Raw genomic sequence first — 48,765 nt, 5'->3', positions numbered from 1 at the left:
GGAACCCTGCAGCGTTGATCCGCTGGGGGACCAGGGCGAGAGCAGCAAACAGTTGTAGGAACCCTGGCCAATATTGAAGACCTCGCCAGGGATGCTGAGTGTGGGCCTCCCGCTTTTTGTGGTAGGGAATGTGGTGACACTCAGGGAAAAACTGATGTGGCGAGAAAAACAGCCCCTTTTTGGCAAAAGGATCTTGATTACTCGCCCGCGGCACCAGGCCCGTGAACTGGCTCAGGAGATTATTTTGCAGGGCGGAGAACCCCTGTGCCTTCCGGCAATAGAATTGGAGGCAACAGCTGATTGTGGTTTGGATTTTTCTCAACTTCCCACATATGATTGGCTTATTTTCACCAGTGCCAATGGGGTCTTCTTTTTTCTTGAACAACTGCGGGCAAATAAAATAGATGTGCGCTGCCTGAGGGGTAAACTGGCAGCTATCGGCCCCGCAACAGCGGCATCTTTGGAGCAATACGGACTGAATGTAGATATAATACCGAAAAAATATCAGGCAGAGTCACTTCTGGAGGAGCTGAAACACCTAACTCCTCCTGGAACTAAGGTTTTGATCCCCCGCGCCCAGGGAGCGCGGGATGTTCTGCCGGAAGGTCTGACTGCTCAAGGGGTTCAAGTGGACATCCTCCCCCTTTATAGGGCTGTCCCTGCACTGAAGAGTAGGGAATGGATGGCCGGTTTCATGAAAGACGCAAGTGTGGATTACCTGACATTTACCAGCTCTTCTACTGTAAGGAGCTATGTAAGTCTTTGCAACAGCGAAAAAATTAGTCCCCTTCCCGGTGAATGCCGTGTTGCCTGCATCGGACCTGTAACCGCGGCAACTGCTCGAGAATTAGGACTGCCTGTACATATAGTAGCCAGGGAGTTTACCGGTGCAGGTCTTCTGGCTGCGATTATTGATGATGCAAAGAGGTGAGAAATAATGATCGGTTTTACCAAACTGTTGACCGGTAAGGCAACAGTGGCAGCTGCGGTTCGCGCCGCAAACTGCGGGGCGGTGCCTCCGCACCTTCTCCAGTTTTCCACTGCCAGCAGACCCATTGTTGTCTGGAATTTAACCTGGAAGTGCAATCTCCACTGTCGACACTGCTACCTGGAGGCCTCTCCCAGCTCTCAGGGTGAGGAATTATCAACAGCTGAGGCACTGCAGTTGATTACGGAATTCGGTGAGATGAAAACTCCGGTGATCATCTTTTCAGGAGGAGAGCCCTTGCTGTATGCCGGCCTCTGGGAACTGGCAGAGCATGCACGGTCCCAGGGGATCAGGACAGCCCTTTCCACAAATGGCATTTTAATCACCCCAGATGCAGCCAGGAGGTTGAATTCCTGCGGATTTGCCTATGTCGGGGTGAGTCTTGATGGGGGGCCATCTGTTCATGATGCCTTTCGCGGGGTATCAGGAGCCTTTGAAAAAACCCTCAATGGCCTTCGTAATGCCAAAGAAGCGGGGTTGAAAACAGGGATCCGTTTTACGGTCAATAAAAATAATATCCAGGATCTCCCCTTGATCTTTGATCTCGTCAAAAACGAAAAAATACCGCGTTTTTGTCTATATCACCTGGTTTACGCCGGGCGCGGCCGGGATCTCGCTTCAATAGATCTCACGATCCAGGAAAAAAGAGAACTGGTGGACTACCTGATTCAGAAAGCAATTGAGTTCCACAAAGAAGGAACAGAAGTAGAGATATTGACGACAGATCACCACGCGGATGGAATCTATCTCTACCGTTGGGTCAAGGAGAATCTTCCGGAGCGAGCCCAGGAGGTGGAACAGTTGTTGGAATTCCACGGTGGGTGCTCTGCCGGAGTAAAAATAGCCAATATCGACCCACAGGGGTATGTTTATCCCTGCCAATTCTGGCGGTCAAGCTCTCTGGGCAAGGTACCGGAGCAGTCTTTTCGTGAGATCTGGTACGATGAAAATAATCAACTGTTGAAAGCCCTTCGCAACAAAGAGGCACATTTGAAAGGAAAGTGTGGGGAGTGCAAGCATAACTCCCTTTGCGGAGGCTGCCGCATCAGGGCTGAAGCTGTAAACGACGATATTTGGGGTGAAGACCCCGTTTGCTACCTATCCAATGAGGAAATCGGCAGGGAGTAACAAAGCGACCCGTGCAGTGGGGATTGTCCCCGGTGCACGCGGGATACATAAAGGAGGCGGTTTGAGCAATGCATTACCCACAACTGCGCCTGCGGCGCAGGAGGAGCACTCCTGCCATCAGGGAGCTTCTCCAGGAAACAAGAATTCATATTGAGGATTTGATCTATCCCCTCTTTGTGTGTGCGGGTGCCAATAAACGCGAACCCATAGAAGCCATGCCTGGGGTATACCGCCTGTCAGTGGATCTGCTTTTGGAAGAGGTGGCCAGAGCCCGACAAGAGGGTATTCTTGCTGTGCTGCTTTTCGGGGTCACGGAGAGTAAGGATGAACTGGCAGCAGCGGCATATGATGCTGAGGGTATTGTCCAGAAAGCGGTAGGATTATTGAAGGAGCGTTTTCCGGAACTGGTGGTGATCACCGATGTCTGCCTCTGTGGCTATACCAGCCATGGGCACTGCGGTGTTGTCAAAGATGGTGTCATTCTCAACGATGAAACCCTTCATCTACTGGCCCAGACAGCTCTTTCCCATGCTCAAGCGGGTGCCGACCTGGTTGCACCATCTGATATGATGGATGGCCGGGTAAAGGTGATCAGGGATCAGCTCGATGAAAATGGATTTTCCCATGTGGGGATTTTATCATATGCAGCCAAATTTGCCTCTGCCTTCTATGGACCTTTCAGAGAAGCAGCGGGGTCTGCTCCATCATTCGGTGACCGGCGCTCTTATCAGATGAACCCCGCTAACCGCAGAGAGGCCATGGAAGAGGTTTTACTTGATTTGGCGGAGGGTGCTGATTTGGTGATGATCAAACCGGCATTGGCTTACCTGGATATTATCCGTGAGGTTAGGGAGCGAGTTCTCTGCCCGGTGGCTGCCTATAATGTCAGCGGTGAATATGCCATGGTCAAAGCAGCCGCGGCCCAGGGATGGATCGACGAAAAAATGGTTGTGATGGAGACCATGACCGGGATCAAAAGGGCGGGTGCAGATCTGATCATCACCTATCACGCCAGGGATATTGCCCGCTGGCTTCAGGAGGATTGAGAGTGCTTGTTTCATGGAATACTACGAATGCCTGTAATTTGAAATGCCCCCACTGTTACCGCGATGCCGGGAGGGAAGCACCGGAGGAACTGTCAACCACTGAGGGATACAGGCTGCTTGAGGAAGTCAAGAAAGCCGGCTTTAAGATCATTGTGTTCAGCGGTGGCGAGCCTATCCTGCGCCCTGACCTCTGCGATCTGATTGCCAGAGCAAAATCCTTGGGGCTGCGTCCTGTGCTGGGCACCAATGGCACACTTCTAACAAAGGAAAAGGTACAGCAGTTCAAGGAAGCAGGAGCAGCAGCGGTAGGGATTAGTGTTGACAGTATTGAGCCTGAGAAGCATGACCGCTTCCGTGGTGTTATGGGGGCCTGGGAGGCGACACATCAGGGGATCATCAACTGCCATGAGGGGGGACTTCCCTTCCAGATCCATACAACAGTCTTTCCCTGGAATTACTCAGATATCGAGAAAATAACAGATTTCGCCATCCAGGCAGGAGGGCGCGGCCACCACGTTTTCTTTTATGTCCCTACTGGGAGAGGTAAAGAAATTATCGAAGAAACCATCACATCGGAACAGATGGAAAGTCTGTTGGAACGACTGATCTCCCTGACAAAAGCAGTTGCCCTTGGAGATCAAACCCACCTGTGCCCCGCAGTTTATGAGAATTGCGCGACAATTGAAAGTGCCAAACCGCTTTAGCAGAGGGTGCCTGGCGGGTATTTCCTACTGTATCATTGGTCCCCAGGGGGATGTCTACCCCTGCCCATACATGGATTTGAAAATTGGCAGTGTGCGAGAAACACCATTTTCTGAAATCTGGAGCAAAGATCCGGTTTTGTTGAAACTGCGTACACAGAAATATGGAGGATACTGCAGTGTTTGTAAGTATCGGGGTACCTGTGGCGGCTGCCGGGCGCGAGCCTTTGCCGGCAGCGAGGGAAACTTCATGGCCGGTGACCCCAGTTGTCTTTATGGTTCCCAAGAGGAGATAAAAATGTATCCTCTTGCCATAGAATTGCTCCTTCGCCTGCAGGAGGGACTGCCTGTGGTAAAGAGGCCATACAGCGTTATAGCTGAAGAGCTGGCTGTTTCCGAACAGGAGATTTTTAAAACTCTGCGCTGGCTGAAGGAAAATGGACTTATTCGCCGCCTGGGAGGAATCTTTGATTCCCGGCGACTTGGTTATGCAAGTACACTTTGTGCTGCTAAAGTTCCCCAAGAGCAACTTCAAAAAGTAGTAGAAATTATTAATTCTTATAATGGTGTTACACACAATTACCTGAGGGAGCACAATTATAACCTCTGGTTTACAGTAACTGCTTCCTCTCCGGGGAAACTTGAACAGGTGGTGAGAGAGATTCAGGAGCGTACGGGGCTGAAGGAATTTCACAGCCTGCCCTCCCAGGATCTTTTCAAGATCGCTGTTAAATTTTCCAGAGAGGAGCTGACCAGTGTTTTCCAAAAAAGAAGAAGCTGTACTGAAAGCCTTACAGAATGACCTTCCCCTGGACAACAGGCCATTTGATGCCATTGCTCAGCAGATCGGCCTGCAAGAGGAGGAAGTGATATCGATAATCAACTCCTTCCTGAAAAAGGGTGTGATCAGGAGGGTAGGAGCGTCTCTGGGGCATCGTGCACTGGGTTTTGCCGCTAATGCCATGATCATGTGGGCTGTGCCTGAGGAACGAGTTCAGGAGATGGGTAGGAAAATGAGTTCTTTTCCAGAAGTAACACATTGTTATCAACGGCAGGTGCCGGAGGATTGGGCTTACAATATCTTTACCATGGTACACGCCCCAACAAGAGAAAAGTGTCTGGAAAAGATCAAGGAAATATCTTTGGAAACCGGTCTTGAAGATTACCAGATCATCTTCAGCACCGTCGAATTTAAAAAAACCAGTGTATCGTATGATTTATAAGGTATACAGCATAAGCAGGAGGTGTCTATCCATATGACTTCGATGACTAACTCAAAGCTTCTTTTTCAGAAAGCCTGCCAGTATATGCCAGGGGGTGTCAACAGCCCGGTCAGGGCTTTTAATGCTGTGGGAGGGGATCCCTTATTTTTCTCCAGGGGGAAAGCTTCTCATGTATATGATGTGGATGGGAACGAGTACATAGATTATGTCTGCTCCTGGGGGCCACTGATTTTGGGTCATCTTCACCCGGATGTCACAGCTTCCCTTAGAAAAGTTTTGGAGCAAGGAACGAGTTTCGGTGCGCCGACCGAACGAGAAATTACACTCACAAACCTTATCGTCAATGCCGTTCCTTCCATAGAGAAGGTGCGCCTGGTCAATTCCGGCACTGAGGCTGCATGAGTGCTGTTAGAGTGGCGCGAGCTTTACAGGACGCAAAAAAATTGTCAAATTTGCGGGCTGCTATCATGGACATGCTGATGGTTTTCTGGTGCAGGCGGGTTCGGGTGCTCTCACCATGGGAGTGCCTTCCAGTCCTGGGGTGCCGGAGGAGATCGGAAGCCTGACTGAGATTTTGCCCTACAATGACGCCGCTGCTGTACGCAGGGCCTTCCAGAAGGAGGGGGACAAAATTGCGGCGGTCATTGTGGAGCCTGTTGCTGCCAACATGGGGGTGGTTCCTCCAAAGCAGGGATTTCTGGAGACACTGCGAGAGGTTACCACAAAAGCATCGAGCCTCTTGATCTTTGATGAGGTGATCACCGGTTTTCGCCTGGCCTACAATGGCGCCCAGGGCTTTTACGGAATTGAGCCTGATCTGACCTGCCTCGGTAAAATTATTGGGGGCGGGTTACCTGTGGGAGCCTATGGGGGCAGTAAAGAGATCATGGAGATGGTGGCACCGGAGGGGCCGGTTTACCAGGCAGGCACACTTTCCGGGAATCCCCTTGCTGTCCAGGCGGGAATAACCACCCTACAGTATCTTGCTGCGGGAAATCCCGGCATTTACAAAGAGCTTGAAAAGAAAGCTGTATATCTGGAGACAGAACTGCTGCAGGCAGCAGAGGACGCCGGAATTCCCCTGCAGGTAAACAGGGCGGGGTCACTGCTCTCACTCTTCTTTACCGGTTCCGGTGTTACCGACCTGGATGATGCAGTAACTGCTGACGAAGAATATTATAAAAAATTTTTTGGGAAGATGCTGGCAGAGGGAATCTATTTGCCACCATCACAGTTTGAAGCGCTTTTTCTTTCTATTGCTCACACAGAAGAGGATCTTGAGCATACAATTTCTACTGCCAGGAAAATATTTAATAATAAAATCTAAAGATGAAAAACAGTTGAAAAATATAGGAAAAGGCCTCCGGAAGGGAGGCCTTTTGTTAAACCCTTCCTTTGGATAAATAGGCTTTTATTTCCTGTATACCGAACAGTAGAGCCTGGTTATGATCTTCCATAAAAATGTCAATGCGGTTTCCCTTAATGGCGCCTCCGGTGTCTTCTGCAATAAATGTACCTAACCCTTCCAGGTATACTTCGCTGCCTATAGGAATTACATCAGGATCAACTGCAATTGTTTGTTGTTTTTTTGCCAGTGTACCGCTGCTTGTAATTCCATCACTTTTACCGCAGCAGATTGGGCAGGGACAGTAGGCAGTTACTGTTACTGTCAGGGTCGTTTCCAGTCGCTCACTTTGAACCCAGGCGAATGCGTCTGTTTCACTTGAGGCAAACTCCTGTGGCAGCGCAGATGACCAAGCTGCCAAAGGCAGAGCTCAAACCAAGATGATAGCCAGAACAAAGGCCTGTGTGAGTTTTTTCATAATTGAAAGTTGACCTCCTTACTGACAACTTCATTTGTTAGTAAAGTATGCGCAGAAAAAGTCCAAATTATCATGCCAATTAATATTCCATTTTTCTATATTTTTTCTTTATTTTTGACTGATTTAACCGCGTATTACTATCTATTAAATACGCTTCTAAACCAAAATAAGCATTTTTTGCACTATTCCATCCGATTATCAACAGTACCTAACTTTAGCATACGGTATGGTGAACCATCTTTTCCAACTACCAACCTGAAAAGCAGAAGCCGGAGACCAGAAGTCGGAGGTCCGAGGTGTCCAGGGAGTACCTTTAAATCGATAGATCGTTATTTAGGAAGCAGGCAATTTGTGTTACACCACGTCTTGACCGAACTCCGAGCTTAACCCATCGACTACTAATCACCAACAACCAACGACTAAAATACAAACGACTAAAATGCTTCTTGACAGGTTAAAGCAAACATGTTATCTTTTTATACGTGCAATAAGCGGCTGTGGCGGAATTGGCAGACGCGCTAGACTCAGGCTCTAGTGGGCACTTAAGCTCGTGGAGGTTCAAATCCTCTCAGCCGCACCAGTGATACCAAGGCTTCCAGTGTTTTTGACTGGAAGCCTTTTTGTGTGTTTGCAAACATGCGATTTGTTGACCGTTTGGTGTCCATAGTTTTTGGACGTTATAAATCATGTTGGCTGTGGTGGACAGTTATTCATCTCCTTGAACTGCGGTTCCCTACAGAATCTCATATGGAATCAAACACCTTTATGCTTTTATGTAATAAATGTGGTAAAATATAGACACAAGTATAATTATAGGGAAATCGTTGAGGAAATAATTATAATGGGGGTTAGCTATGGGGATAATAGGTTTTGTAACTGACAGTACTGCTTATCTTCACCCTGCCTTCATTGAAAAGCATCAAATTGAAGTGGTATCATTGATTGTTAATTTTGAGGGGGAGAGTTTTCCTGAAGCGGGTCTATATGTAAATTTTGATGAATTTTACGACAGACTCCGCCAGGTGACCTATCTACCTACAACATCACAGCCGCCCCTGGGTGAATTTTTAAAGGTTACCAAAAGCTTGGCGAGCGTGTAGACAGTATTTTTTCTATCCATATTACAGGGGGTATCAGTGGAACAGTTGAAACTGCGCTCGCTGCCGCACGGATGCTGCCACACCTGGATATCACTGTGATAGATTCTAACGGTACAGCTGTTTCTGAGTATCTAATTCTCGATGCTGCGGTGCGGGCAGTTGCCAAGGGTCTGACGAGAGATGAGGTTCTTAAAGTTATTCAACATATTGCTGATCACAATACTCTTCTTTACTTACCGGATACACTGGAATATCTGCGCAGGGGAGGAAGGATCGGCGGGGCTGCTGCTTTAGTAGGAACACTGCTCCAGATCAAACCGATTCTATATTTTAACCGCAAAAAAAACTGCATAATCGATGTTTACGAAAAAGTGCGTACCCGGGAGAAAGGCCTGCAAAAAATAATCAGTGAGATGGGCAAGGCATATGCCAAGTCTCCTTATTTTAGGGTTGCAGTTGTTGAGGTGGGGGCAAGGAAAGCGGGACAGGACTTAGCTGATCGTGTACATGAACTTTACCCGGAGTTTGAACTTGAAATCTGCCCAGTGGGACCGGTTATTGGTGCACATATAGGGCCCGGCACTGTGGGTCTCTGCTATTATCCTATGTCCCCTCAGATAAAAGAATTGTATTAGGAGATGTACAGGTGACTGGCAGAACCAGGGGTTTTTTATATCACTACAGACATGTACGCCGTTATCAAGAGATGCTGAATATTCTCGTGAAGAACGGCTTCAGTTTTCTTATTGAAAGACTCGACCTGCCAGGACAAACTCTTTATCATCGTTTCAGAAGGGGTAAACCCTCTCAGGAACAGGAAATGTCTAACCTGCCCGGAAGGATCACCCAGGTCCTGAAAGAGCTGGGGCCAACCTTTATCAAGCTCGGACAACTGCTCAGCACCAGAGCAGATCTGCTGCCACAGGAATATCTTCAGGAATTAGCTAGACTACAAGATAGAGTAACTCCTGTACCTATGGCAGAGATAGAGAGTATTATTTTGCAGGAAGTGGGGCGCCCTATAAGTGATGTTTTTGCTGAGTTCGATCCCCGGGCTTTGGCATCCGCATCTATTGGACAGGTACATCGCGCCAAATTGGTTTCCGGTGAAGATGTAGTGGTTAAGATACAAAGGCCGGGTATTGCCCGCCTCATCAAAGTTGATTTAGAGATTCTCGGGGATATAGCCAAAATTATTGAGCAAAGAACACAACTGGGAAAACTTCAAAATATTACGGGTATGTTGACGGAATTCCGCATATCATTATTAGAGGAACTTGATTTTAGTTTAGAGGGAAGAAATGCGGAGATTTTAAAAAAGAATATGCAAGAGGATACCAGGATATACATACCGGATATATTTTGGGATTATACAAAGCAGCGTGTTTTGGTAATGGAGTATGTAGAAGGGGTAAAGATCACCGGGCGTGAAGAAATAATTGCAGCCGGCTATGATCCCCAATTAATCGCAGAGACACTGGTAAATGCCATGATCAGACAGGTCTATGTGGATGGTTTCTTTCACAGTGATCCTCACCCTGGAAACCTTGCAGTGCTGCCGGGAAATAAAATAGTATTCATGGATTTCGGCCAGGTTGGCTATCTAGATGAGGAAATGCGTGAAAAAGCGGCAGATATAGTGCTTGCTATGGTGAGGCACGATATCGATGCGGTGTTAAAAGGGTTGCTGAGGATCGGTATCATCCGCGGTGAACCCAACATGAGCAGTTTAAAACGCGATATCAGCAGGTTGGAAAGAAAATACTATGGGATGCCTTTGAAAGATATTAAAGTTGGAACATCACTTCAGGAATTGATGGAGATCGCCTCTCGCTACCAGATACAGGTGCCGGCCGACTTTGTCATGGCAGCTAAAGCCCTGGTTACCCTGGAGGGGACCATCCGTGAACTGGCTCCGGAGATCAGTATTGTGGAAATTGCAGAACCCTTTGCCACCAGAGTACTCCTGCGCCGTTATGACCCCAGGCGGCTTCTGCATATTGCTCAGCAAAACACACTACAGTTTTTCTCAACTTTCGTCCATTTTCCTCTATTGTTAGAGGATCTTATTGATAAAATCAAAGGCGGACGGCTGGCACTGCCCATAGAACATAAGGAACTGCCTATGGCAGTAGGTCAGCTAAGAAAGACTATACACCGCCTGGCTCTCAGCATTATTCTTTCCAGTCTGCTTATCGCTGGAGCTATTATAGTAAGCACTAACCCCTCATCATTTTTCGCAAGGTTTCACATCGCAGAAATTATTTTCCTATTTGCTTTTATTCCAGCCTCATTATTGATCATCATTCTTTTCCTCGATTCCAGAAGCTAGGTATTGCCTGATAAAACTTTTTTATGCAGCAGGAAATTTACTTTCAATATAGAATACATTAAATGAGTTTCAGAGGAATCCGGGAATCCGGCTTCGCAGTTTTTCTAGCAAAGGATGGCTGGTTGATGCCAATTCTTTAAAAAATAAAAAGGAATTATCGAATATTTGTAGAAAGAGTTATTGACATTCATTTTATTAGCTTTGACATAACAAATTAATAGACATATCTAGTAGGGATTTCAACAAAATAACTGTGTCCGGAAATATCCCATAGCTCGCAGCAATATCTACAATTATTTTGGTCCATTCATATTAGGCAAAGGGAGTGTTACAGTGAAAATTGCAGTCACTGGCAAGGGTGGGGTAGGAAAAACCACTCTCGCCGCCGGACTCATCAAACTTTACGCGCAACGTGGTTTTCAAGTATATGCTGTTGATGCAGATCCAGATGTCAGCCTGGGCACAACACTGGGAGTGCCGGAAGAAGACCTGAAAGCTCAGCCGCCATTGGTTGAAATGAGAGACTTAATCAAGGAGCGGACAGGGGCGGGAGGCGGGTTTTACGTATTAAATCCTAAAGTTGATGATATTCTGGACGACTACTCAATAGACATCGATACAATAAAATTACTGCGCATGGGTGGTTACAAAGATGCAGGCAGTGCCTGCTACTGCCCGGAAAATGCCTTCCTCAAAGCCGTGATAGACTCTCTCCTCCTCGGAAAACTGGATGTAGTTATCCTAGACTTCGGTGCAGGAATCGAACACTTAACACGCGGTACAGCACGAGGCGTTGATTACATGCTTATTGTAACTGAGCGACAAAAGTAAGTGTTGATACTGCGCGTGTAATCCAAAAGTTATCATTAGAGATGGGGGTTCCTAATGTAAAAGTGGTAGGCAACAAGGTCAGATCTGACAAAGAAAAGAACTTTTTGAGGAACTCTTTTACACCTGATGAACTGCTAGGGATTCTAGAGTTTAACGAGGAACTCTGGGAAAAGTCGATGTTAGATGATCCCCAGGGATTGGAGGAGGTTTTAGTAGATTCTGTTAGTAAGCTTTTTGATGGTATTATCAGTGAAGGGGGTGGGGTTGCAGGAGGTTAAGGTTTAGTAGTGCCTGTAGAGGCAAGGTTTTAATGGGTTCTTGAAAGAACCATTTTGGGAGACTGAATTTTAATCAAAGGGGGTTAAATGTATGCCGAGATTTAGTGATACCTCTCTGCAGAATTCCAAACCGTCGGTGGATCGGAAAAACAGGAAAAAGAATGTCAAGGATATTAAGCGTACCAACGATCCCGCGGCACTAGAAATGCTCGATTACACCATTGAAAATAACATTATCACGGCATTTGACCGCTGGTCGGCCCAGCAGCCACAGTGTGCTTTTGGGTACCAGGGGATCTGTTGCCGCATCTGCTTTGCTGGCCCCTGCCGGATCAAGGGTCTTGAGGGACCTGGCAGCATGGGCATCTGCGGAGCCAAAGACTACACGATTGTAGCCCGTAATGCTATCAGGATGATGGCAGGTGGAGCATCCGCTCACTCTGACCATGGTCGTGAGCTTGTTGAAGTTTTGTATCATATGAGTGAGGGGAAAGCACCTGATTATGAAATCAGGGATGCCGACAAACTGAAATGTGTGGCTAAAAAGATCGGCCTGGAAATCGAAGGCAAAACAGATATTGAGCTGGCCAAGGAAGTTGCACTGGCCGCCTTTGAGGACTATGGTCGCCATACTTCTGAGGGAACTACATTCCTGAAGGCCAATCTCTGCGAGAAGCGTATTAAAAAATATGAAGAGACTGACACAATGCCCAGGGCCATTGACCGGGAAGTTGTTGAGGTTATGCACCGCACCCATGTCGGTGTGGACGCAGATCCGGTCAACTTGATTTTTGGCGGAGTTAAATGCTCCTTGGCTGACTTAACAGGTGAGCAGATCTCTACAGATATATCTGATATCCTCTTCGGGACTCCGAAGCCGGTGATGAGTGAGGCCAACCTGGGGGTTATTGAGCCGGACAAGGTGAACATTATTCTTCACGGCCACAACCCTGTCTTAAGCCAGATGGTAGTGGATACCGCACGTGAACTGGAAGATGAGGCTAAGGCCGCAGGTGCTGCAGGAATCCAGCTTTCCGGTATCTGCTGTACAGGCAATGAGGTCCTGATGCGCAACGGTGTTCCTATCGCCACCAGCTACATGGCTCAGGAGCTTGCCATCGCAACAGGTGCTGTTGATGTCTGTGTCGTTGACGTGCAGTGCATCATGCCTGGCCTACGCAATGTTTGTGAGTGCTTCAATACCAAACTGGTAACAACTATGGCAATATCCAAGATCCCGGGTTCCTATCACTTTTCCTTTGAAGATGCCAAGGCCAAACAAAGTGCAGAGGGCATCATCAGACTGGCCATAGAAACCTTTAAGCAGCGCAAGGAATCTGGACGCCCTGTGCAGGTACCGCAGTTTAAGAACAAACTGATGGCTGGCTTTAGCTTTGAGGCTCTGTTGGACCTCTTTGCAGCCATCAATCCCGATAATCCTATCAAGGTACTCACAGATGCTATTATTGATGGTGAGATCACCGGTGTCTGTGCCCTGGCTGGCTGCAACAACCTGGAAGCTGTTTATGAGAAGAGCCATACCGATATCATCAAAGAACTGGCCAAGAATGATGTTTTCATGGTTGGTACCGGCTGTGTGATGCAGGCCGCTGCCAAACAGGGCCTTATGAATTATGAGGCAGTTGAAGAATATGCAGGCCCGGGTCTTAAGAAGTTTATCGACAGGCTGTATGAGGCCAACAAGGATAAACTGCCGGACAAACTGCCATTGACCTTCCATATGGGATCCTGTGTTGATAACAGCCGTATCTTCAACCTCTGGACAGCTATGGCTAATGAGTATGGTGTAGACGTTCCGAAGGTACCGTTTGTTGCCACCGCTCCTGAAGGTATGAGTGAGAAGGCTGTGGCGATCGGTACCTGGGTGATCGCCAGTGGTATTCCCTGCCATGTGGGTGCTATGCCTCCGTTGGAGGGCAGCAACCTGGTGTGGAGTGTTGTTACCTGCATCGCCCATGATGTCTTTGGCGGCAACTTCATCCTGGAGACAGATCCTCAGGTAGCGGCTCAGAAGCTGATTGAAGCTGTCAAGTACCGTGCCTGGAAGTTGAAGATTCACATGAAGACTGCCGAAGAGTACGGAACAGATCTCTGCCAGGCATTTTAGGAGAACCTAGAGGAAAGGGGGATAAAATATGTCGACAGCATGGAAAGTAGATAGACAATCTTTTGAAGAGATTTATGAAGGTTCCATAGAACCGGGTAAAGAGCCGAAAAAATTAATTTCGGCAGGCATTAGAGGGAACCATTGTAGCCCTCAGTTATGCTGAAATCCTGCTCAACAAGGCGATCAAGGATTATGGTGATGATCACCCAGTTGGGTATGGTGGCGAAACGGCTTACTTCATTCCGGCAATTAGAGCTCTCAGTGGTGTGGAAGTTACCAAATTGGGTGAGTTTGTACCCATTCTCAACAAAATGAGGGACCTGGTGCGTTCGGAGCTTACTCTGGAAAACGCACTTCAGTGGGGCGAGTCAGTAATTCATGCCGCAGAAATCATCGAAGCAGTCAGATATGCTACCGGTGCACATGAAGCGCCTCCCAAACCCTGGACTGGTTTTATTCCGGACACCTATGTACGGAAATGGGGTATCAAGCACGTTGACTGGACGATCCCGGGTGAGGTAGTTATCGTTGGGCGTTTCCGTACCTCCGAAGACGCCATTCGGATTGTCAACAAACTGGTACAGAAGGGCTTTATGCTCTTCCTGGTGGATGAAGTTATTGAGCAGTTGTTGGAACAAGGCTACAAGTTTGATATTGATGGTTGGCCTATCTATCCGTTGGGTAACTTTACACAGGTTATTCACGCGGTTAACTACGCCCTGCGTGCATCATCAATCTTCCCCGGTATCCCGGCGGGAGACAAATTCAATCACAGGAACTACCAGCGTGACCGTATCCTCGTTTACGTGATGGCACTGGGTGAGCGGGATATCGTCAAGGTAGCTGCCTGCTTTGCTGCCATCTATCTTGGCTTCCCGGTCCTGGTGGACCAGCCGCTGGAAGAGGATGAAATCTGGAAAGACTGGTACTTCTATGTAGATGACTACGATGAAATGATGCAGGAAGGCATCGAGGTGCGCGGGATCAAGATTACCGCCATCGAAATCGATGTTCCCATCGCACATGGGCCTGCCTTTGAGGGTGAGGCCATTCGTAGGGCTGAGATGTTTGTGGAGTTCGGCGGCGGCCGTTCCAAAGCCTGCGAACTGGTTAAGATGGTGGACCAGGATGAAATCACAGATGGCAAGATCGAGATCATTGGACCTGACATCGCTGATATGGAAGAAGGCAAAGCCTATCCGATGGGCATTGTGATCAAGGTCTATGGCCGTAAATTCCAGTCCGATTTTGAGCCGGTTCTGGAGCGCCGCATCCACTACTTCATGAACTATGGTGAAGGTGTCTGGCACATGGGCCAGAGGGACCAGAACTGGATGCGTATCAGTAAAGGCGCCAAAGAGGCAGGCTTTACACTCAACGACCTGGGCAAGATTATGTACGCCTACTTCAAGAAGGAATACGCTGCTATTGTTGACAGACTGGAAGTAAACCTGATCACAGATGAGGCTGAAGTGGATAAAGCCATTGAAGAGGCAACCGCAAAGTATAAAACACGTGACGACAGACTTGCAACACTGCGTGATGATGCAGTTGAGGAATTCTACACCTGCACTCTCTGCCAGTCCTTTGCCCCGACTCACATCTGCTTTGTTTCACCTGAGCGGACAGGACTCTGTGGTGCGGTAAGCTGGCTTGATGCCAAGGCCACCTTTGAGATCGACCCGACCGGTGTTTGCCAGCCCATTGATATTACAGAGAAGAATATCATCGACCCTGTCCTCGGCGAATGGTCCACAATCAACGAAGAAGCTGCTGCCAGGACTCAGGGTAAAACCACTGAGGTCTGCATGTACACCATGATGGACCGCCCGATGACGACGTGCGGTTGCTGTGAGTGTATCCTCGCCCTGGTTCCCGAGTGCAACGGCTTTATGGTTACAACCCGTGAGCACAAGGGAATGACCCCTGTAGGCATGACCTTCTCCACACTGGCTGGAATGGTCGGCGGCGGCAACCAGACCCCGGGCTTCCTCGGACTCGGTCGCCTCTACCTGGTGAGCAAGAAGTTCCTGCCTGCTGATGGTGGATTAGGTAGAATTATCTGGCTACCCAAGGAACTCAAGGATGAACTGGCTGACCAGCTGAATGAGCGAGGTAAGGAAGAAGGCTTCGGAGACAACTTCGCAGATATGATCGCTGATGAAACAGTCGGCGAAACACCGGATGAAATAATGCCCTATCTTGAGGAAAAGGGACATCCAGCTCTAACAATGGATTCCTTGTTCTAAGGTAAAGATACCAGGTTTTGGAGCCGCCTATTTCAGATGGCGGCTCCAAATCCGGTTTCTTTAAAAGAAGAAAACAATAGAAAGGAGAAGTGACAATGGGTTTAACAGGACTAGCTATTTTTAAGCTGCTACCAAAGACAAACTGCAAAGAGTGTGGTGTACCCACATGCATGGCTTTCGCAATGGCTTTGGCATCAGGAAAAGCGACACTCGATCAGTGCCCCTATGTTTCTGATGAAGCCAAGGAAGCCCTGGATTCAGCAACTGCTCCACCGATCAAGCTTGTTAAAGCGGGGGCGGGGGACAATGTGCTGGAGATGGGTGATGAGCAGGTTATGTTCCGTCATGACAAGACCTTCTATCATCCCACAGGTATTTTTATCGAGGTAGCAGACAATGCTGATGTAGCAGCAAAAGTCGATGAGATCAACGGACTGGCTTTTGAACGTGTCGGCCAGAAGTATGTGGTCGATGGTGTAGCAGTTGTCAATGCATCAGGCAATGCAGATACCTTCAAGGACGCAGTTGCTGCTGCAGCAGGAAAGACCGATAAGGTTTTACTTTTGGTGAGTGAGGACGCCGCGGCGATGGAGGCTGCTGCAGCTGGAGTAGCGGACAGAAAACCGATCCTTTATGCTGCAAATGCTGATAACTATGAGAAAATGGTGGAAGTCGCCAAGAAGATCGGTGCACCTCTGGTAGTTAAGGGCAAAAACCTCGATGATGTTGCTGACCTGGCAGGCAAGGTAGGCTACAAAGAATTGATCCTCGATTCAGGTGAGCGCGAGACCTCGAAGGTTATTGCTGATCTGACACAGATCCGCCGTCAGGCTATCAAGAAACGCTTCCGGCCCTTCGGGTATCCTACAATTGCCTTCACCACAGAAGAGGATCCCTACCTGGAGGCCATGCAGGCACAGGCATATGTTGCCAAATACGCCAGCATCGTAGTGATGAAGACCACAGAACTGGCCAGCTTGCTTACTCTGTTCAGCTGGAGAAGCAACCTCTTTACCGACCCGCAGAAGCCGATTGCAGTAGAGCCTGGTATTTATGCTATTGGTGATGTTACACCTGATTCCCCGGTCTACATTACAACCAACTTCTCTCTGACCTTCTACACTGTCCAGACTGAAGTTGAATCCACCAGGCTGCCCAGTTACCTGATTGCTTTCGAGACAGAGGGATTATCAGTGTTAACAGCATGGGCTGGCGGCAAGTTTATCGGTGAGGAGATCGGACCCTGGCTGAAGGACGCGGATATCAACGAAAAGGTCAGTCACAAGCAGTTGATCATCCCCGGTGGTGTAGCAGCTATCAAGGGTAAGATCGAGGAGCTCTCCGGTTGGGAAGTTATTGTTGGACCGCGTGAGGCTAACGGGATCAGTTCCTTTGCTAAGCTTAAATTAGGTGCATAAATAATTAACAACTGGCCGGTGACGGACACTTTTGCAGAAAAGAAAGGGCGTTTAATAAATGGCAAAACACATAGCAATGGCAGGAAAGGGTGGGACAGGCAAGACCACCGTCGCAGCACTCTTAATCAAGCACCTTGTTGAACAAAAAAAGGGTGCAATTCTAGCAGTTGATGCAGATGCCAACGCCAATCTCAACGAGGCATTAGGATATGAGGTACCAAACACCATATCCTCCATCCTTGTTGATATGAAAAAAGGCAATGTTCCTACCGGAATGCCTAAAGAAACGTACCTGCAGTTCGAACTACACCGAGCCCTTATCGAAACTGAATATGTTGATCTTCTGGTAATGGGAGGGCCACAAGGGCCAGGATGTTACTGTTTTCCAACTGATATATTGAAACGACATTTAGCGAACTTGGACAGAAGTTATGACTACATGGTAGTCGATAATGAAGCGGGGATGGAACACATCAGCCGCCAAACAATTGAAGATGTTGATATTTTGCTGGTGATTTCCGATGCCACAGCAAAGGGTGTGCGTACAGCCGGAAGGATATACAAACTGGCAAAGTCTTTAAACATCAAGATCAGCGATGCATACCTGATTATCACAAAGACATCTGATCCAGCACCCCTTCAGAGTGAGATTAAGGCTACCGGGCTAAAACTGCTCGGAGTCGTTCCAAACGATTCAATGATCTTGGATTACGATCTGAAGGGCAAACCGATGCTGGATTTACCGGCTGACAGCCCCGCAGTTCAAGCGACACGTGAAATGTTTGGTAAACTACCACTTTAGTTAAGAAAGGAGAGTAAACTATGCCGGTAGAAATTCTAAAAGAAAAATTTACAGGCACAGTTCAGGAAGTAGTGCTCGGCGCAACTAAGGAAGAAGGCGGAACAAGAGCGAAAACCGTGAAGTTAGGCGGCAGTTCTACACTTCCTTTTCTCCAGTACGAAGGCGATATTCCGAACCGCCCAGCCATTGCTTTCGAAATCTGGGATATTGAGCCTGATTGGAACGAGGCTTTTAACGAATCTTATGGTGATGTTTGGAAAGACCCGGTAGCCTGGGCAAAGAAAGTCGAGGAACTGGGTGCAGATATCATCTACTTGAAGCTAAAAGGTGCAGATCCTGAGTTGGACAATCCGAAATCTCCGGATGATTGTGCAAAAATCGTCAAGGCTGTCCTGGAAAACACCGGTGCTCCCTTGATGGTAGAGGGCCCCGGACACCCGGAAGCGGACAATGATGTGCTTCAGGCTGTGGGAGAAGCAGCAGCAGGGGAAAACATAGCCTTAGGACTTGCGGAAAAGGACAACTACCGCTCTATCGCAGCTGCAGCCATGATGGGCAAGCACTGCGTTATCGGACGTTCACCTGTTGACATTAACATTTTGAAACAGTTGAACATCATGATCACAGAGATGGGTATTGCCCCGAACAAGATTATCAATGACCCCATGTCCAGTGGTCTGGGCTATGGTATTGAATATTCCTACTCTATTATGGAGCGTGCTCGCTGGGGTGCCTTGATCGGTGACAAGATGATGGCTTTTCCGGTAATCTGTGTTGCCGGTGCAGAAGCATGGAGAGCAAAAGAAGCAAATGCTCCTCTAGAGGATGCAGGCCCTGGTTGGGGTGAGCAGAAACCAAGAGGAATCATGTGGGAGGCAATGACTGCGGCAGCACTTATACAGGCAGGAGGGGACCTCATTTTGATGAGACACCCGGAAGCCGTCAAACTGCTGAATAAGCACATTGATGACCTCATGAAACCGAATCTCTATTAGATTGTTGGCCAAAGTGAGAGGTTTTCAATAATACCAAAGGAGGTAAGCCCATGGCCTTTTATATGATTGGTGAGAGAATCAACGGTATGTTTAATGATATCGGTGAAGCTGTTGCCAAGTTTGACCCCAAACCGATTCAGGATTGGGCAAAAAAGCAGGATGAAGCCGGCGCTGCGTATCTCGATATCAACGTTGGCCCAACAGCAGTCGACCGTGTCAAGTCAATGCGCTGGATGTGTGAGCTTGTCACAGAGGTCAGTGATACCCCGATTGCTCTTGACTCCACAAACTATGATGCCATTGAAGCAGGACTGGAAGTCTGCAAACCTGGTGCATTGATTAACTCCTGCCCTGCGGAAAGAGCTAAAATCGAGCGTGTCTTCCCGATGGCTAAGAAATACAATGCCAAGATCATTGCCTTGACCATGGACAAGTCCGGTATTCCAAAGAGTGCTGATATGCGTGTAGGATTTGCAATGGAGCTTGTAGCATCAGCTGATGAGTTTGGTCTTGCTCCGGATGATCTGTTCATCGACCCGCTCATTCTGCCTTGCAACGTGGCACAGGATCATGCCCCGGAAGTTCTGGAGGCCCTGCGCCAGATCAGACTGCTGTCTGATCCGGCACCACATACAACATTAGGGCTGAGCAACGTTTCCCAGGGCACCCCGTTCCGTCCGTTGATCAACCGTATCTACTGCGTTATGGCGATGACCTGCGGGCTCGACTCTGCGATTATGGATGTCAACGATGATGAACTGGTAGATGCCATTGCATCTGCAGATATGCTGCTCAACGAGGCAATTTACTGCGATTCATATGCAAAGGTGTTCCGTAACAGGTAATCGAATGAAATCTGGTAAGGTCCCGTCTTCATGGCGGGACCTTACTAAAATTTTATAAAGGGAGGAGGTGTAATCAAAGTTTTTCATTAAGAGGGGGAAACTCAATGAGCAAAAACTTTAATATCAGATTGGGAATTTACCTCTGTGGCTGTGAAGGAAAATTGGCTCAGTCTATTGGTCTGAATAAGGTTAAGACTGTAATTCAAAAACGAGGTGTTGCTACAGATGCAGGATCGCGGCGCGGTTGTTTATGAAGAGCTTAATGTGCTCCCGGAGGTCCTGGTGATAGGTTGTGGAACAGAAGGGGCCGCTGTTGCTCTTGCTGTTAGCGAAAGCCAACCGGTTACCGTGATCGACAATGATTCATCCCGGGACGGTATTTCCCTCATAGAAGGGAAGAAAAATATTACTGTTAATACTGGTGTTAAGGTAATGGGGCTTGAAGGATTTCCGGGTCAATTTTTAGTGCGCTTTCTGGACAACGGAAAGCATGCAAAACAAAATTTCGGGGCCATTGTTGTTGCGCTTGAAGCTCAACCTAGTTATGATCCAGCCAAATATGACGGTGTGAAACTGGGAGAGCGCATCCTGAGCCTATCTCAATTTCAAAAGAATAACAGGGATTATGCCGGCCAGAAGTTGGCCTTTATTTTAGGACAAGCGGACCAAGATTCTCTGCTTTCCTTTGCCACAGTACTTTCCAGTGCTATTGCTCTCCAAGAAAAGGGAGCTGATGTCAGTATATTATATGATGATATGAAGGTATCAGCCGACGATCTGGAGCAGGATTATGAGCTGGCAAGGGCCCGAGGTGTTAATTTCTTAAAGTATAGCGGCGATCTTCAGATCATTACAACAAAAGTTGCTGCAACAGTATTATATTGGGAACCATTTTTACCACAGATTAAACAGATTAGACTTGTATCAGATTGCCTGGTACTGGCGGAGGACTATATTCCAAATCCCGGTACCGCTGATCTGGCAGTTGCCCTTGATGTACGAACAGGCCCAGGTGGATTTTTCCAGGACGACAATGTTCACTTCCTTCCAGTAATGTCGAATCGCGAAGGGATCTATTTTGCCGGAAGCTGTCATGGTCCCATACACGGTATCGAACTGGACAAGGAAGTTGAAACTGTTAAAGCTGAAGTGGGCCGGTTTGCGTCAGGAAAAATACGGGTACCAGCCTTGCAACCCCAGGTAAATGCCGAAAAATGTGCTGTTTGCCTGACGTGCTACAGGTGCTGTCCCCATCATGCCATCGAAATAGTTCATGATGAATCTCTAAACAATATGTACCACTCTGCAGCTCGTATGAACCCCTTAGCATGCCGTCGTTGTGGTACATGTGCGGCAGAATGCCCTGGAAAGGCTATCCAGCTGCCATTATACTCGGATCAGGAGATATTAGAAAAAGTATCAAAGCCTCCTAAATTAGTAGCATATGCTTGTGAAAATTCCGGTTCGCTGGCAGCGGAATATGCCAGGAGCTTGCAGCCCGAGCTACAAGCAAACTTACAGATCGTTCCGGTTCCTTGCTCCGGAAAAATAGATGCACTTTATCTGATCAAGGCTTTAGAGCGAGGGGCCGACGGAGTGATGCTGCTTGTTTGCCATAAGGAGAATTGCAAATACGTTTGGGGAAATGAGCGAGCAGACAAACGCAAAGAACAGGTACAAAGGCGGCTTGCAGAGATTGGTCTGGAGGGCGACCGTGTAGAGATTATACATTTGGCTGCAAACCAGGGAAACCAGTTCAATACATCCGTACGTTCGATGGTTGATAAAATAAATCAGTTAGGATCAAATCCGGGGAAGGTGATAAAATGATCGTTGTTGAGAATAAATCTGTTGAAGATATCCTTCAGATGATCGCCCCATATAAAAAAGTATTAGTAGCAGGTTGCTATGGCTGTGTCACCGTCTGCCTGGCTGGAGGCGAGAAAGAGGTTGGTCTGCTGGCATCTCAGATCCGCATGGCACGTCAGAAGGAAGGCAACCCCATAGAGGTGCTGGAACAGACGGTAGAGCGCCAGTGCGACAAAGAGTATCTGGACAAGTTCCAGGATAATGTAAGAGAAGTTGAAGCTGTTGTTTCCCTGGCCTGTGGTATCGGAATTCAGTATCTGGCCGAAGTAGTTGAACCGGTTCCTGTTTTCCCGGGTGTTAACACTCAATTCCTGGGGGCTAACCGCGATGTGGGTCAGTGGGAAGAATTCTGCATGGCTTGTGGAGAATGTGTCCTGGATAAAACAGGGGGTCTATGCCCTATTGCGCGTTGTTCCAAGCATTTATTAAATGGCCCATGTGGTGGTTCTCAAAATGGGAAATGCGAGGTCTCCAAAGAAATTGACTGTGTCTGGCATTTAATTTACGAACGATTGAGTGCCCTGGGACAGCTCGAAAAGATGGCCGAATACATACCGGCTAAGAACTGGCACCGCAATGAGGGACCAAGAAAACTGGTAAAGGAGGAATTGACCCTTGAAAGAGATTAAACCTGAAAACTTGAAATCTGGAAGTAATCTGGAAAAGGTACTTGCTTCGGGTCAGTTTGCCTGTACCGGGGAAATTGGTCCACTGACCTATGCAACCTTTGATAACATTGATAAGCATGCCGAAGAGATGAGGGGTCTTGTCGACTCGGTTAACTTTACGGATAACCAGACTGCTGTTGTACGGCTTTCCAGTTGGGCAGCATCTTTGCGCTTGCTTCAATTGGGAATGGAGCCGAACTTGCAGATGGTTTGCCGTGACCGGAACCGCCTGGCAATGCAGAGCGACTTTTTAGGTGCTTATGCTCATGGCATACGCAACGTTCTCTGCTTAACTGGTGACCACCAGGCCTTCGGCAACCATCCGGGATGCAAGGGAGTATTTGACGTAGACTCTGTGCAGTTGATCCATATGCTGAAAACACTGCGTGATGATGGCTGCTTCGAATGTGGTGCGGAATGTAAAATTGCTCCCAAGTTCTTTATCGGCTGTGCTGCGAACCCCTTTGCAGATCCCTTTGAATTCCGTGTAACCCGTTTAGAAAAGAAGATCGCAGCTGGTGCCGACTTTGTACAGACCCAGTGTATCCTGGACATGGAGCGGTTTGAAAAATTCATGGAGTTGGCGAGGGAACGCGGTCTGCATGAACGGGCTCATATTTGTGCAGGAATCATGCCTGTGAAGTCACCGAGGATGGCACGCTACATGCAGACAGGAGTACCTGGCATGATCGTGTCAGAGGAGTTCTGCCAGCGTCTAGAAAAGGCGGAGGATGGAAAAGCAGAAGCAGTTGAAATCTCAGTCGAATACATCAACCGGTGCAGGGAAATGGAAGGTGTAGACGGAGTTCATGTGATGGCGGTAGCCTGGGAGTCTATTGTACCTACAGTGGTAGAAAAGGCCGGTCTTCTGCCCAGGCCGACATTTTAACAGTGCGGGCAATGGGAGGGGTGCAATTTGGAAAAGAATAAGGTACTAGTAATCGGTGGTGGTACCGCAGGAATGACCAGCGCTCTGGAGATGGCTGAGCGTGGGATAGAGGTTGTTCTCGTCGAAAAAGACTCAGATATCGGTGGCAGGGCCGCTACCTACTGCTGCAAGGCAACTGATGAATGCAACCGTTGTGCCGCCTGTTTGGTTCTTCAGCAGAGAGATCAGGTCATACAGGAACCCAAAATTCAGGTGTACACCAATGCATCTGTAACAGAGATCGGTAAAAATGGGAAGGGATTCAAAGCTAAAGTTGTCTCAGGTAAAAAGACTCATTCTATTGAAGCCCAGGCAGTAATCATAGCAACCGGATTTGACCCATATGATCTCAGCAAGAGAAATGAATTTGCCTACGGACAGGAGAAAAATGTGATCACAGGACAGGAATTAGAAGAAGCGATCAAAGAGAAGGGGAGTATCAATGCGGCATATGGTGATGATATCAAGAAGATTGGTTTCATCCAGTGTGTAGGGAGCCGTGACCTGTCTATCGGTAACGGCTACTGCTCCAGGGTATGCTGTATGTATGCTGCCAAACTCGCCAAAATAATCCGGAAAGACCTGCCCGATGCTGAGATCGATATATTCTATATGGATTTCCAGAGCTTTGGCAAGGGATTCAGCGTATTTAAAGAAACCTTGCAGGAAACCGATAAGGTCAAACTGATCAGAGCTATTCCTTCCAAGATTTACGGTTTCCCGTATGATCGTCTAACAGTGCGGTACACCGATTCCTGTGAGGGTAAGCAGGGTGAAGATAAATATGACCTGATTGTGTTATCACTGGCCATTACTCCAACCAAGGGAAGCCAGGATATTGCCGATCAGCTGGGTATCGACCTAGACCCCTACGGTTTTATGGCAGGGGGAGAGAGCAGTGTCAAAACTGGTCAAAACGGTGTTTTCCTGGCTGGAGTGTGTCAGGGGCCAAAGGATATACCACAGACTGTTGGCCATGCTAAAGCGGCAGCAGGAGAGGCTTATCAATACCTGTGCAGGTAATATGAGAATAATTAAAATACCTCCGGGATACCCCGGAGGTATTTTTTTAGGAATATCAGCAACTGCTAAGGAATAATGATCTAAAGAGAATACACTATCATAGGTGGGGGTTATACAAGTGCGGGACGGGCAGTTGCTGGGAAAAGAGATCCTTTCTAAAATCGATATGTTGATAGAAGTTATCTTATCAGTGGAATTATCTGATGGAAAGGAAAAAATGAAATATCAAGAACAGGGAGCTGTTTTAGTAAAAGAGATCTCAGAACTATTAGCAAAATTAATTGGCCCTCGAGAAGACTATATAAAAGACGCCCTCAAGGAACTGATTGTCCAAAGAATGCCTGACCATAATATTGGCAACAGTTCTGACGATTTTAATGAATTATTTAAGTCTTTGTATCAAAGTAGTGAAAAACAGGATCTGCCTTTGGCAGTTTCTACTCCTGTAGATCCTCTCCAAAGGGCGATCAGTTATTTATTTTCCCAATTCAACATCATCAAGAACTACAGGTATCATGGCTGTTTTTTCAGCTATTATATACCTTCTCTGAAGATAGCCATTGATAATTCTGCCGTGTCACAGTGTACAGATTATGTGCGCAAGGAGTATGTCTGCCGTCAGAATGGAATTAATCTCATTTCCATCTCTTCCCGTGAACTGCCCTGTTCACGGGAAATAGCGAGAGAAATTAAAAGGCGGCTTGACATTAATCATTCCCCTGTGCTAGAATAAAATACATATTAATGAAAAGCCGTTGAAGGGGAAGAGTAGGTGTACCCTGCTTTTGCAGCGAACCGGTGAGGGTGAAAGACCGGTATAACAGGACACTGAATGCCACCCTGGAGGTGCCTGCTGAAAGCATTTATTAAGTAAGCGTGGCCGGTTAATCCGTTATCAGAACATAAGTTGGGCACATATGAGGCCAACTAGGGTGGTACCGCGGAAAATGATCCCGTCCCTTGATATCTGGGGGCGGGATTTTTATATTGATGGGAAGGATGAGTAAAATGAAAAACAAAGATGTTGATAACCATGTTGCCGAAGTTGTGCAGACCATGCCGCATTCCGGAATCCGTAAATTTTTTGACCTGATCGAAAAAACTGATGGGGTGATCTCATTAGGGGTGGGAGAACCCGATTATATTACACCTGAAGTTATCCGTGAGGCCTGTATGAAAGCCCTGGTAGCCGGGCGGACTAAATACACTTCTAACTGTGGGCTGCCTGTACTACGTGAAGAAATTTCCTGCTATCTGAAAACAAGATTTAAAGTGGATTACACCGCGGAGCAAATTTTAGTTACTGTAGGGGTAAGTGAAGCGGTAGACCTTGCCCTGCGTGCCATAATAAACCCCGGAGATGAAGTATTGATTGGGGAACCCTGTTATGTCTCATACGCCCCCAATGTCGCTTTAGCGGGCGGTGTTCCTGTATTGGTTCCCGCAAGGGCCGAAGAGGAATTCAGGTTGAAAAAGAAAGACCTGATAGCGCGGATTAACGAAAGAACCAAAGCACTCCTTCTTTCATATCCAAATAACCCGACAGGTGCGATCATGGAAAGATCTGATCTGGAGGAGATAGCACAGGTTGCTAAAAATTATGATCTGCTGGTTATCTCAGATGAGGTCTATGCGGAGCTTACCTATGGTAAACAACACGCGAGCTTTGTCTCTCTACCTGGCATCAAAGAGAGAACTATACTGCTCAACGGCTTTTCCAAAGCTTTTGCCATGACTGGCTGGCGTTTAGGGTTTGCTGCGGGGCCAGATGAAATTATCAAGGCTATGTTAAAAATTCACCAGTATACCATGTTATGCGCACCGACAATGAGTCAGTTTGCCGGTTTAGCAGCACTCAGAAATGGGTTTGATTTTGTTGATGAAATGGTTTCCGAATATGACAAACGCAGGCGCATTATTGTTAATGGTTTAAGAGAATTAGGACTGCCCTGTTTTGAACCGCGAGGTGCCTTTTATGCTTTTCCCAGCATTGCAGGTACAGGAATGACCTCTGAAGAGTTTTGCGAAAATCTCTTATTTGAAGAAAAGGTAGCTGTTGTCCCAGGCAACGCCTTTGGACCCAGTGGAGAAGGGCATATCAGGTGTTGTTATGCTGCATCTCAGAGCAAGATCGAGGAGGCCTTAGAAAGGATGCAGCGTTTTCTGCGGCGTCGACAAATATCCAATGCTGCAATATTATAATAAACGAAAGAAAGGGTTTTACTTTTAGAGAGCAATTATTAATTGCTCTTTTTATTTTTGTAAAGCCATCAAAGTTATAGCCTCCTGATAGCTTACTGCCAGCAATGTTTTATTTCTTGCAGATCGATGCTTTTAAAATTATAATTACTAGGATCGGGGGTACATTGACTGCAAAGTTTTTAATAATTGACACCTGATATGGGGTGGTGTCTGTTGTTAATTCTTCCCGATCGCCTGATTAATAATCTTTTTTAGTGCAAATGGAGCAGGTTTTCACAGGTGTCTTGACTAATATATTAGTAATTAACTTTTTTATAAGAAGGATGGTTAGGATGGTAAACGGCGGTAGATTTCATATTCCAGCGCTCTTTAGCAGAGACTTTTTTGCGGAAGGATTTACAGTAATGCCCAATATATTAATTAAATACAGTGATAGATTAGGCTTAGAGGGGACAGATTTATTGATATTGTTGGCTATTTTTTATTTCCAACAGACCGGGCGGTATGAACTGGAGATCGCAGATTTTTCCCAGCTTCTACATATTCAAGAACGCCAAATTCAAGTGTCTATCGAAAAAATGCGTGATCTGGGACTGCTTACTGATATTGATCAATCTTTAGAAACCACTGGCTTGTTTGAAAAAGTAGCAGATCTCTGGGCTGAAGAGCGGATGCGGGCTGTACAGCAAAAACAGCAGGAAGCAGCAATAACAGTTCAGCTTAAAGCCGGTAAAGAACAGCTTTTATCACCTTTGATAAACATCATTAATTTATTTGAAAGAGAATTCGGGAGGGCCTTAACCCCTATTGAAATCGATCAAATAAAGAATTGGTACTGTGAGCACGGGTATGCGGAAACCTTAATCAAGGAAGCCTTGAAAAGAGCGGTCTTGCGTGGGATCTTAAACCTAAACTATATGGATAAAATTTTAGCCTCCTGGGCTAAAATGAATATTCGAACTACTCGAGAGGTAATACAATATGAAGAAAGATTCCAAGATAAAAAGAAGCGTAAAGAACAATCTGATCCGGATCAGAAAATAGCCAAGGAGCAGGATGAAAAGTTTAAAGATATATATTTAACATAAAAACAGGTAGTGTTGAAAATGAAACAGGTTACAGATATTCTAAACAATTTAAAAAAGTCCATACAGGGGAAGGAATCCAGAACCCCAACAGAAGAGAACCACAGACCGCGCTGTTCCCTTTGCCTGGACCGGGGAGTGATCATGCTTGATGGTGAAAGAGCACGCATCTGTAACTGTGTAAAGCAAAATAATTTAGAACGTCGTTACGAGTACGCAAACATCACCCCGGAAATAAAAACATACAGTTTCGAGGGATTTCAGCTCAACTATTATCAGGGGGAACGACAGAGAAAGGGCGGCACGGGTTCTTGCAGATGCTCGCCGATTTTCACATGATTATTTAATAAATCCTAACCTGCCGGGTCTATTGATCACAGGTGATGTGGGTGCCGGTAAGACGTTTATCGCAGGCTCGATTACAAACTTTTTATTGAAAGAGGGCATCCAGGTTTTATTTCTTGTTGTGCCGGATTTTCTTGATGCGATTAGATCCACTTATAGCAAAGGAACTGTTGAGGAGGATGAAGCAACCTTAATTAAGGGGGCACGCCAGGCGGAAGTTCTGGTTCTAGATGATTTAGGTGTCCACAATTATACACCCTGGACGTGCAACAAATTGTATTCTCTGCTTAATTACCGGATGAACTATCATCTTCCTGTGGTTATTACAACAAATTTAGACCTCTCTGAGATCGAAAAGTTTTTAGGAAAACGAACAACATCTAGAATTGTTCAAATGTGCAGGGTTTACCGGTTAACAGTGGATAAAGATATCAGATATCAAAAATCCGTGGAAGACAAGAATTATTAATTGAGGAGGTAGGTTTATTGGCTTTTAATATGGTTGAAAAACATAGTTCCGCTTACAGTGTTACCTGGGGTATCAATGATATCATCTACACAGAAAAAACTCCTTACCAGAAGCTTTTTATCATCGAAACTGAGGAATTCGGACGTGCCCTGGTATTAGATGACATATTACAAACAACAATTAATGATGAGTTTTATTACCATGAAATGATCGCTCATGTTCCGTTATTTACCCATGCTAATCCCCGTAGAGTGTTAATTATAGGAGGGGGAGACGGCGGAACTGCACGGGAGGTCTTGAAACATAAGTGTGTGGAACAAATAGACCTGGTCGATATCGATGAGCGTGTGATTGCTGTTTGTAGAAAATATCTTCCTGAGCTCGCCTGTTCCTTTGATAACCCCAAAGTGAATGTCCTGATCACAGATGGGGTTAAATATGTTAAAAGCCAAAAAAACAAGTATGATGTTGTCATTATCGATTCTACAGATCCCGAACCTATGGGACCTGCTGTTCAACTGTACAGCAGTGATTTTTATCAGAGCGTTTACCGTTGTTTAAATGATGATGGGCTGTTTGTTGCGCATACCGATTCCCCCTGTTTTAGTTTTGGCAGTGATAATTTTCGGGATTTCTGGCACCGAATAAATGCTTACTTCCCCTTAACAAAAGCTTATATAACCTGTGTTCCCAGCTATATCAGCGGTTACTGGAGTTTCACTTTGGGATCCAAACGCTACGACCCCATCCGGGATTATCGGCATGACACTTCCATAAAGACTCGCTTTTATACAAGTGAACTGCACAGGGCATGCTTTGTATTACCCCGTTTTATGCAGGAATTAATCGCGAAAAAACCGAAGGAATAACAGCTGGCAGGCAGGAAATCAGGCCGGTTCCGGCGAAAAGTAAAGTAATCTGAGAAGGGGGTAATGAGTTGCGAAAGATTGAGGAATTAGGGCGTCCGGCTATCTTAACACTGGATCCTTATGTCCCTGGTAAACCCATTGAAGAGGTTGAACGGGAGTTTGGAATTACAGGGGTTATCAAGATGGCTTCCAATGAAAACCCACTGGGGCCATCTCCTGCTGTTATAGAGGCCTTGAAAGCGGCGGCTCCTCGTGTATTTAATTACCCGGACAGTAATTGTTATTATTTAAAGAGGGAAATGGCGTCCTTCTATAGTTTATCTGAAGACCATTTCATATTCGGAAATGGAGCAGATGAAATAATAAAAATGATCGGAGAGGCTTTTCTAAATCCTGGGGATGAAGTAATACATGCCTGGCCCACTTTCTCCGAATATATTTTTGCCAGCAAGCTGATGGGGGCAAAACCCTGTTCTGTACCGGTAGGGGAAAACTTCAAGCATGATCTAAAGAAAATAGCGGAGCGTGTTGGGAGTAATACAAAACTAATTTTTATTTGCAACCCGAATAATCCTACAGGAACCATTATCAGCAGGCAAGAGATGCAGGAGTTCTTTGAGAAGATTCCCTCTGATATCGTAGTTGTTGTTGATGAAGCTTATTATGAATATGTAACTGATCCACAATGCTCCAGTGCAGTTGAACTGGTTGACAAAAATAGAGTAATTGTTCTGCGAACTTTTTCGAAAATCTATGGTTTAGCCGGTCTGCGTATCGGATGTGGAATAGCCAGTCCCGATCTTATATCTCTTATTAACCGTGTAAGAGAGCCGTTTAATGTTAATCTGATGGCACAGGAAGCGGCTGTTGCTGCTCTAAAGGATCAGGCTCACGTTAGTCAAAGCAAAGAATTGGTTATTGATGGGAAGGTCTACCTGTATGGCGAGTTTGAAAGGCTCGGACTGGGATATATCCCCTCAGAGACTAATTTCATTTTCGTAGATATCAAAAGGGATTCCAAGGAAGTCTTCACTGCTCTGCTGAAAGAAGGGGTAATCGTTCGTACAGGAGATATTTTTGATCGACCTAACTATATCAGGGTAACAGTGGGGACACCGGAACAAAATAAACGTTTTATTATCTGCCTGGAAAAGGTACATGGGAGAATTGGCGATAATGGAGTGACCTCTGAGAGGAGAAAAACATTGGAAGTACGCTGTGCTCTCTGTGGTAAAAAAGAAATAATAACAGATGTACACAAAGACTTCGAGCGCCTTGAAAAAAATCCGAAGACCACCTATTTCTGTGAAATGTGCCTATCAAGGGTGCAGTACGAGGCAGTAGAATATAACAAGCCAAAGAAACCCATTTGATAAAGGTGCCGAAAATATGCTCAATATGTTCCTTTTTTTATTCAGAGATTAAATATCTCTGAATTTTGTTTTTATTTAAACCCATATAAAAATTAAAACGACATTTATTCCCAGTTATCCCGAAGGATACCATCAGGCTGCTAGCGAATGTATACTCCAAATATATGGAAAAAGGAGGTTTCAGTTAGTGGCCAAGACAAAGTCTGAACGTAAATTACTAAATTCCTTGAATGATGGGTTTTTGCGTGGGAAAGATGAAGAAGAGATCTATTGGGATCTGGGTGAAGATAATCTAAATGAAGATGAACTCAAGAGGAACAGAAATCTGAATGAAAGGATTCATAATCTGGAGACTGAACTTGCGGAAAGAAATAAAATTATCAATAAAATGCGCAAGCAAAATGATGAATACATCAGGGTTCTTGAGGAAAAGGACAAGAAAATGCATGAGTCCCAGATCATAATCAAGACAATGGAAGCAAACCTGCACCAATTGGAAGGGGAGCGAAGGCAGTATTTGGAGAAAATCGAGGAATACGGAAGAGAAGTCGCTAACATACAGGATAAATATTCTATGGCTGAGGAAGATATCAAAAACCTAACAGGTCAATTAAAGGCACGCACCCAGGAAAATATTATTCTGAATAAAGAGAACAGGGATCTGCAGCGTGCAAATAACCAGATGCAGGAAAGCATCGCTCTTTTGGAGGATAATGTTCGCAAACTCAACCGGGATTTAAATCAGATCGAACCGGCTAAGATCGATATGGAAAAAAAGTATAATAGGGCATTGGAGAGTTTGCGTAAAGAGGTCAAAGCGAAACACCAGGAAATATTACGGATCGGCAGAGAGTTGACAGAAATAAAAAATGCCTACCAGGAACTTCGGCGTGTCAATGAGAATTTAGAACTGGAACTGGATATGTTGAATACCACGAACATCTCTCTTCAAAAAAAGGTAGAAAAAATAACACTTCAAAACAGCATCATGGAAAGAAAACTGCAGAATAAGCTGGTTCGCATAGTGCTTGCTCTTTGCTCTCTTTTCGGTTGGAACCCTGAACGGAAAAGCAAAAGCGCGGGGCTATCGTAATGCAGAAAATAAAATGGCGCGCCCGGCAGGAATCGAACCTGCGCACCTGGCTCCGGAGGCCAGTGCTCTATCCCCTGAGCTACGGGCGCATCAACTGATTTAATTCTATCTGGAGAACACAGAATTGTCAATCTCCTAATCCCATCCCCTATAACCAGGTTTTTTGGTATAATAAGAAATAAAGGGGGATAGGGAATGGCACAATTTAAAGAATTTAAGAATAAGACTTACTTGAACATGGATGTCACCCTGGGTATTGCACAGAAGGAGTTTGCTGAATTAGCTGAACATGATCCGCAAACTATTGCCTTCCATGCAGGGGTTAGATATTTGGATGAAGAGTCTGAGTTTATTGTTCCTTTCTTAAACGAGGAGTACCGGGTGCGTTTTCCATCGGGCGAGGTTTACCAGCAGGGCAAAGAAGTTCCGTTGGAGAAACAGATCTTGATTCTGCACTATTTGAGTTCCGCTGAGGGGGTTCCCTTAAAACATCAATGGATCTCTTTTAAAGAACTCCCATCGGGCCAAATTTACATTAATCCGTTTTACAACAGAGCTGTTCGGCCTTTGATCAAACACTTCGGTGAACAACCTGATCAGTTGATCAGGGCAGCTCTTTCTTTAGGTGGAGAAAAAGGTGATAAAGGGGATGTAAGTGTTAAAATAACTATCTTCCCAATGGTTCCCATAACCTATATCATTTGGTTGGGTGATGATGAGTTTCCACCATCAGGCAATGTTCTTTTTGATGCCTCCGCAGCAAATTATCTTCCCACCGAAGATTATGCAATGGCAAGTGGAATGGTTGTTTATGAGTTAAAGAAGCTGGCAGACAAATTATAAGCAGAAAGTTCTGCTGCTATATTATTTCATGAAAGGGGCACCTTGCACATCTTTGTTGAATATAAATAATTAAAGATTTTAACGCGAGGTGATCATCTTGAAGGTTTATTATATCAAGTTACCCCGTTTCTTGCGAGATATCCTAAAAAGATTTATCAAGTAGAAAAAAAGCGGCCTTATCTCAAGGCTGCTTTTTTAAAGATAAAGATCAAGCAAATGCAAGGCCGCAGATTCCTCCTGCTGCGGATACTAAAAGGGTGTAAAGTCCTTTAAAACCAAGAGCAATTACTGAAAGGGAGCCTGGGGAGAAGAACAAAGAGATAACCACAAAAAATATATAGTAACACAAGCCAACACCTGCCCCATAAACCAGTCCCTTTCCACCGGCTTTTTTGGCAGCCAAAAAACCGCCCAGGAAAGCACCTACCAGGTAAAAAAACGTTCCTGCCGGCTTAAGGTATAGTTCCGAAAGAGCGGAGAGATGAAAACTTAAAGCTAAAACCATGATGCTGAGAATTGCGAAGAGAATGGCAGCTGTCAAGCCGAAAAAAACGGGGTTTTCGCTGATACGAAAAATAGGGCTTTTTTCGTTATCCACTAAATACCATCCCCCTTTGCTGTTTTATGTTATATAACATATTAAGCACAGAGTCCCAATATGACCAGGAAATTGTGTATAATAAAAGGAAAAATAATAAATGATTAATAGCGCAATAATTTTTGGAGGGTGGCAAGATGCAGGATAAATTTCATAATTATTGTGAAAAACTACAGAGAGGTTCTTATAAAATAACTCCTCAACGCCAGATTATTTTAAAAACACTTTTGGATAATGCTGAGCAGCATCTCAGTGCAGATGAACTCCACTTCATTGTAAAACAAAAGGATCCTGAGATCGGATTGGCTACAATTTATCGCACCTTGGAGATACTTACAGAATTGGATATTCTGCATAAAATTGACTTTGGAGATGGATGCATCAGATACGAGTTTTCCGATTCAGGAGGCACATAATCACCACCACTTGATCTGTATCAAGTGTGGTAGAGTGATCGAGGTTACCGATGATCTTTTGGAGACATTGGAAACCTGGATTGAAAAGAAAACGCAATTTCAGATTACAGATCACCAGTTGAAATTTTTCGGTTACTGTAAAAAATGTCAATGAAAACTTCATATTTTTCAACCTCGCGCCAGCGGGGTTTTTTTGTTGGACAGATTACAACATATAATTTTCGTTTGGCGAAGAAGCATAAATAAGCATGGAAATTTTTAGCAGGATTTACCCCCTTTATACAGAATAGGTTTTTAAGTTTAACAGGGGGGCGAGTAAAGTGATTAAGTACTTCCGGCAGTTTATCGGTGCTGTTCGAAAATGGTGGGTGGGAGGAAAAACAATAGAACATTATCAGGAACTCTACTATTTACAAAGTATTGCTCCTGAATTCCAGCATGTTCAGTCATGCAACCTTGAATCACCCACAGACTGGTGTTTAAAGGGGGAAGAGCTTGTCCAGGCTTCCCAGTTCCAGGAGGCCATTCTTTGTTTCGAACAGGTTCTCAAATTATCACCGCGTCATGTCGCTGCCCTCTCGGGCAAGGGGTTTTGTTTTTACAAAATGGGTTATATTAAAACCGCTTTTGAGTGTTTTTCTCAAGCGCTTGCTTTTCAACCCAAGGACATTGGTCTCCTGGTTAACTGCGGAAATTGCTACTGCCATTTTCAAGAATATGATAAGGCTCTTCAATGCTATAAAAAGGCTCTGCGTTATTGTGCCTCACCTATTATCTGGAACAATGCAGGGTACTGCCTTGTTTGCTTGAAACGTTTTGAGGATGCCTGTTCTGCTTACCGCAAAGCCATCAAGGTAAGCGAAACAGAAGATGTAAATATCCTGAGCAATGCCGCTGCTGCATTTTTGAAATTCAGGTAAATACAGGGAGGCAATGTATTTTTTTGATAGAAGCTTGCAGTTAGCCCCACAGGACGATCTTCTTTTAAATAATGCAGCAGTTTATTTGGCATTTCGAAACGACTATGATCAAGCTGTCAAATGCTTTGATGAGGCCATTCATCTTCAACCCGATAACTCTATATATTTATGCAATAAGGGAATGCTCTTGTTAGAGATGGGCATCAGTGATGAAGCCGCCCATCACTTTGAGGAAGCAATTAATAGGGACTCTTCAAATAACGCTGCCTGGCGGGGAAAGGCTGTTTTCCACTTCGGAAAAGGTGAAAAAGAGGAAGCACTGTACTGCTTCAACAGATCGCTTGGGCTTCATTAAAATATTAATAAAAAACTTTAACATCGTTTTGCAGGATATCTCTCCTATTTTGACGAATAACACTCTAATCGGGGGCTGCATAGAATTTGTTTGGCTTGGTGTATCTGGTGGAGAAACGACTGTATATAACCAAGTAGTATTTATGGGGGGATATTAAGAAAAATGGACCGGGAAAAGATTTTGCAAGGGGTACGCTTGCTCATTGAAGGAATTGGCGAAGATCCCGAGCGAGAAGGATTGCAGGGAACACCTGACAGGGTAGCCCGTATGTGTGAAGAGATTTTTTGTGGTCTGCACAGTGATCCTAAAGAGGAATTGAATGTCTGCTTTACTGAGAACCATAGTGAAATGATCCTGGTTAAAGACATACCCATCTATTCTGTCTGTGAGCATCATTTACTGCCATTCTACGGAAAGGCACATGTTGCCTATATTCCGCGTCAAGGGAAGCTGACAGGTCTCAGTAAACTGGCAAGGGTAGTGGAGACTCTGTCTAAAAGGCCGCAGTTACAGGAGCGGTTGACCTCACAAGTTGCTGATACCATCATGGATGCGCTCAACCCCTTGGGAGTAATTGTTGTTATAGAAGCAGAACACATGTGTATGACAATGCGGGGCATCAAAAAAGCGGGTGCAAAGACGATGACTTCTGCGGTGCGTGGTGTTTTTAAAACCAGTGAAGCTACAAGAGCGGAAGCCTTTGCACTGATTAAAGAATAGCGGTATGTGTTCTAAAATTGGGCAAAACTTAAAAAGCGCCTCTTTAGGCGCTTTTTATATAACTTACCAGTTTGCCATAGATTGCTTTGAGTTGTAGACTATAAGTATGCGTGCAAGGGGTACCATCCCCGGTGCACGCTTAAGGTTGACAGTAGGCACTAGCAGAGCGTGGAATGTCGGCTTCTGACTTCTGCTTTTCAGTTGGGGTGAGGGAAATGAAAATACTTTTAACAAATGATGACAGCATACAAGCAAAGGGGCTTGCTGTTCTCTGGTCAGAGCTTAAAGAAATTGCTGAGGTTGTTGTTGTTGCTCCGGATCGGGAGCGAAGCGCAACAGGACATGGTATTACGATGGACATACCCTTGCGCGCGGAGAAAAGTTATCTTTTCGACGGTAAAGCATGGGCAGTTAACGGTACTCCTGCGGATTGTGTAAAACTGGCTGTAAACTGTCTGCTTGAAGAAGAGCCAGATCTGGTGATCGCAGGTATCAACAGGGGTTCAAACCTTGGAGTTGATATCTTTTACTCCGGGACTGTTTCCGGGGCACTGGAAGGGATTATCCTTGGGTTTCCTGCTATCGCGGTTTCAGTAACAGAATACCTGAATCCTGATTACAGGTATGCTGCATCCTTTACCAGGAAGCTGGCACCGAAAGTTTTTGAAAAAGGTATCTGTAAGGACACTTTGCTCAACATCAATGTTCCCTCTATAGCGCCGGAAGAAATTCAAGGGGTTGAAATCACCAGGTTAGGTAGACGCAAATATATCAATTCCTTTGAGGAGCGAGTGGATCCCCGGGGAAAAGCCTACTACTGGTTAGGTGGGGATGTAGTTGATAGTATTGATGAATCATCTGCTCGAGATACAGATGTGGCATCTATCAGCAAGCGCAAAGTATCTGTGACACCGATTCAAGTAGACTTAACCAATTACAGGGCAATGGAAACCTTGCGGGATTTTTTTGATGATTTATCCTGATAATTTTAAAGTATCCAGTCTATATTATCTATGCGCTTTCGGTGTTAAAGGAAGAAGATAGATATGTTTGTGATCCGCACAATTATATTAACCGCTGTTTTTTTTCTAATTTTCAACTTCTCTCAAATTCGCAGCGGGGAGTTTAAATTCGAGGCCGGCTCTCTAATTTTACCTTTTTCTTTGAGCTTTGCCCTGGTCCTGGTAGACAGCTTTATCAGGGTAGCATTTTTCTATGCCTTTATTATATTTATTATTATTGCTGCTCTTAGTTATTTTCTGCTGCGCCTTATGGAAAACAAAAAGATCTAAAAGTAGAGGAGGGATAACATCAATATACAGCTTGAGGAACTGCGTGACGGGTTTAACCGTATGTGTTACATCATCAATGAAGATGAACTTAATACAATTTACCTGGCCCTCTGCTTGGAAAAACCGCTTCTTGTCAGTGGCCCTGCCGGTGTAGGAAAAACTGAACTGGCCAAGGTATTGAGCGATGTTTTAGGGGCAAGATTGATCCGGCTGCAGTGTCATGAAGGGTTAGATGAAAGCAAATCCCTCTATGACTGGAATATCCAGCGCCAGTTGATCAATATTCACCTTTCCAGCCGTACACAGGGTTCGGAAAAAACAGAGGAGGATCTTTTCTCTTTAGATTACATATTGCAGCGCCCCCTGCTCCAGGCCATAACTCAGCAGGAACAGGTGCTTCTGTTAATTGATGAAATCGACCGCTCTGATCGCGACTTTGAGGCTTTTCTCCTGGAGTTGCTTTCCGATTACCAGGTATCGATACCAGAGATCGGGACAGTTAAGGCTACCTGTAAACCGGTTGTTGTCATTACCAACAGCGGGGAACGCGATCTTTCGGAGGCTCTTCGCAGGCGCTGTGTATTCTTATATCTTGATAACCCTACCATCCAGGAGGAAGCATCTATTCTCCGGGCACGGGTACCCGATGTCCTGGAGACACTCAATGAAAATATTGCCCTTGCTGTAGCCATGCTTCGAGATAAGGGGTCACAGTTAGGGTACGGTAATGCCCAGTTGCTGGATTGGGCAAGGGTGCTGTTAATGTTGGATGCTGATCGTTTCCAAAAGGATTATGTAGTTAATTGCATGGAACAGTTGGCCTGGAACAGGGAAAATATAACTGCTGTCATGGAATCTTACGGGCATATGACCGATTCTTCTGGGAATAGAGCAGGAAAAAACGCCGGAAACGGAGAAATTAAAGGGTAAATCGCAATTACTGCTTGGGAGGGGAGGTTTATTTTTTGGAGCTGTTAGAGGGGGAACTGGAACAAATTCAAAAAGAAACTGAAGATATCCTGCAGCATCACGGCACTGAGCGGCAGGAATTGATCCCTGTGATCCAGGAGGTCCAGGAAAAACTGGGTTATCTTCCACAGCCGGCTATGGAGCAAATAGCCGCAGCATTAAACATACCGGAGGTGGATGTCTATAGTGTAGCCACCTTTTACAACCAGTTTCGCTTGAACCCGCCTGGAAAGCACCAGATCAAGGTATGCATGGGTACTGCCTGTCACATGCTTGGCGGACATATTATTTTAGATTCATTTGAACGCAGGCTGGAGATCAATGAGGGTGAAACAACCCCTGACCGCGAGTTCAGCCTGGAGCGAGTGGCCTGTGTTGGCTGCTGTGCCTTAGCTCCTGTTGTTGTTGTTGACGAAAAGGTGGAAGCAAAGGTTTCACCGATTCGGGTTGATGGTATCTTGCTCACCTTTGAGATAGAAAAAAAAGAACATGAGATGAAAAACCAGGAGGGAGGGGGACAGGAGGAATGAGTATCTCAGAAAAATATGCCGCCATCAGAGATGCTGCTATGAAAAAAATCGAGAAATTAAAACAACAGACACTTGTCCTCGTGGGAACAGCAACATGTGGGAGAGCCGCTGGGGCCATAGAGGTTTTGAATGTTTTCCGGGAGGAAGCCGGCAAGCGCCAATTAGATGTCGTTGTTGAAGAGGTCGGCTGTATGGGCCACTGCTATGCTGAACCGCTGGTGGTTATCGCCAAGCCGGGCTTCCCAACCCTCTGTTATGGCCCTGTTGATGAAGGGATGGCACAAAGGCTGGTTGTCGACTTTCTGGTCAATGATGACCCCTGTTATGAATTTGCTATGGCTGCTCTGGAACCCAATGATGAGTTTCCCACCTTCGAAGATTTTCCCAGGGGTGTGATCGAAAAGAAAATCATTCTGGCGGATTGTGGTTTCATCGATCCTGATGATATCGATCACTATATAGCTAAAGATGGATATGCTGCCCTGTCCAAGGTTTTAGAGATGGAACCCCGTGCTGTAATCGAGGAGATAAAAGATGCCAAACTGCGCGGCAGGGGTGGGGCAGGATTCCCCACAGGCATCAAGTGGGAAAGGTGTTACGAAGCTAAAGGATCACCCAAATATGTAATCTGCAACGCTGATGAGGGGGATCCCGGTGCTTTTATGGACCGCGCAATTTTGGAATCGAACCCACATCAGCTGATCGAGGGCTTGATCATAGCAGCTTATGCTGTTCAGGCATCACTGGGCTATATCTATGTGCGTGCAGAATATCCCCTTGCGGTTGCCCGTTTAAGGGACGCCCTGGAACAGGCTCGCCAAAAGGGTCTGCTGGGTAAAAATATGCTGGGAAGTGATTTCAGCTTCGATATCATCATCTTTCAGGGTTCTGGTGCCTTTGTTTGTGGGGAAGAGACAGCTCTGATCGTCTCTGTTGAAGGAAGCCCCGGGGTACCCAACCACCGGCCGCCTTATCCGGCCACCTCAGGCTTACACGGTAAGCCCACAGTGATCAATAATGTAAAAACACTCTCTTATGTACCGCATATCATGCGCAAGGGTGCTGAGTGGTTTAAGGGCATCGGCACTGAAAACAGTCCTGGAACCGCTGTATTTGCCCTGGCGGGAAAGGTTGTCGGAACCGGTTTGGTTGAAGTGCCCATGGGAACGACGATCAGAGAACTGGTCTATGACGTAGGGAGTGGGACCAAGGAAGAGAAGGCCTTTAAGGCTGTGCAGATCGGTGGCCCTTCAGGTGGCTGTTTGCCTGAGTCATCACTGGATCTGCCCATTGACTTCGACTCCCTTCAAAAAGCGGGAGCGATGATGGGTTCCGGGGGGCTTGTGGTTTTAGATGAAGATGATTGTATGGTGGAAATCGCCCGCTTCTTCCTTGATTTCACCCAAAAGGAGTCATGTGGGAAGTGCACTTTCTGCCGGCTGGGAACCAAGCAGATGCTGGAGATTCTTACAGAGATCACAAAAGGGAAGGGGAACCCTGAGGATATAGACCTGCTCTTGGATCTGGCAGAGGATATTAAAATGGGTTCACTGTGCAGCCTCGGCAAAACAGCACCCAATCCCGTCATCACCACCATCCGCTATTTCAGGGATGAATATGAGGCCCACATCAATGAAGGGCGCTGCCCGGGCTTGATGTGTAAGGAGTTAATCTCCTATATGATTATTCCGGAAAAGTGCAGCAAGCTGTGTGATGTGTGTATCGGCAGCTGCCCGACTGAAGCGATTTACACAAGACCCGATATGCTCAAAGCCATTCACCAGGATAAGTGTTATAAATGCAACAGCTGTCTGGTAGCCTGCCCGCCGCAGTACAAGGCTGTAATCAGGGTATCTCCTCCGCTTGAGGTTGAACAGGAGGAAGGGGGTAAGGAAGATGAGCAGTAAGGTTAAGATCACAATAGATGGACAGCAGTATCAGGTGCCTGCAGGAGAAAAGCTGCTCTGGGCGGCTCTGGACTGTGGGATTTATATCCCACACCTGTGCGGCAACAGGGAAGAGGAGCGTCCCGAAGCAAGCTGCCGGCTTTGTTTTGTAGAAATCGAAGGGATACCTGATCCTGTAACAGCCTGCACTCAGGAAGTAATTGAGGGGATGGTTGTCCAGACGCGCACACCCCGGGTGGACCGTCTGGTAGGGACAGCTTTCGAATTGCTGCTTTCCAATCACAAGATGCGGTGTGGTAAGTGTCCTCAAAACCGCCGGTGTGAATTACAGAAGATAGCCAGAGAAAGAAAACTGAAATTGAGACTTACCCGCTTGAGACCACTGCTCACCGAAGAGCAGTACCAGCCAATAGATGATTCACCTGATTCATTTATATACGATTCCAACAGGTGTGTACTGTGTGGTCGCTGTATATGGGTAGATCACAAGGTAGTAAAGGTGGGAGCAATCGGCTTCATCAGGCGCGGTATTGATCGGAAGATGTCCACTTTTGGTGATCGCCCTCTCAGCGAATCTCCATGTACACAGTGTGGTGAGTGTGTCAAGGTTTGTCCTGTAGGGGCACTTGGTTTTTAAAGAAGATTTAAAAGAAGATCAAAACAAAACAAAATAAAACCGGGGATACCATCCCCGGTCGGGTGCACTTAGTTAGTTAAGACTGAAACCGGTTATCTGTCTGGAGACTGCGCTCGGCTCTTTCTATGGCGAGTTTTACCAGGTTACCGCAGTCACGGGAGGGGACACTTCCCCAACCCTCACTCTGCACAATATCCAATACTCCCATATCCTTAGCCAGTTCGTACTTTAGCCTTTCAGACATTAAACCCCTGTTTCGTCGTCCCATGAAAACCTCCTTTGTGCACCCTTTTATATTGTATATAATGTGGCAGCCAATTATACAGTCAGTTTGTGTCTTATCTTGTCTTATCGGTTGTTTTTGACTTGAATGTCAATCTATAATATAATGAATCAGTAAAATATTCAGTAATAGTATTGATTATACACATAATTCGGGTTTTTTAACTTAGAGGAGGGAAAAACTGCTTTGAAAGTTTATGAATCCTCCCGCATACGCAATATTGCTGTTATAGGGCATGGTGGTGCGGGGAAAACATCTCTTGTTGAAGCGATGCTTTTTAATGCCGGACATACCAATCGTCTAGGGAAGGTTGATGACGGCACAGCAACAACCGATTATTTCCCTGAGGAAATAAAAAGGAAAATATCTGTCAGTACAGCCCTGGCTCCCTGTGAATGGAAGGACTGCAAAATCAACCTGTTGGATACACCAGGATATGCCGACTTTTTTGGCGAGGTCAAGGGGGCTTTACGGGTTGCAGATAGTGTACTGTTAGTACTTTGTGCAGTATCAGGTATAGAAGTACAAACGGAAATTGGTTGGAGAGAAGCGGATAATACTAATCTCCCCAAAGTAGTATTCATCAATAAGATGGATAGAGAAAATGCCAACTTTGATCGTGTTCTAAAACAGATGAAAGAGTTCTTTAAAAAGAATATCATCCCCTTACAGCTACCCATCGGAGCTGAGGACAACTTCAGCGGAGTGGTTGATCTGCTGAGTATGAAGGCATACAAGTATAACCCTAAAGATGGCAGTTATCAGGATGAAGAGATCCCTGAAGAGATGATTGATGCCGCTCAGTCAGCGAGAGAAGCAGTTATAGAAGCGGCAGCTGAAGGTGATGATGAACTCCTCTTGAAATACCTGGACGGAGAGGAACTCTCTGATGATGAAATACACACCGGCTTAAAAACTGCTTTCATGGCAAACAGTTTTGTTCCGGTTTTATGTGGTTCTGCATTGATCAATACAGGTATCAGGCATCTTCTCGATTTTCTGGCTGATATAGTCCCCTCTCCGGTGGATATCGCTGAGAAGCCGCTGACAGAGGAACCGCAGGCTGCACTTGTTTTTAAAACTCTCGCTGATCCCTATGTGGGTAAGTTGAATTTCTTCCGTGTTTATGGAGGGAGTTTGAAGAGTGACAGTGCTGTCTATAATCCCAATAGAGAAAAAGAAGAAAAAATCGGGCAGATCTTTACAATGCGCGGGAAAAACCAGGAAACACTGGATGAGGTAAAGGCAGGAGATATAGCTGTTCTTGCCAAACTCCAGGAAACAGAAACCGGGGATACCCTCTGCAAAAAAGATAACCAGGTGAAGCTTCCCGGTGTTGAATTCCCTGAACCGATGCTTTCCGTTGCTATCGAGCCCAAGAGCAAGGGTGATGAGGATAAGCTCAGCGGTGCTATAGGGAAACTGATCGAGGCAGATCCCACACTGCGCATCGAAAAGAATGCGGAAACAAAAGAAACTGTTCTTACCGGTACAGGTGAAACCCATCTGGATATTGTTTTGGAGCGGCTTCACCAGAAGTTTGGGGTAGAGGTTACTTCCAAGACACCGAGTATTCCGTACCGCGAGACCCTTAGGGGAAAGGTCCAGCAAGAAGGTAAGTACAAGAAGCAGACCGGTGGGCGCGGCCAGTATGGCCATGTTTGGTTAACACTTGAACCCAATACCGATGATGAGTTTGTTTTCGAAGAAAAAGTTTTTGGTGGTGCAGTCCCCAGACAGTACTTCCCGGCTGTGGAAAAAGGACTCAGGGAAGCGATTGTTGAAGGGATTTTGGCAGGATACCCGGTCATCGGGCTCAAGGCAACACTCTATGATGGATCTTATCACCCGGTAGACTCTTCAGAAATGGCCTTTAAGATCGCCGCTTCTATGGCTTACAAGAAGGGTATGGAAAAGGCAGATCCCGTTCTTTTGGAACCGCTCATGGATATGGAGATTCTGGTTCCTGAACAGTTCATGGGTGACATTATGGGTGACCTCAACGGAAAACGCGGCAGAATCATGGGCATGGAACCCCAGGAGGGTGGAATGCAGTTGATCAAGGCCCAGGTGCCCCTTGCCGAAATACAAGATTACCCAATCGCTTTGAAGTCGATCACCCAGGGACGCGGCTCCTTCAAGATGGATTTCGCCAGTTACGAAGAGGTCCCTGCACGCACAGCACAGGAGATAATCGAAAAACGCAAAGCAGAACAGGAAAAAGAATAAATAAACGTCAAAAAAAAGGCTGTCTCAAAGAGACGGCCTTTTTTTGAATGGGGTCAGGCTTGAGTAATTGAGTTATTTACTTATTATTATGCTATCCTGATTTATCGCTTTACCATAGAAGGGAGTTTCATAGTAAATTTAGTTTATAACTCCTTCTACCATTCTCCAAATTAAAAATAACAAATATTTTATAAAAACTATTGACATGTAAATGATAGTGGACTATAATTGTCCACAAGAAGGGTGATCTTACCATGGAAATTATCAGACGCAATACAGATTACAGTATTCGGGCACTTGTACACCTGGGTCTCCATCCCGGTGTAGAAGTAACAGCCGGAGAGATCGCTGAAAAGCAGGAGGTACCACTGGAATACCTGCAAAAGATCTTGCAGAAGTTAACCCGCGGTGGTTTGGTCCTTTCACACCGTGGCGCCTATGGGGGGTTTATGCTGGCCAGGGAGCCTGATGAGATCAATCTGCTGGAGATTATCGAGACCATGCAGGGCAAACTGGTGATGAACAAGTGTTTTCTTGGCAAAGATGGCTGCCCCCGGGCTCCAAAGTGTGTCCTTAAAGGTAATTGGCTGCAACTGGAACAAAGGATCGCAGGTTTTTTATGTCAGATTACATTACTAGATTTGGTGGAACAGGTACGTGAAGGTGGTTTTGTGGAAGGTGGTGAGTAAAAGCCAAGTTTGCATGTGGAAAAATGAAGGTGTTTCTTTCTTGGTTCAAAATGGACTAATGTTATCTTGAAGAGCAAATTTTTTATTGCCTAATGTGGACAAAAAACATCTTGTATTAAAAATTTAGGAGGGAGAAAGATGTTTTGTTATCAATGTGAACAGACTGCGAAAGGTACCGGCTGCACCAAATCCGGAGTTTGTGGGAAGGACCCGGATATTGCCGGCATCCAGGATACGCTTGTTATTTCTCTTAAGGGAATCGCTGCTTATGCCTACCATGCGCGGGAACTCGGCGCCCATGATGAACAGGTGGATGCTTTTTTGGCAGAAGCGCTGTTTTCGACACTGACCAATGTCAACTTTAATTTAGACAGTCACATCAAGCTGCTGCTCAAAGCCGGGGAGATCAACCTGCGGGCGATGGAACTGCTGGATAAGGCTCATGTAGAACGTTTTGGAGAGATGGAACCGACAAAGGTGCAGGTAGGAACAAAGAGCGGACCCGGCATTGTGGTGACTGGGCATGATTTTCTTGACCTCTATGAACTCTTGAAGCAGTCAGAGGGCAAGGGAATCAATGTCTATACCCATGGGGAGATGCTTCCGGGACTGGCTTATCCTGAATTGAAAAAATTCTCGCACCTGGTGGGCAACTATGGTACCGCCTGGCAGAACCAGAGGAAGGAGTTTGAGGAATTTTCAGGTGCCATCTTGGGAACCACCAACTGCGTGCTGCTGCCCCGGGATTCTTACAGGGATCGCATGTTTACCTGTGGTATCGCGGATCTTCCAGGTGTTGTGCATATTGAAAACCGTGACTTTACCCCGGTGATCGAAAAGGCCCTGACACTGGAACCCCTGGCGGAAAATCCTGGTCCCACAACAATGACCGGTTTCCACCACCAGGCTGTTCTCAAAATAGCTGATCAGGTTATCGAAGCAGTTAAGTCAGGTAAGATTCGCCACTTCTTCCTGGTTGGCGGCTGTGATGGCGCACGTTCCAGCCGAAAGTACTACACCGAGTTTGTCCAAAAGCTGCCGCAGGACTGTATAATCCTGACTCTGGGTTGTGGAAAGTATCGCTTCAACTATCTGGACCTGGGTGAAATCGACGGGATTCCGCGCCTTTTGGATATGGGGCAGTGCAATAATGCCTATTCAGCCATCCAGGTGGCAGTTGCTCTGGCTGATGCCTTCAATTGTGGAGTCAATGACCTGCCGTTGAGCATGGTGCTCTCCTGGTTCGAACAGAAGGCGGTATCCATTCTCCTGACACTTCTGCACCTTGGTATTAAGGATATCCGTCTTGGCCCAACTCTTCCGGCATTTCTGACACCGAATGTGCTCAAGGTGCTTCAGGATAACTACAACATCCAGCCGATCACAACGCCGGAGGAGGATATCAAGGCTCTTCTTGGATAAAATAAAAACGGGATGGTTGTTATATGGATATTATCCGAATTACGGATCAACAATTTAAGGAAATACCACGAGGGATAAAGGGGAGGCACCTGGTGAATATACCTGCTGTCAGTGTCATTTCCGGGTAACCGAATGAGGAAAAAAAGCTGGTCCTATATACAGGGACCAGCTTTTTTGATTTGGTCTTCTTGAGCAGGCCTTAAGTTAACGTCTTCTTACTATTTTAAAACACCCGCCCTTTTCCATCATCAGCATTAATATACCGGGTATTGATGATGGGAATGCTCTCGTTAAAAAATAGCTTTATGGTGGGGGGATTCATTTGCGTTGTAGTGTTTTAGGGGTAGCTTTCGCTTGAAGTAACCACAAGCACGGGCAGCGGGATCCCCCCTGCCTAATATTTTACACAACCCTTCTTCTCCCACCAATTTCAAGAGAACAAGCACAGGTGTACTCTCCGGGGGTCTTGACCATAGTTCTTTGTATCTTTCTATACAACCCCACCGCACCTCTTCTTTCCCCTGAATCAAAACGTGGTACCGGCAATCCCGGCATTTGCAGATAACCTTTTCCCGAAACTCCGGGAGGATGACCCGGTGGCTTTCCCACAGTTTATTATTATTATTATTATAGATGCTCACAGCAATCATACCTCCTGAGACGCGGGGACGGTTCTCGCGTCTCTCGATGAGGTGACAGGGGGCGGTTGTTCTATGTCACCAATATTACATGACTCCGGCATTCTGTTTTCATCCTCTGTTGGTGCCGCCCGGGCGGAAAACAGAGGTTGGATGCCAGAGGTCAGAAGTCAGAATAGTGTTGAAAGCCGGGAGGTCGGAAAGATAGATTGTCCTGTTGCTTGGAAATAAACTGCAAGGATCTCCGATTACTGACCTGATGAATAAAGCAATAAAGCAAGCCTGACCCCGTATTAAAGGTAACGCACATGTTCAAGGCACCCCTCTTTCAAAGAAACCGCCCGGAAGACAGCTGTTTTTCCATAGCGTTCCCGAACCTGGTCGCAGGCCTTTTCTATTCCCCGGATCTTTTCCCTGTTGCCGAAAAGCTCCATCTGTTCTATCCTGGAGGGGAAGAGATTGGTCAGGGTTACACCTACCAGCCGTACAGGCCAGCGGGGGGACCAGTGTTTCTGCAGCAGGTCAAAGGCAGCCGCAGAAATATCCGCGGCGAGATTGGTGGGCTTGTGCAGTGTCCGCATCCTGGAAAGCCAACAGAAGTTGGTGTCTTTGAGGGAAAGAGACACGGTCTTTCCCAGATACTCCCCGGCTCGCACCCGGTAGGCCACCAGATCAGCCAGTTCCAGGATGACCACATTGACTTCATTTCCCCTGTAGTCCCTGGGAAGGGTGATCTGCTGGCCGATACTTTTCACACGGTTGAGGCTGTCCGGCTCCACCGGGCTGGAATCGATGCCATTGGCGCTCAGCCACAGTGTTTCACCGTTGAGGCCGAACTTTTTCTTGAGAATGCCTACCGGGTATTTAGCCAGGTCCCCGATGGTGTAGATGTTCAGCTTATGGAGGTGCTGCTCATAGCGGTGTCCCACACCGAAAAGCTCTCTGACCGGCAGCTGCCATAAAAGAACAGGCATCTTGTTACGGGGCATCACTGTCAAACCATCAGGCTTTTGTAGATCCGCGGCCATTTTGGCCAGCAGTTTATTGGGACCCACCCCGACACTGCAGGTGATCCCGATTTCCCCGCGGATGCGCTCCTTCAACTGCCTAGCGATTTCTACAGGGGAGCCAAAGAGCTTCTGAGAACCGGTAACATCCATAAACGCTTCATCAATGGAAAAGGGCTCTACCAGGGGTGTGAAATCATTCATAATGCGCAGGATGCGGCTGGAGAAGTCCACATAAAGATGGAACTGCGGTTTGATAAAAATCCCCTCCGGGCAGCGCTGGCGTGCTTCCCAAACCACTATCCCTGTTTTTACACCTTTTTTCTTGGCTTCATAACTGGCTGTCAGAACGATTCCATGACGTTTTTCAGGATCCCCGGCAACAATAACTGGCTTGCCCCGCAATTCCGGATCCAGTGCCTGGTGCACACTGGCAAAAAAGGAGTTCATATCCGCAAGCAGAATAGCACGGTCCACTTTAAACCATCCCCCGAACATGAGTTTCATTTTATTATAAATCAAACACATGTTCTTCGCAAGGGGGGAATGCTGGCTATTCATGACGTAATATGGCAGGAATTGTCTTCCTTTATAACGAATTGTTTAAATAAAAAGAGGGGGAGATCATGATGCAGTTATCATTAACCACTTTTGCATGGACAATAGTAAATCTGCTGGTTGTTGCTGCTATAATAGTCCTCATAGTGAAAGGATTTTGTGCAGTGCACAAAATGTCCAAGACACAGGATTCCATATTGGAGAGATTAAATGAAATTTCGGAAACGAATAAAAAGATTATTGAGCAGATGTGGTCATCAACTAAAGAATGATTTTCCGAACATCTCAGATAACAATGAAGTTCCGGTAATAAAGCTAATGGATTATACGAAAACAATAACGGAGCCTCAAAGCTCCGTTATTGTTGACTTTTCTCTGGCAGGGGTGGCAGGGATCGAACCCGCAACCAACGGATTTGGAGTCCGCTACTCTACCAATTGAGCTACACCCCTGTATCTGTATTATCATTATAGCGAAAAACAGGAATTTGTGTAAAGTGAGGTTGAAAAAGAGCAGAACCCGCGCTCCCATTATTTAACATGTCTACATTTTAACTGTTCCGGAATTTCCATTTATAGTACTTGGAGAAAGCGTAAAAAACTTATATCTCCTGAAATCTTTGTCTTCAGGAAACGATTTTTTGATTATTTATTTTCCATGGGGCACTCTATATCATCGAATAGTCGCCTTCATACTAGCATGTGTCAAAAAGATAACGTGCTAGGCTCCTGTCCCTGATATACTCCAAGGCATTACGCATCTTCTCCGCTATCTCTCTGGCGCTAAAACCACTGTTAGCATAGCTGCGCCTGTTTCTGTAACAGGAAAAGCCAGAAAAGATTCGAACCCGCCAAAAAACAATAAAACCACAAAATGATAACTTGAAAAAGTCCGAACTTCCATGAATGAAACATAAAGCCAATGTCCCCAATGTTCCAGTT

The 48,765-nt window shown here is 46.1% G+C and carries 51 protein-coding genes, 3 tRNA genes, 1 pseudogene and 1 other annotated feature; of the genes and pseudogenes, 48 read left to right on the top strand and 7 right to left on the bottom strand.

Annotated elements, in window-relative coordinates; genetic code table 11:
• Positions 1-73 precede the first annotated feature (73 nt).
• The 8 genes from SSCH_RS12200 (at position 74) to SSCH_RS12170 (ending at position 6,413) form a co-directional block, all read left to right on the top strand.
• Positions 74-931: a uroporphyrinogen-III synthase gene (locus SSCH_RS12200; RefSeq protein ID WP_198142439.1), complete on the top strand. Its 858-nt coding sequence runs from the start codon at positions 74-76 to the stop codon at positions 929-931.
• 6 nt (positions 932-937) lie between these two features.
• Positions 938-2,116, top strand: a complete 1,179-nt coding sequence (locus SSCH_RS12195) for a radical SAM/SPASM domain-containing protein (protein WP_044665693.1) — start codon at positions 938-940, stop codon at positions 2,114-2,116.
• A 68-nt stretch (positions 2,117-2,184) separates the two neighbouring features.
• Complete coding sequence (gene hemB / locus SSCH_RS12190) at positions 2,185-3,162, top strand: porphobilinogen synthase (RefSeq protein ID WP_044665692.1); 978 nt, start codon at positions 2,185-2,187, stop codon at positions 3,160-3,162.
• A 2-nt stretch (positions 3,163-3,164) separates the two neighbouring features.
• The gene (locus SSCH_RS12185; protein WP_232294427.1) at positions 3,165-3,866 is read left to right on the top strand and encodes a radical SAM protein; all 702 of its coding nucleotides are present in this window, start codon (positions 3,165-3,167) and stop codon (positions 3,864-3,866) included.
• Positions 3,850-4,665 carry a siroheme decarboxylase subunit alpha gene (gene ahbA / locus SSCH_RS20410; protein ID WP_232294434.1) on the top strand — a complete coding sequence of 272 codons (816 nt, stop codon included), beginning with the start codon at positions 3,850-3,852 and terminating at the stop codon, positions 4,663-4,665. Before SSCH_RS12185 ends, ahbA begins: the two co-directional genes overlap by 17 nt.
• Complete coding sequence (ahbB, locus tag SSCH_RS12175) at positions 4,619-5,086, top strand: siroheme decarboxylase subunit beta (protein WP_044665691.1); 468 nt, start codon at positions 4,619-4,621, stop codon at positions 5,084-5,086. The genes ahbA and ahbB overlap by 47 nt, the downstream gene beginning before the upstream one ends.
• 42 nt (positions 5,087-5,128) lie before the next feature.
• Entirely contained in the window at positions 5,129-5,488 is a 360-nt protein-coding gene (locus SSCH_RS22495) for an aminotransferase class III-fold pyridoxal phosphate-dependent enzyme (protein WP_456300467.1), read from the top strand.
• 40 nt (positions 5,489-5,528) lie between these two features.
• Positions 5,529-6,413 carry a glutamate-1-semialdehyde 2,1-aminomutase gene (locus SSCH_RS12170; RefSeq protein ID WP_456300468.1) on the top strand — a complete coding sequence of 295 codons (885 nt, stop codon included), beginning with the start codon at positions 5,529-5,531 and terminating at the stop codon, positions 6,411-6,413.
• A gap of 55 nt (positions 6,414-6,468) precedes the next feature.
• Here the strand turns inward: SSCH_RS12170 and SSCH_RS12165 are convergent, their stop codons facing one another.
• Entirely contained in the window at positions 6,469-6,852 is a 384-nt protein-coding gene (locus SSCH_RS12165; RefSeq protein ID WP_052835620.1) for a 3D domain-containing protein, read from the bottom strand.
• 548 nt (positions 6,853-7,400) lie between these two features.
• Here SSCH_RS12165 and SSCH_RS12160 point away from each other — a divergent pair.
• From SSCH_RS12160 to SSCH_RS12060, 24 genes and pseudogenes are all read left to right on the top strand, one after another.
• Positions 7,401-7,489 (top strand) — tRNA-Leu (locus SSCH_RS12160).
• Between the two features lie 274 nt (positions 7,490-7,763).
• Positions 7,764-8,644, top strand: a pseudogene (locus SSCH_RS16905) (DegV family protein).
• An 11-nt stretch (positions 8,645-8,655) separates the two neighbouring features.
• Complete coding sequence (locus SSCH_RS12150; protein WP_052835617.1) at positions 8,656-10,341, top strand: ABC1 kinase family protein; 1,686 nt, start codon at positions 8,656-8,658, stop codon at positions 10,339-10,341.
• Between the two features lie 333 nt (positions 10,342-10,674).
• Complete coding sequence (locus tag SSCH_RS19475) at positions 10,675-11,172, top strand: ATP-binding protein (RefSeq protein WP_198142438.1); 498 nt, start codon at positions 10,675-10,677, stop codon at positions 11,170-11,172.
• Positions 11,173-11,213: 41 nt separating this feature from the next.
• Positions 11,214-11,450: an ATP-binding protein gene (locus SSCH_RS19470; protein ID WP_198142437.1), complete on the top strand. Its 237-nt coding sequence runs from the start codon at positions 11,214-11,216 to the stop codon at positions 11,448-11,450.
• A 91-nt stretch (positions 11,451-11,541) separates the two neighbouring features.
• Entirely contained in the window at positions 11,542-13,578 is a 2,037-nt protein-coding gene (gene cooS, locus SSCH_RS12140) for an anaerobic carbon-monoxide dehydrogenase catalytic subunit (protein WP_044665690.1), read from the top strand.
• 140 nt (positions 13,579-13,718) lie between these two features.
• On the top strand, positions 13,719-15,827 hold the full coding sequence (gene acsB, locus SSCH_RS12135) for an acetyl-CoA decarbonylase/synthase complex subunit alpha/beta (RefSeq protein WP_332306936.1): 2,109 nt from the start codon (positions 13,719-13,721) through the stop codon (positions 15,825-15,827).
• A 95-nt stretch (positions 15,828-15,922) separates the two neighbouring features.
• The gene (acsC, locus tag SSCH_RS12130) at positions 15,923-17,245 is read left to right on the top strand and encodes an acetyl-CoA decarbonylase/synthase complex subunit gamma (protein WP_044665689.1); all 1,323 of its coding nucleotides are present in this window, start codon (positions 15,923-15,925) and stop codon (positions 17,243-17,245) included.
• Between the two features lie 58 nt (positions 17,246-17,303).
• A complete protein-coding gene (locus tag SSCH_RS12125; protein ID WP_044665688.1) occupies positions 17,304-18,047 on the top strand; it encodes an ATP-binding protein in 744 nt (247 codons plus the stop codon).
• Positions 18,048-18,067: 20 nt separating this feature from the next.
• Positions 18,068-19,042, top strand: coding sequence for an acetyl-CoA decarbonylase/synthase complex subunit delta (locus SSCH_RS12120; RefSeq protein ID WP_044665687.1), 975 nt, complete (start codon positions 18,068-18,070; stop codon positions 19,040-19,042).
• Between the two features lie 50 nt (positions 19,043-19,092).
• Positions 19,093-19,887: a methyltetrahydrofolate cobalamin methyltransferase gene (locus SSCH_RS12115; RefSeq protein WP_044665686.1), complete on the top strand. Its 795-nt coding sequence runs from the start codon at positions 19,093-19,095 to the stop codon at positions 19,885-19,887.
• Between the two features lie 104 nt (positions 19,888-19,991).
• Positions 19,992-20,141: a hypothetical protein gene (locus tag SSCH_RS18375; protein ID WP_156972263.1), complete on the top strand. Its 150-nt coding sequence runs from the start codon at positions 19,992-19,994 to the stop codon at positions 20,139-20,141.
• The gene (locus tag SSCH_RS12110; protein ID WP_044665685.1) at positions 20,113-21,717 is read left to right on the top strand and encodes a hydrogenase iron-sulfur subunit; all 1,605 of its coding nucleotides are present in this window, start codon (positions 20,113-20,115) and stop codon (positions 21,715-21,717) included. The genes SSCH_RS18375 and SSCH_RS12110 overlap by 29 nt, the downstream gene beginning before the upstream one ends.
• Complete coding sequence (locus SSCH_RS12105; RefSeq protein ID WP_044665684.1) at positions 21,714-22,385, top strand: methylenetetrahydrofolate reductase C-terminal domain-containing protein; 672 nt, start codon at positions 21,714-21,716, stop codon at positions 22,383-22,385. Before SSCH_RS12110 ends, SSCH_RS12105 begins: the two co-directional genes overlap by 4 nt.
• Positions 22,372-23,313, top strand: a complete 942-nt coding sequence (locus tag SSCH_RS12100; protein WP_084711150.1) for a methylenetetrahydrofolate reductase — start codon at positions 22,372-22,374, stop codon at positions 23,311-23,313. The genes SSCH_RS12105 and SSCH_RS12100 overlap by 14 nt, the downstream gene beginning before the upstream one ends.
• 27 nt (positions 23,314-23,340) lie before the next feature.
• On the top strand, positions 23,341-24,375 hold the full coding sequence (locus SSCH_RS12095) for an FAD-dependent oxidoreductase (protein WP_044665683.1): 1,035 nt from the start codon (positions 23,341-23,343) through the stop codon (positions 24,373-24,375).
• A gap of 103 nt (positions 24,376-24,478) precedes the next feature.
• A complete protein-coding gene (locus SSCH_RS12090; RefSeq protein ID WP_156972262.1) occupies positions 24,479-25,108 on the top strand; it encodes a hypothetical protein in 630 nt (209 codons plus the stop codon).
• Positions 25,109-25,121: 13 nt separating this feature from the next.
• Positions 25,122-25,339: a binding site (T-box leader), on the top strand.
• A gap of 44 nt (positions 25,340-25,383) precedes the next feature.
• Positions 25,384-26,577 (top strand): aminotransferase class I/II-fold pyridoxal phosphate-dependent enzyme, encoded by a 1,194-nt coding sequence (locus tag SSCH_RS12085; RefSeq protein ID WP_198142436.1) that lies wholly within the window; start codon positions 25,384-25,386, stop codon positions 26,575-26,577.
• A 284-nt stretch (positions 26,578-26,861) separates the two neighbouring features.
• Positions 26,862-27,665: a DnaD domain-containing protein gene (locus tag SSCH_RS12080; protein ID WP_198142435.1), complete on the top strand. Its 804-nt coding sequence runs from the start codon at positions 26,862-26,864 to the stop codon at positions 27,663-27,665.
• 18 nt (positions 27,666-27,683) lie between these two features.
• The gene (locus SSCH_RS19465) at positions 27,684-28,001 is read left to right on the top strand and encodes a hypothetical protein (protein ID WP_052835616.1); all 318 of its coding nucleotides are present in this window, start codon (positions 27,684-27,686) and stop codon (positions 27,999-28,001) included.
• 31 nt (positions 28,002-28,032) lie between these two features.
• Positions 28,033-28,476, top strand: coding sequence for an ATP-binding protein (locus SSCH_RS19460; protein ID WP_052835615.1), 444 nt, complete (start codon positions 28,033-28,035; stop codon positions 28,474-28,476).
• A gap of 29 nt (positions 28,477-28,505) precedes the next feature.
• On the top strand, positions 28,506-29,345 hold the full coding sequence (speE, locus tag SSCH_RS12070; protein ID WP_044665697.1) for a polyamine aminopropyltransferase: 840 nt from the start codon (positions 28,506-28,508) through the stop codon (positions 29,343-29,345).
• Positions 29,346-29,413: 68 nt separating this feature from the next.
• Positions 29,414-30,718: a histidinol-phosphate transaminase gene (gene hisC / locus SSCH_RS12065; protein ID WP_084711148.1), complete on the top strand. Its 1,305-nt coding sequence runs from the start codon at positions 29,414-29,416 to the stop codon at positions 30,716-30,718.
• A 187-nt stretch (positions 30,719-30,905) separates the two neighbouring features.
• Positions 30,906-31,811 carry a hypothetical protein gene (locus SSCH_RS12060; RefSeq protein ID WP_044665679.1) on the top strand — a complete coding sequence of 302 codons (906 nt, stop codon included), beginning with the start codon at positions 30,906-30,908 and terminating at the stop codon, positions 31,809-31,811.
• Between the two features lie 14 nt (positions 31,812-31,825).
• Here SSCH_RS12060 and SSCH_RS12055 read toward each other — a convergent pair.
• Positions 31,826-31,900: transfer RNA gene (locus SSCH_RS12055), tRNA-Arg, on the bottom strand.
• Positions 31,901-32,006: 106 nt separating this feature from the next.
• Between SSCH_RS12055 and SSCH_RS12050 the strand changes: the two genes are divergently transcribed.
• On the top strand, positions 32,007-32,654 hold the full coding sequence (locus SSCH_RS12050; protein WP_052835614.1) for a DUF3786 domain-containing protein: 648 nt from the start codon (positions 32,007-32,009) through the stop codon (positions 32,652-32,654).
• A gap of 208 nt (positions 32,655-32,862) precedes the next feature.
• Here SSCH_RS12050 and SSCH_RS12045 read toward each other — a convergent pair whose 3' ends face one another.
• Positions 32,863-33,252: a TIGR04086 family membrane protein gene (locus SSCH_RS12045; protein WP_044665678.1), complete on the bottom strand. Its 390-nt coding sequence runs from the start codon at positions 33,250-33,252 to the stop codon at positions 32,863-32,865.
• Between the two features lie 137 nt (positions 33,253-33,389).
• On the opposite strand from SSCH_RS12045, the gene SSCH_RS22490 reads away from it, so the two are divergent.
• From SSCH_RS22490 to SSCH_RS11995, 11 genes are all read left to right on the top strand, one after another.
• A complete protein-coding gene (locus tag SSCH_RS22490) occupies positions 33,390-33,668 on the top strand; it encodes a Fur family transcriptional regulator (protein WP_456300466.1) in 279 nt (92 codons plus the stop codon).
• Complete coding sequence (locus SSCH_RS22485) at positions 33,625-33,822, top strand: Fur family transcriptional regulator (RefSeq protein ID WP_456300465.1); 198 nt, start codon at positions 33,625-33,627, stop codon at positions 33,820-33,822. Before SSCH_RS22490 ends, SSCH_RS22485 begins: the two co-directional genes overlap by 44 nt.
• A 166-nt stretch (positions 33,823-33,988) precedes the next feature.
• On the top strand, positions 33,989-34,588 hold the full coding sequence (locus SSCH_RS12035) for a tetratricopeptide repeat protein (protein WP_044665677.1): 600 nt from the start codon (positions 33,989-33,991) through the stop codon (positions 34,586-34,588).
• Between the two features lie 13 nt (positions 34,589-34,601).
• Positions 34,602-34,943: a tetratricopeptide repeat protein gene (locus SSCH_RS12030; protein WP_044665676.1), complete on the top strand. Its 342-nt coding sequence runs from the start codon at positions 34,602-34,604 to the stop codon at positions 34,941-34,943.
• A 162-nt stretch (positions 34,944-35,105) separates the two neighbouring features.
• Positions 35,106-35,663, top strand: coding sequence for a GTP cyclohydrolase I FolE (gene folE, locus SSCH_RS12025; protein ID WP_044665675.1), 558 nt, complete (start codon positions 35,106-35,108; stop codon positions 35,661-35,663).
• Between the two features lie 215 nt (positions 35,664-35,878).
• Entirely contained in the window at positions 35,879-36,646 is a 768-nt protein-coding gene (gene surE, locus SSCH_RS12020; protein ID WP_044665694.1) for a 5'/3'-nucleotidase SurE, read from the top strand.
• A gap of 69 nt (positions 36,647-36,715) precedes the next feature.
• On the top strand, positions 36,716-36,955 hold the full coding sequence (locus SSCH_RS12015) for a hypothetical protein (protein WP_198142434.1): 240 nt from the start codon (positions 36,716-36,718) through the stop codon (positions 36,953-36,955).
• 60 nt (positions 36,956-37,015) lie between these two features.
• Positions 37,016-37,885 (top strand): AAA family ATPase, encoded by an 870-nt coding sequence (locus tag SSCH_RS12010; RefSeq protein WP_044665673.1) that lies wholly within the window; start codon positions 37,016-37,018, stop codon positions 37,883-37,885.
• 35 nt (positions 37,886-37,920) lie between these two features.
• The gene (nuoE, locus tag SSCH_RS12005; protein WP_044665672.1) at positions 37,921-38,454 is read left to right on the top strand and encodes an NADH-quinone oxidoreductase subunit NuoE; all 534 of its coding nucleotides are present in this window, start codon (positions 37,921-37,923) and stop codon (positions 38,452-38,454) included.
• Positions 38,451-40,361 (top strand): NADH-ubiquinone oxidoreductase-F iron-sulfur binding region domain-containing protein, encoded by a 1,911-nt coding sequence (locus SSCH_RS12000; protein WP_044665671.1) that lies wholly within the window; start codon positions 38,451-38,453, stop codon positions 40,359-40,361. The genes nuoE and SSCH_RS12000 overlap by 4 nt, the downstream gene beginning before the upstream one ends.
• Positions 40,351-40,998, top strand: coding sequence for a 2Fe-2S iron-sulfur cluster-binding protein (locus SSCH_RS11995; protein ID WP_044665670.1), 648 nt, complete (start codon positions 40,351-40,353; stop codon positions 40,996-40,998). Before SSCH_RS12000 ends, SSCH_RS11995 begins: the two co-directional genes overlap by 11 nt.
• Positions 40,999-41,074: 76 nt before the next feature.
• Here the strand turns inward: SSCH_RS11995 and SSCH_RS11990 are convergent, their stop codons facing one another.
• A complete protein-coding gene (locus SSCH_RS11990) occupies positions 41,075-41,266 on the bottom strand; it encodes a small, acid-soluble spore protein, alpha/beta type (protein ID WP_044665669.1) in 192 nt (63 codons plus the stop codon).
• A 201-nt stretch (positions 41,267-41,467) separates the two neighbouring features.
• Here SSCH_RS11990 and fusA point away from each other — a divergent pair, with 201 nt between their 5' ends.
• The 3 genes from fusA (at position 41,468) to hcp (ending at position 45,621) form a co-directional block, all read left to right on the top strand.
• Positions 41,468-43,510 carry an elongation factor G gene (fusA, locus tag SSCH_RS11985; RefSeq protein ID WP_044665668.1) on the top strand — a complete coding sequence of 681 codons (2,043 nt, stop codon included), beginning with the start codon at positions 41,468-41,470 and terminating at the stop codon, positions 43,508-43,510.
• A gap of 254 nt (positions 43,511-43,764) precedes the next feature.
• The gene (locus SSCH_RS11980) at positions 43,765-44,199 is read left to right on the top strand and encodes an RrF2 family transcriptional regulator (protein ID WP_044665667.1); all 435 of its coding nucleotides are present in this window, start codon (positions 43,765-43,767) and stop codon (positions 44,197-44,199) included.
• 138 nt (positions 44,200-44,337) lie between these two features.
• Positions 44,338-45,621: a hydroxylamine reductase gene (gene hcp / locus SSCH_RS11975; protein WP_044665666.1), complete on the top strand. Its 1,284-nt coding sequence runs from the start codon at positions 44,338-44,340 to the stop codon at positions 45,619-45,621.
• A 290-nt stretch (positions 45,622-45,911) separates the two neighbouring features.
• Here hcp and SSCH_RS11970 read toward each other — a convergent pair whose 3' ends face one another.
• Together SSCH_RS11970 and dinB are read right to left on the bottom strand one after the other, a co-directional pair.
• Positions 45,912-46,262 (bottom strand): hypothetical protein, encoded by a 351-nt coding sequence (locus SSCH_RS11970; protein ID WP_156972261.1) that lies wholly within the window; start codon positions 46,260-46,262, stop codon positions 45,912-45,914.
• A 290-nt stretch (positions 46,263-46,552) separates the two neighbouring features.
• A complete protein-coding gene (gene dinB / locus SSCH_RS11965) occupies positions 46,553-47,743 on the bottom strand; it encodes a DNA polymerase IV (RefSeq protein ID WP_044665664.1) in 1,191 nt (396 codons plus the stop codon).
• A 149-nt stretch (positions 47,744-47,892) separates the two neighbouring features.
• Between dinB and SSCH_RS11960 the strand changes: the two genes are divergently transcribed.
• Positions 47,893-48,096 carry a hypothetical protein gene (locus SSCH_RS11960; RefSeq protein WP_156972260.1) on the top strand — a complete coding sequence of 68 codons (204 nt, stop codon included), beginning with the start codon at positions 47,893-47,895 and terminating at the stop codon, positions 48,094-48,096.
• 104 nt (positions 48,097-48,200) lie between these two features.
• On the opposite strand, the gene SSCH_RS11955 is transcribed toward SSCH_RS11960, so the two are convergent.
• Positions 48,201-48,276 (bottom strand) — tRNA-Trp (locus SSCH_RS11955).
• Between the last annotated feature and the right edge of the window lie 489 nt (positions 48,277-48,765).

This window comes from Syntrophaceticus schinkii (assembly GCF_000946815.1).
Classification (GTDB): Bacteria; Bacillota; DSM-12270; order Thermacetogeniales; family Thermacetogeniaceae; genus Syntrophaceticus; species Syntrophaceticus schinkii.
This window is presented reverse-complemented; position numbering and strand designations above follow the sequence as displayed.

Coding starts and splice junctions, on each gene's coding strand:
- SSCH_RS12195 (WP_044665693.1), top strand. CDS start 938: ATGATCGGTTTTACCAAACTGTTGACCGGTAAGGCAACAGTGGCAGCT.
- SSCH_RS12105 (WP_044665684.1), top strand. CDS start 21,714: ATGATCGTTGTTGAGAATAAATCTGTTGAAGATATCCTTCAGATGATC.
- SSCH_RS12010 (WP_044665673.1), top strand. CDS start 37,016: ATGTGTTACATCATCAATGAAGATGAACTTAATACAATTTACCTGGCC.
- SSCH_RS12110 (WP_044665685.1), top strand. CDS start 20,113: ATGCAGGATCGCGGCGCGGTTGTTTATGAAGAGCTTAATGTGCTCCCG.
- SSCH_RS22490 (WP_456300466.1), top strand. CDS start 33,390: ATGCAGGATAAATTTCATAATTATTGTGAAAAACTACAGAGAGGTTCT.
- SSCH_RS12120 (WP_044665687.1), top strand. CDS start 18,068: ATGCCGGTAGAAATTCTAAAAGAAAAATTTACAGGCACAGTTCAGGAA.
- SSCH_RS11960 (WP_156972260.1), top strand. CDS start 47,893: ATGATGCAGTTATCATTAACCACTTTTGCATGGACAATAGTAAATCTG.
- SSCH_RS19465 (WP_052835616.1), top strand. CDS start 27,684: ATGAAACAGGTTACAGATATTCTAAACAATTTAAAAAAGTCCATACAG.
- SSCH_RS12085 (WP_198142436.1), top strand. CDS start 25,384: ATGAAAAACAAAGATGTTGATAACCATGTTGCCGAAGTTGTGCAGACC.
- SSCH_RS12000 (WP_044665671.1), top strand. CDS start 38,451: ATGAGTATCTCAGAAAAATATGCCGCCATCAGAGATGCTGCTATGAAA.
- speE (WP_044665697.1), top strand. CDS start 28,506: ATGGTTGAAAAACATAGTTCCGCTTACAGTGTTACCTGGGGTATCAAT.
- SSCH_RS11990 (WP_044665669.1), bottom strand. CDS start 41,266: ATGGGACGACGAAACAGGGGTTTAATGTCTGAAAGGCTAAAGTACGAA.
- folE (WP_044665675.1), top strand. CDS start 35,106: ATGGACCGGGAAAAGATTTTGCAAGGGGTACGCTTGCTCATTGAAGGA.
- SSCH_RS22485 (WP_456300465.1), top strand. CDS start 33,625: ATGGATGCATCAGATACGAGTTTTCCGATTCAGGAGGCACATAATCAC.
- SSCH_RS12125 (WP_044665688.1), top strand. CDS start 17,304: ATGGCAAAACACATAGCAATGGCAGGAAAGGGTGGGACAGGCAAGACC.
- cooS (WP_044665690.1), top strand. CDS start 11,542: ATGCCGAGATTTAGTGATACCTCTCTGCAGAATTCCAAACCGTCGGTG.
- hemB (WP_044665692.1), top strand. CDS start 2,185: ATGCATTACCCACAACTGCGCCTGCGGCGCAGGAGGAGCACTCCTGCC.
- SSCH_RS12030 (WP_044665676.1), top strand. CDS start 34,602: ATGTATTTTTTTGATAGAAGCTTGCAGTTAGCCCCACAGGACGATCTT.
- SSCH_RS18375 (WP_156972263.1), top strand. CDS start 19,992: ATGAGCAAAAACTTTAATATCAGATTGGGAATTTACCTCTGTGGCTGT.
- surE (WP_044665694.1), top strand. CDS start 35,879: ATGAAAATACTTTTAACAAATGATGACAGCATACAAGCAAAGGGGCTT.
- hcp (WP_044665666.1), top strand. CDS start 44,338: ATGTTTTGTTATCAATGTGAACAGACTGCGAAAGGTACCGGCTGCACC.
- SSCH_RS12115 (WP_044665686.1), top strand. CDS start 19,093: ATGGCCTTTTATATGATTGGTGAGAGAATCAACGGTATGTTTAATGAT.
- SSCH_RS11995 (WP_044665670.1), top strand. CDS start 40,351: ATGAGCAGTAAGGTTAAGATCACAATAGATGGACAGCAGTATCAGGTG.
- SSCH_RS11980 (WP_044665667.1), top strand. CDS start 43,765: ATGGAAATTATCAGACGCAATACAGATTACAGTATTCGGGCACTTGTA.
- SSCH_RS19470 (WP_198142437.1), top strand. CDS start 11,214: ATGGGGGTTCCTAATGTAAAAGTGGTAGGCAACAAGGTCAGATCTGAC.
- acsC (WP_044665689.1), top strand. CDS start 15,923: ATGGGTTTAACAGGACTAGCTATTTTTAAGCTGCTACCAAAGACAAAC.
- SSCH_RS12050 (WP_052835614.1), top strand. CDS start 32,007: ATGGCACAATTTAAAGAATTTAAGAATAAGACTTACTTGAACATGGAT.
- SSCH_RS22495 (WP_456300467.1), top strand. CDS start 5,129: ATGACTAACTCAAAGCTTCTTTTTCAGAAAGCCTGCCAGTATATGCCA.